This is a genomic window from Fuerstiella sp. (assembly GCA_022447225.1).
Classification (GTDB): domain Bacteria; phylum Planctomycetota; class Planctomycetia; order Planctomycetales; family Planctomycetaceae; genus S139-18.
Genome location: JAKVAZ010000001.1, coordinates 57,672 through 115,342 on the forward strand (window position 1 = coordinate 57,672; position 57,671 = coordinate 115,342).

Genomic DNA, 57,671 nt, shown 5'->3' on the forward strand with positions numbered 1-57,671 from the left:
TCTCATCCGGGTCAAACCCTGGTGACCACCGCCGGAATACACGGCGACGAATATGAAGGCATGGAAGCCATTCATCGAACCTTTGATGCACTCGACCCGTCTTCAGTAAGCGGAACTTTCGTCGCCGTTCCGGCGGTAACGCTTCCCGCCTACTGGATGGCCTGTCGGGTCAATCCTCTGGACGGACGCAACATGGCTCGTGTCTTTCCGGGTACGACGGATGGAAGTGCCAGTCAGCGTCTGGCCGCTCGCCTGCTGGATCGTGTCCTGCGTCACGCCAGCCTGTATATTGATCTACACAGTGCCGGTCGAGGATCACACTGGGTGACTTTATGCGGGTACTCCGACTATGGCAGTCAGGTCAGTACGGCTCGCGCAGCCGCCAGATGTTTTGGGGCACCTTTCATCTGGGAGCATCCCCACGATCCGCAGACCGGCGGTCGTACGCTCTCGGCGACCAACGAGCTGGGGATTCCGTCGCTTTATACCGAAGCCCGCGGCGGGGGTCATGCACGGCCTGAAGATGTCGACTGTTACACTCGGGGCCTCGCCAATCTGTTGCAGTATCTGGACATCGCGGATCTGCCGGTTGCCGGCCGCCCTGAATCGTACAGCCCGACAGAACTGTGCGGATCGGGCAACACCGACACAGCACTTCGTGTTTCCCGGGCCGGGCTGGCCTGGATGCAGGTGCAGCCGGGAGACCGCATCCGCGCCGGTCAGAAGATCGCCTACGTTCGTGACCTGGAAGGCAACATCATTGAGGAAGTCGCCAGTCCGCAGGATGCATTCGTGGTGGGAGTCCGGGCCATGCCGCGTGTTTTTGCCGGCGATAGTCTGGTGATACTGACTTAAAGCCTCAGAAATCAAAATCGTCGATGTTGGCCTGACTGAAGATCAGTGGCGGCCCGAGAATGGCCTGTCCGTCACGGACTTCGATCTCTTTGAGGCGACCGAAGTCATAGGTACCCGGTTCGAGGCCACCATTTGCCATGCGGCGGGCCACGTGGACGGTGAGGTACCCCAGATCGACCGGGCTGAACAGTACAAATTCGTCAATGGTACCGTCCTTAACGTATTCCCGCATGGTGTTCGGCAGACTCAGACCCGTGACGAAAATCTGTTGGGCTTTGCCGGCATCGCGAACCACCTTTGCAACCGCGGGCAGTGACACCGAAGTAATTCCCCAGATGCCTTTGATGTCAGGATTCGCCGCCACAGCTTCTGCTGCCTGTTCCTGTGATTTTTGATGATCTTCTCCCGGATACAGCGGTTCAAGGAGTTTGATTTCGGGATATTTTTCTTCAATACGACGTCGCATGAACTCCATCCACACGTTTTGATTGGCTGCCGTCGCCGTTCCACTGACGATCAGATAATCACCGGCCAGGTCTCCGCCGCGACGTTTGATGCCTTCCGCCATCACGTCCGTCAGCGCGTAACCGATTGATTCGGGGACGCATTGATTGACAAAGATCGGGCGTTTGGATGTTTGCGGATTTGCGTCGGTATCCCAGGTCACCACAGTCACACCGGCTTCCTGTGCATTTTTCAGAGTGCGGGCCACGCCGTCCGGATCGTTGGGAGCGACCGCAATCACGTCGAATCCCTGAGCCACCCAGCCGTCCAACATGCGGATCTGATCTTCAGAACGTGATTCGGTTGGCCCGTCATAAATCAATTCCACACCGAGTTCAGCAGCCGCTTCTTTTGCTCCCCGACCGGTCGCATCAAAAAAACTGATGCCCATCAATTTGGGCATCATCCCGATTCGCAGTGATTCACCGGCAGACGTTGCAGAGGAATCCGAACGGTCACCGGTCAACGGTTCGGAATCGGCGCATCCCAACAGCAGCAGGCATGACACCAGAGAAGTCACCCGAAAAATGGTTCCGGTTTGACGAGCTTGACGAATGAATCCGATCATCTGTTGTTTGCTCCGTGGACTTCAATACGGCAGGTTGTTGGTTCGCACACGCATCAGATCATCCGTTCTGCCCCCGCCCTGATGTCAGCAGCGCAGATCGATCTTTGTCCCGAGTTGCTTTTTCGTTGAGGACGGCGACCACCATCAGCAGGACGCCAATCACAATCAGCCGTGACTCCCCGGTCAGCCAGCTGATCCGGCTGCTCAGAAAATTCAGGCCGACGTCCAGGTTCGACACAACGGCCAGGCCCAGAACGGTTCGCAGGACTCCTCCGCGTCCACCGGTAATCAACGTGCCTCCAATGACGACACAGGCAATTGCACTCAGTTCGACTCCCATCTGCGCATCCGGCAACACGACATCCTGTTTGATTGCGTTGGAAATCGCAACCAACGCGCACATCAGTCCGCTGACCGAATACAACAGCCATTCCACTCGTGCGACGGGAACCGCAGCAAACCGACTGGCAGTCCGGTTGTCGCCAATCGCGAAACACGACCGGCCGAACCGGGAAAAATGAACAACAACAAAGCACGTGATCACAGTCACCAGAAGCAGCCAGAACTGAATCGGGATTCCCTGGATCCTTGTCAGATCAGTAAAGGTTTCCGGAAACCGGTCCACCTGCTGTGCATTGGAAATGGCCATGGCAAGTCCGCGAAAGAAGGCCATCGTGGCCAAAGTCGCCACCAGCGGAGGCATCCCGATCACAACCAGCCAGCCATTCAGTGAACCTGCCAGAGTGCCTGTGAACACGGCTGCGAGGGTGGCCATCCAGATCGGCCATTCCGCATCATGCCACAGGACTCCCAGCACCATTCCCGACAGAGCCACGATCGAACCGACTGACAGATCGATGCCACCGGTGAGGATAATGGGTGTCATCACGACGGCCAGACAGCCAACTTCCGCCCAGGGTGAAAAGACGGTCCACAGATATCGGGGATTTTGGGCATTGGCGGCCACCATCCACACAGCGGCCGTCAACAGCATCCACGGTACCAATCCGGCCGTACGGGCCAGGAGTGTTGGCGCACGAGTTACCATCCTTTTGTTCATGGTGGTGTTCATTGGCGACGACGTCTCCAAACCAGATCCAGCAGAACGGCGGCAAGCAGCAGTGTACCCACCACCAAATCAACTTTTGGTCCCGAAACGCCCCAGCGCACCAGCGCACTGTTGACCAGCCTCAGCAGGATGGCGGCCAGGACCACCCCAGGAACAGAACCACGACCACCGGTGATGGCCACTCCGCCGATGACGGCAATGGCGATGGCCTGCAGTTCCCATCCTGCTCCCAGACGAGCCTGCATCTGTGTATTCAGTGACAATTCCAGTACTCCCGCCAGACCGGCCAGGGCACCACTCACGCCAAACGCGGTCAGCCACACGCGGGTCTGTGAGATACCTGCCAGACGCGAAGCGACGGGTGAAGAACCAAACGCGTACAAATGACGTCCCGACGGGGAGCACTTCAGCCAGACTGCGGTGAGACACACGACAACAGCCGAGATTGCCAGAATGCCGCGAAAGCCGGTGCCAGGATCGACGGCAAGTCGAGTGAAGCTGCCGGGTAGTCCGGTGAGTGCCGTGCCGCCCAAAATCACAATGACAAGGCCTCGGTAAACCGTCATCGTGCCCAGGGTGACCACAATCGGATGCACACGCCCAATCAGCGAAATCGACGCGTTCAGAAGACCTCCGGCCGTACCAACCAGAATCCCGACCCCCACCGCCAGGGGGATTCGCAGGACATCAGAGACATCAAGCTGCAGCACCCGGCCGCAGCACACCGCCGACAGGGCAACCACGGAGCCAATGGAAATGTCGATTCCGCCGGCGATGATCACACATGCGGCGGAAAGTCCCAGAAGTGCCCACAGCGGAGCGTATGTCGCGAGATTCGTGAGCCCTGACATAATGTCTTGCGAACCGGTGCTGCCGGCGGCCAGACAAAGCCACAGACCAAGCGTCACCACCGCCAGTCCGAATTCATTTCCTGAACGCAGCGAGCGGACACGGGACGGGCGGGTCTGAACAGCCGATCGTGTGACAGTTGTACTCACAGGACTGTCAGAATCAGTTCCGGACGACGTCTGCGTTGCCGCCGGAAGTGCTGCACCGGCAACGTCGGACGGCGACGCCTGTCGCGGATCGAATTCGCCGGAGACCGAACCTTCACAAAACACGATAATCCGGTCACTGTTTTGCATGATCTCCGGCAGCTCTGAACTGATTAACAGTACCGCGCAGCCGCCGTGGGCCAGATTGCGGAGTCGCCGGTGGATTTCAACTTTGGCGGCAACATCGACCCCTCGGGTTGGCTCGTCCAGGATCAGCACTCGGGGCTCATTCAGCAGCCAGCGTCCCAGTACGACTTTTTGCTGATTCCCACCCGAAAGGTCGCCAATTGACTGCTCCATCGAATTCAGCCGCACGTCCAGTCGGCGCACAATCTCATTGGTTGCAGCACGTTCGGGGCCGGGGATTGCAAGCAGCCCGGATCCCCGACGCCATAAGCCGGCCAGCACGCAATTTGCCCGAACAGACAGACCTCGACAGATGCCCTGTCTCAGTCGATCTTCCGGCAGGTAGGCAATCCCGGCGTCCAGTGCGTGTCCGGGTGAACGAATGGCCTGACGGCGGCCGTCGACTTCCACCTGACCGGCGGCAATCGGTTTCAGCCCAAACACACAGTGTGCCAGTTCTGTACGCCCGGCCCCCACCAGTCCATACACTCCCAAGACTTCGCCTGCGGCCACGGTAAGACTCACATTACGAACCTGACCGTCTGCATCGCTGAGTCCTTTGATCTGAAGCCGCGCCGGCGGAGGATCTGCGGCAACCGATTTTTGCTTTTGATGCTGTGCGGTATCAACATTCGGGTTTGCTGCAGCTGGCTGGTCTCTGCCAACCATCAATTCCACCAGACGGTTTCTGTTCAGTTCCGATTTGGCTCCGGTCCACACGGCCTGTCCGTCCCGAAGTACGGAAATCCGATCGGCCAGTCGAAAAATCTCGTCCTGCCGATGCGAGATGTAGATGATCCCGGCACCTGCCGTTTTGAGTCGTGTGATCTGCGTGAACAGCCATTCGGATTCTGCCGTGGACAGAGCGCTTGTCGGCTCGTCAAGTATTACAATGCGTGATTCCTGAGTCACAGCCGCGGCCACCTGAATCATGTGGCGGCGGGCGACACTCAGTCGATCAGCCGGCGCGTCGACATCGATCGGTTCGCCGATCCGGTCAACAGCAGCCTGCGACGAGTCCCGCAAGGCTTTCCAGTCGACCAGCCCGAATCGTCCGGTTGGCAGACCCAGCACCAAGCCCCTGTTCTCAGCAATCGACAGCGTGGGAAACAGCTCGGCTTCCTGATGGACTGTCACGATGCCGCGTCTGCGAGCTTCAACAGGATTCGTCAGTCTGACTTCGTGATCATCCAGCAACACCATGCCGGAATCGGGCTGGAGGACTCCGGAAATCAGGTTGATCAGCGTACTTTTTCCAGCACCATTTTCACCCACGATCGCGTGGACTTCGCCACTCCGCAGATCGAACGACACGGAATCGACAGCGACGACACCGGGATATGTCTTCGTGACATCAACAAGTCGCAAAACGGCAGCGGGCGGCTCGGTCACCACTGGACCAATCGTGGATCGATATAAATGAGTTGACAGACTGACTGTGAGACAATGTCACTTCGCATGACTGGCTTCGTTCCACAGTCGCCGCATGATGGTTCATTAACCGGGCACATTCCAGTCCCACACCCGATTGTGCGAGGCAGCTTCCCGAGACGTGAGTGTTTGCGCAACACAACGGGCATCAATCACCGCGCTTCGTTTCGCAGACACCATTCCGTGTGGCCAGACTCCCGGCCTGACGGCAGACCGTAATACCCCCTGCGAAGTCCGCAGGACGAGAAGCAGGATGCTTATATACAAGCCGAAGACCACCCACGAAAGAAAGAGCCAACGTGCTGGCCAGTTAACGATTTTGGGATGGCCTCGTTGAAACACATTACAAAAACGCCCGCCTGCCGTTACAGGCAGACGGGCGTTTTCAGTTTTAAACTCCTGACCCAACTATGCTCCAAGGCACATTGTCAGAAGACCAGAATGGCATCGACACCGAACACCGCATCGTCCCTTCCATCAACATTGGTATCGGGTTGAAACCGAACTTCAGGACGAATCACGATGTTGTCTGTGGGCCTGACATTCACGCCCAGAGTCGTTTGGAACTGACTTGCGCCATCGTCGTCAATCCATTCAAAGCGACCACCCACGGAGAAGGTATCGTTCACGTCGTAGAACAGGTACTGAGTGATTGCCACGTCATTGTCAATGTCACCATCCGATTCTTCCATATCCTGGAAGTCGCTCTGAATCACATAGTTCAGTTTGCATGTTACAGCAATATCCAGCAACAGCATGTGACCGTAGCCTTCTCCCTCACGGCCCATGTCGCCGGCTGTTGTGACGTAGGTGAACGTCGCATTATCCGTTACAGCCGTACTGAAACCACCAAGGAAGTTACTGCCGCCTTCACGCTGATCAAAGCCGGTATCCCAGCCCAGGGTCCACCCGGCATAAACATTGGTGTCACAAGACACGGCATAGGTACCCAGGGCACCCGTATGAGTTCGGGGTTCAATCCAGTCCAGAGACTTGGAACGACTGTAGAAGAAGTTGTCCGGAGAAGTCACCCGTTCATAACCCATGATCGAAAAGAAGTGACCAGCCTTGACGCTTAAGTCGCCACTGGCCATTTCAACGTACAGCTGAGGAAGCGCAAATCCGTACGGGCCGTGGTCGAATCCGTTTCTGTAATCCCAGTTGCCGGGATTGTTACCATCTGAATCCGTGTCGTCTGCATCGATACCGTACATGACGTCGGCGCGGAAACCAAAATCAAGACCATTTCGACCGTCAGCCACTCTTTCGGCGTAGAGCCACCCCTGATGCAGGTTGATGTTGCCTGATTCATCGTTAAACACACCGTCCTCGCCATTGTGATAGCCCACCTGGGTCCAGCCACCGAATGTGATCCCGCCGGCACCGGTCGTGCAGCAACCTTCACCGCATTCGGAAAGAGAGCACGACGATTCGTCACCGCATGCCGATTCACCGCAGCAGCTCAGTTTTGCCAGCTGATCGGTCAGCAGATTACCTGAACCGGAGAAAAGTCCGCCGGCATATGAAGGCGCAGAAAAACAGCACCCTCCAATGATGACAGCACTCGCAAGAACTGTCTTCCATGATTGATTCAACATCGAAACCTCCCTGACGCGTATTGCGTGTACAGCCTTCAAGAGTGCCTGTTTATATTTCATGCTTGTGTTGGGACATTCGCATCGACACGTGATGTGACCGTCAGCGTTGAAATATAAATTCCGGCAACAATTGCCGGAACCAGGCGGGCGCAAACAGTTACCGGTGTTGTGTATCGGTCGTCAAACCTTCCAATACTTTGACCTGTTAACGCGGTGTTGGTGAAGCTCTGTCAGGAATCAACAGGGCTCACTCAGAATTGATGAGATGCGCAAAGTCAGGCTAATTAATGGAAGAAAGACGATCAGTAATATCCGCACAGAATCATGCGCTGGTGCAAAAATCGCTTTCCTTTCATTGCGGAGCTGTTCTAAGGGCGGTCATGTTGATTTTTGACTGAGCAGGAAATTCGTGGAAAGTGTCTGATTGACTTAATGGTTTCATGGGGACTTAGGTGGCAATGACTGGACACGAACCAGACGGCTGCTGGTGTGTTTCAATTTGCCGAACCAGTGAGCCCAAAGCCATCCTGCACTTTCCACACGTTCGTGAATCCTCAAGACGGTTCCCGCAATTGCCGGGTGGCCGTATTGGAAGCAGGATTTGCTGCAACGGTCAGACGATTTACAGAATTGAAGCCTTTTGCATAATGGCGACCATGTTGAAGAACCAGGGGACCGTCTTCCTGGTAAGTCGGCCAGAATACTGAAAGGGACTCAACCGATGAAGCCAATGACACTTTGGATCATTCTGTTGGTAACCGTGAGTTGTCAGATTGTGTCCCCTGTGGCTCAGTCGCTGGAGCCTGGTGCCAAAGTTGTCCGTTACTACGGGTATGACGATTGCATCCTTCTGGAGAATCAGACAACGATGGCGGTGCTTTGTCCGGCCGCTGGTGGACGAGTATTGCAGTATTCAGTCAACGGAAAGGCTGTGCTGTATCTGCCTCCCGGTGACGAGGGCTGGACCCTGAAACCCGGTGGTCAGCAGGGCTCAATGACCGCCGGCCGCTTTGACATCGGCCCTGAGCAGACGATTGCAGCACACCCCCGGCTGTGGGCGGGTCGCTGGTCAGGTAAGGTCACCGGCCACAGGTCGGCGCGTCTGACGAGTGTCAAAGATCAGCCAACCGGTGTACAGCTGATCCGTGATTTTGAACTGGCAGAAGATTCATCGCGACTGACGTGCACACAGACAATCAGGAATGTCTCGAACGAAACAACAGAGTATTGTCACTGGAGCCGAACGTTTGCTCTCGGTGGAGGAATCTGCGTGATCCCGCTCACCCGGCCCAGCCGATTTCCTCATGGATATGTGATGTATGGACCAGGACCGGCGATTAACTTTCGTCCCGAGGATCCTCACATCAACGTACGCGACGGATTCCTGGAGATTACTTCCGCACCACGGTTTCCGAAGCTTGGAATGGACAGCTATGCCGGGTGGTTTGCTTATCTGATGAAAAATGACGTGATGTTCGTCAAGCAGTTTGCCACGTTTCCGGATCGCGTCTACAACGAAGTGGCCGGGCTGACGATTTCCATCTGGTATCCCGATGCAGAAATGTGTGAGCTGGAACCCATCGGTCCGCGTGAAAAACTGGCGCCTGGCGAGTCGGCCTCCTTTACCGAAATCTGGTCGCTTGTGCCGCACAAATATCCTCCCGCCGGGACGCACGCGGATACTCAGAGGATTGCGGCTGAGGTCTCTGCTATTGGCGGTCCCTGAATATTTCAGTCAACCTTCAGAAGTAAACAGCCTGAGATGATGAACACCGATGAAGACGCCCTGCGACTGCTGGGCGAAGCACTGCAGTCTGTTGACGAATACTACGATCAGAGAGGCATCTTTCAGGATCGATTTGAGTTCGGATCAAAGCCGGCAATCGTTGTGGTTGATTTCGCCTATGGCTGGACAGATGACGCGTATGCAGGCGGCAGCGCAAGACTTGACGGACCCGTTGAGCAAACACGGCGGCTGCTTGATGCCGGGCGACGCGAAAAACTGCCCGTCATTTACACCACCTCGCCGTATCGGAACCAGGGCGGTGATCATCCGTTCAAATCGGCGGCAGATGTTTCGCCCGATTTTCGATCATGGGATAAGCGGGCCTGTCAGATCGACGAAAGAGTAATGCCTCAGCCTGAAGACCTCGTCCTTGAAAAAGAAAACGCCAGCGCCTTTTTTGGAACTCACTTGGCAGCGTATTTGATCCAGCATCAGGTTGATACAGTGCTGATTACCGGATGCAGCACCAGTGCCTGCATCCGTGCCACCGCCACGGATGCCAAGAGCTATCGATTTCGTCCGATAATCGTTCGTGAGTGTGTGGGTGATCGCTCAGCCGTCTGTCACGAATTTACTCTGCACGACATCCAGGCCCGATTTGCGGACGTAGTCTCACTGGACGAAACACTCAACTATCTGTCGGAACTCGGTCAACCCGGCGAGTAGGCCTGGTTTGGTCACAGACCTGTTGAATGGGTTGCACTGTGTAGATCAGTGCATGTTGCACTGTGCGTTCAGTGTATTCAGTCGTAACAGCCCGATATTCAGCAGTAGTTGTGCACAGTAACAGTCCATAGTAACAGCAGCGCTTCCGGTGGTTACAGCTCACTCATTGGCCGTCCTGCCGTTCCCCTGCCTGGAACAGAGTCGGTCCACGGCTGCCGCACAGATCAAAGATCATCAAGACGCCGGTCACTATCTCCGAATTCAGGCAGAGTGACCCCCATCCTGTCCAGGAGTGACAGGTACAGGCTACATGCGCGACGTTCGTCTTCGGGCCGGTCAAGCAGGTCCAGTACACGACCGGGGTTCAGCGACCCGCCGCCGCCACCAGCCAGTACCATTGGCATCCGGTCGGCCTGATGTTTGTCACCGTCAAACAGATTCGAACACAACAGCAGTAATGAGCTGTCCAGAAGTGACTGGCCGCCTTCGTCGACCGCCTGAAGACGCTCAAGCAAATACGCGAACTGCCGCACGTGAAACTGATTGGTTTTCAAATACATCGCCTCAAGCTGTGGATCACGGCCGTTGTGTGTCAGATCCAGGTGCAGACTGCCCTGTACCCCATCCAGAAATCCAAAGTTCATCTGCGACAGATCATTATTCAGCATACATGTGGCGATCCGGGTACGATCCATGCGGAACGCCAGCACAATCAGATCCAGCATGAGCTTCATGTGCTCCGGCACGTCCTGGGGGAGTGCGTCTGCCGGACGAGTCATGTCCGGACGGGTGAGCGCCGGATTCCAGCCTTCAAGCCGCCCGTCATCGGCAGCCCGATCGATTCGTTTTTCGATGTCGCGGATTGATTCCAGATACTCATCAAGTTTGACACGGTCCGTCGGTGAAATCCGAGGTTGCAGTGACCGTGCGTCCTCCAGCACCTGATCCAGAATGCTGCGGTCAAGCTGACGATCGCCACCATGACCCACGATCAAATCGAACACCCGGGACGGATAAATCTCTTTGGTAGCCGGCCGGGTTGCAGATCCCCAGGAAATGCAGGAACCGTAAATCATTGACAAACCGTCTTCCAGCCGCAGTTCTGTGGGTTCGATCCCCAACACCAGACCGGGAATGGCCGTTTGATGACCAATCCGCTGCGCCATCAGCTGATCCATGGTTTGCCCCACACGGATGTCACTCTGATCAAGACTCACCCAGGCACCAGACAACAGATTGGGCATCCGCCCCAGATGGACGCTGGAGTTCCTGACCGACTGGGCATTGAACAACCCGTCAATCACGGTGATGTTTTCGCGGTGCGGCATGAGCGGTTGCAGACCCGGTCCCAGTTTCATCTCCTGACCGTGTCCTGTTGCCCACCAGTGAATCGGTTCGACACCGTTGGAAAAATAGATGCAGGCAAAACGTCGCGGAGGCCCCGACGAATCACGGCTCGCCTGCTTGCCGGATTCCGCACGAAGAGTCAGCGAAGGCAGCCACGGCAAACCAAGACTCAACCCGGCGCTGCGGAGAAACGGACGTCGAGACAGGCCCGATGACCAGTGAGTGGATTCAGTCGCCGACATGTGGTTTGTCATTCTGATGAGCGTTCCACGGAAGCAGAACCAACCCGTCCATGATACCGAAACTGGCGGCTGAGAACGATCCTTTTTACTAGCCCCGTGATTCCGCCGTCCTGACTCAGATGCTCTGTCATTTCGTCCAGCAACGGTAAATCTCCAATTGCTTCCTGTCGGCCGAGCGCATAGCTGAGCAGTTTGGTGCTGAGTGTCTGATGGAATGACGGTCGTTGCTGTTTCAGATAATCGTGAAGTTCCTGATCACCGGCAATGCGGGTCCCGTCACGCAGCTCACCGGACGTATCGATCGGAGTCCCGTCACGATACGTTTCCCGCCACCTGCCAAGCGGGTCATACTTTTCCAGAGCAAATCCCAGGGCATCGATGCGAGAATGACAGTTGGCACACGAAGTGTCAGAACGATGTGCCTCCAGACGCTGTCGCACCGACAGACCGTCGGCCAGAACATCGTCGGCAGGAATCGACCCGGCATCGGCAGGAGGCGGAGGAACGGGCGTTCCCAGTGTACGACGCAGGATCCAGTCTCCACGTTTCACAGGACTTGTTCGCATGGGCGCGGAAGTGGCCGTCAGCACGGCTCCCAGTCGCAGCAGGCCGCCTCGATGATGCTCTGTCAATCCCACCACTTTCTGAAAGTCGTCCTCCTGTTCAACCGGACCGGCCGGAACTGCCTGTAACCCGGCATTCGAGGCCTTCGGCTTTGGCTCGGAAGTGTTCACAGGGCCAGCCTGTGAAAATGCCTTTTGACTGCCGCCGCATGCCGATTGCCATTCTGCTTCCAGTCCGTAATGAGCCGCAAGTTCTGCGTTCAGAAACGAGTAATCAGCGAACAGGATTTCGTTCAGTGGAAGGTCATTGCGAATGATATGGTCAAAGAAAGCAATCGCTTCGCCATACATTGAGGACTTCAGACGCTGCGAAAACTCAGGGAACCGATCGGGGTCAATCCCGCGATACCCGTCAAAACGATAAAAGCCAAACCACTGTCCGAAGAATTCAGCTGCAAATCTCTTTGCCCTCGGGTCCCTGAGCATCCGCCGCGACTGCTGCACAAGATACTGCGGGTGCCTGAGTTCCCCGGCATCAGCCGCCCGCCGTAATTCGGTATCCGGCAGAGACGACCACAGGAAATAACTCAGTCGACCGGCGATTTCATGATCCGTCAGTGGCAGCGGTTGACTGGCTGCATCGGACGGATTCTGTTCGCTCACACGTTCGGCTCGATACAGAAAGTCAGGAGAAACCAGGATGCGTGAGATAAGAGCGCGAACGGCAGACCGATGGTCGAGTGAATCGGCTCGCAGTGACACATAAAAATCGCTCAGTCGATTTTTTTCTGCGTCTGACAGCGGACGGCGCCAGGCCCGACTCGCAAATTCAGCAACGTCGTGTCTGTGCTGATCCTGAGCCAGATGGAATGCCTGCTGAATCGAATCCTGACTGTGTCGCAGCTGCCGCACAAACGGCTGCACGTCCGGCGGGAATTTGGAAATTCCGGCGTTGTCCAGATCTGCTGTCAGACGTCTGTCCAGGTCCACCTGAAACTTGTCGGCGAGGAACAGTAACCACGCATCATGAAACTCAAATGACCCCAATAAATCTGTCCAGGCCTCGTCCAGGCGGATACGCGTGGCGTCGTCCAACATTTTTTCCACCAGAAACCGGTCGTCGCGATGGTACTTGATTCGAGTGTGGTAGTGGTTCCGTTCGGGATTGTTGTACGACGATTCAACAGGCGCAGGAATCGGATCACGATCGGAAGGAGCCGGCTCATACTGGGACACCTGAGGCAACTGTCGGGCGAAATCAAGCACACCGGACTTCCAGTCCGCAAAGGAGGACTGCTCCGGATTTGCCAACATCCCGGATACCGACATTCCCTGATCCGTTTTTTCCAGCTGAGCCAGCGTACAGCGAACGATACAGTCCTCCCCGTGATCCACATCCAGTTCAGCTGTCACCTCCAGGATGGCAAGTCCGGCACCGGCGGGAATCTGCATCTCGAATCGCAGCGGACTGGTACCGACGGTGACGAAGTCCTCCGGACCAGCATTTCCTCCGCCGGGATGGGTGCCGAAATTGAGGCGGGTTGCCGAGTCGGCAGTGACCAGTCCGTGCAAAGGCTGCGGATCCTTCAGCGGTCTGTCGTCAAAATAGAACAGCACCTCCGGCTTTCTCCAGATAATCACGGCGTCCGGATTTCTGTCAGGAACGGCCGAATCAACGGACAGAACAAGCTGAGCGGTATGCGTTTTTTGAGACCAGTTCACATTCATCGTGAACGCCAGCGTCCGCTGCACATCGAACTGATCCGCCCGCAGCACGGGAGCTTCTTCCTTGGCATCCGGATTTGCACCGAAACGGTTCTGCCAGTCATGCATAACGGCTGCAATCTGATCACACTGTTTGCGAACAGACTTCATCTGCTGTTGGCTGCGACCGTTCGGAATCGGCAGCTGAGACCAGGACCGAACGATTTCCGATGTTGGAAATGTGGGTGTCTGCTGCGTCATGACCTCATAGATGTGCTCAACAAACCGCCGTTCGATACCGACGTCCGCTGCAATCGAATCCGGCGTCAGAGGGCTGTTACCAAACTGCCCGCGATGCTGCATCATCCACGCGGCGTAAAACGCCCGGGGATACTTATCCAGGCCAAACGGCTCTCCACCCTCACCGGCAGCCGACCGAAAACCACAAGACCGATAAATGTCCTGAATTCGGGTGATGGCAGACAATTCAAAACCCGTCTGTCCCGGATCCTGATGAAACGTGAGCGGGCCGGCTCCGATGACCAGATGCAGAGCAACCTGATTGGCGGCTTCCAGGTAACGTTCCAGTGTTGAGTCCTGAATGAACTGGGCGATGCCCGTATTGGTGAAACCCGCGCCACCCACCGCATCGCTGACAAAATCACGCTGGATGTCCAGGTCCAGTCCGGTCAGATCGCGAATCGTATAACCGTATTCGGCACTCGTCAGACGACGGATGACGACTTTGCCAGGATCTCCTTTGTGTTTCTGAATTGCCTCCCGCAACCTGCTGCGAATCCCATTCAGCAGCCGCAGTCGGACTGCGGGATCCGGTTGTTCTGCATCCCTGGGCGGCATGGATCCCGCCTGCAGCTGATCCGCCACTTTCTGCCATTCCTGAAAGTCGCCGGCATACGACACACGGGATGTCATCTGCTGCAGGTTGATGCCCGCGGCAGCTTCTTCATTTCCGTGACAGTCCAGGCAATACAGCCGCAGGATCTGCGGAGGAGGATCAGGATCATCGGCAGACAGCTGTGACATCGGCCACACGGCACCACAGCAAATCAGGCACACCGTCAGCAGAAACACACTCCGGGTCCGACGGTCTTGATGTGCGTGAGAAAGTTGCATTGTTCAGGCAGGCATCAAAGAGTGTTGTCGAACGGGTCACAGATTTCACAGCCGTGCGGGACCGAAGTGTTCAGGAAAATCATGTTCATAACGGCGAAGCAGTTGCGGAATCTTATCCGTGGTCACATAGATCGCGCCGCGGATTTTTTTTGTTTCACCAGGCTGAAGGCCGTTGATTCGGAAATCCGAATGCAGACAGGCGATGATGCCCTGAAACAGATTCTGCCATGGCTGCCAGGCTGTTGCCAGAATCAGATTTTCGTCCTTTGAAAAACATCCGATCAGTCCGTTGCTGACAACCAGTTCGCTCAGGGGGTGAGGCTCAACATCACGACGATCAACATGAGCAGGACACCAGACCTGGCCGGGCGTCTCAACAGCCTCCGTCGCCCACGGTTCAACGGGCAGCCGCGCCAATTCGTTATCCAGGAAAACAAAACACTGCGGCAGATAGGAAAATTTGTCGCTGCCCGTGAATTCATCAACAATGATACATGGTGCCCCCCACGCCACGTCTGAAGGATTCGACGTACGATTCGAGGCAGTGACATCAAATCGGACCACGTCACCGTCGACCGTAATTTTGTGTTCGACGACAACTCCGTCGTCCAGGTCACAGCGCAGTTTCAGCCACTGGTTTTGAGCATCCGCCTGAACAGGCCTGGTTGTGTGCCGAATGACGCCATCCGGATAACTCGCATGGGACCCCGGACGCATATACAGCTCGATGTACCACACCTTGATTCTGCCAGGTAAGTGGTCTCCGTCGATAACGACGTATCCGTTGTTATTTTTTTGCTCCCATGACAGCCGAAGGCCTGTTTCAGCGGGTGCCGCGACTGCGAGTGCCGGCAGCTGACTGCTGCATCCCCAGACGGAAAGGATTCCCATGATCAACATTCGTGGCAACGGTTTGCCGCGTGAGTTGGCGGTGAGTCCAAAGCGATAATTCAATTGCCGTGGTCCTCAATTCTTTTTTTCAGAATGCGAATCCCGTCTCGGTACACCTGCATCACCTGATCCGTTTCCGAATCGTTGGCAAACACCGCCTGGACACGAATCTGCTGAAGACTCTCTTCCATTTCCTGCAGCAGGCCCAGGGCGACTTCCGGCAGAAACGGTCGTTGACCGTCAACATCCAGATACACCGGGCTGGTGTGAGCATAGATCGGTCTGCCGAATTCGTTTTCCGGTCCGGGCACGGGAGTGCGGACAGCCAGCCAGCCGGGTTGATCAATCAGAATCCGGCTGTTCAGCCTGGCTTCAAAATGGCCATCGACCTGCGTTGTGGCTGAACTGTCAATGACCTCACCGTTGCGGACGATTTCCAGACGGCCAAAATCAAGACGGCCGACGATGCGGGCCGTCACATCCACTTCCCGGGGCTCCGACAGGTTAATGATGTCACCGATCGCATGTCCGTCGACGGTGAACTCCAGCAACGGACCGTTGGTGATAAACGACCGGCCGGCCTCAAGCTGCCTGAGCCAGGCCTGGCTGGTGAGCTTCCCGCTGAGCGGGACATAGACCCGGGAGAAATCATCAATGAACCAGTCCGTCCCGGTTGAGAACGGAATTCTCATCCCCAGATTCAGGTAACGGTAAAAAGACGCATCATAGCTGCTGCGAATGCCACCATCGAAAATGTTCTGAGCATCCAGGCGGCCGCCGAGCCAGCTGGGAACATCTTCGAAACCAAATTCGTTGTGGCACCAGATGATCGTGGCTCCGTCCCGGCGAGCTTCCTGAATTCCAGGCTTTAAGGGAATTCCGTCTGTCCCGCTGCGCATGATCCCGGGACCAATACTCACCGGACGAATCAGTTTCACAATATCCAGCAGCATCACGTGTCCAAAGCCCTCACCACCCACGCCAAAGTTGTGCCGATGTTCTTCTCCCGGTCGAAGGATCACATCTTTGTGTGACAGCTGATCAAGGACTTTGTCCGACAGATGCTGTTCAACAATTTCGTTGGAAATGTAAGTGGCTTCATCCGGAATACGACGCAGATGCGACAAATACACCAGTTCCAGTGCGTCTGCTTCCGGAACTTCCCGCAGGTATCGTTCCGCGGCAACCCGAGTGCGGTCCATCAGGTGCAGATGGGTATTTCCGTTTCGCCAGCCCTGCTGCCTGGCGTTGTAGAACCGACGCAGTTTCAGAGTGACTTTGTGTGGCCGATTTTCTGTGGTTTCCACCTCGGCAACACTGAGTTCTGTCTCAATCCCCCGCAGCGCTTCGATTCGCAGTTTTGCCGCAGGGACGGTCACTTCCGTTCCCGCCTGTATTGTCTGCCATCCAATCTTCCGTGGAATCAGTTCCGACGGCTCCACCGGCTGGCCGGTATCCTGACGAGTGATACGTACAATCCCGGAAAGCGGTGAACCTGTGCGGGCATCCGTGAGCTGTATGGTGAGCTGTCGTTCCGCATTCCCAGGATCAACCGGTGATTCCTGGGCAGAAACCGGAACGTGGGATAAAAGACAGACCAAAAACAGCAGACGATAAACAGCCGGCGGTTGTTTTAATGGTTTCATGTTTGGTTACCGAACAGGTGTCGACACGATCCGTCTTAGTATGGCCACTTTGTGCCCATTTCAAAACCAGGCTGCGGGCACATGAATGGCTTGCCTCAGAACCACAGATTAAAGACGGACAAACAGCAATGCCAGGCACCGTCGTTTGTATGGGTTCATCTCCGATTTGTACGGACGGATGTCGGCAACAGGTTTCCTGTCGTTCATTCTGTCAATCAGGAACGGTAATCGGAATCCTCAACAGCTGAATCCATCGCCGGAAGTGAACCGAATCAGGGTCGTTTGCACAGACAGTAAATTTGTGTTCCGGCCCACCGGGTACGAATGATGCCGTGGATCGCTGGTCATTTGCAGCCGGCGCGCCAAGAATTGCCACGGCTCAACCAACTTTCATCGGAACATTATGATGACGAATCGATTCAGGCGTTCATTCGTTCGTTCTGTGGTCACGGCGCTGCTGATCGTCTTAACGTGGATCTTCGGCACCACTCATGTGTACGCTCAAAGCGGTGAAGATCTGGCCAAAGGACTGTTGCGGGCGCTGATCGAATCGACACTGGAGAAAGACCAGCGAAGACGCAGCGGACGTGATCCGTTCCGTCCTGCCGAGCTGCAGCCCGGACAGCGCCAGAAGCTTCAGCAGCTCAGAACAATCACAGCCACCTGTGCACAGGAAGCCAGCGCGTTATCTGCTGTACTGAATACGGATGCCGGACGAGACTATCACGTTCGTCATCATCTGCCGGCAGCGATTCAGTTCGAAGCAACGGCGGCGGCCGTTCGCCGGGAGACTGCTGCGGCCACAGACCCTGCCGAGCTGATTGATCCCTGTCGACAGATGAATTCACAATGGCTGACACTGTCATATCAACTGCGCAATCAGCGTGGTGTGAGTCCACAGACACAGGCGGTGCTCGATCGCCTGGAACAACTCGATTCACAGTACTGTGCATTACTTGAAATCCAGCAGCAGTTTGACAATCGTCAGCTCGTTCGGACATCCGACTTACTGTCAGCAGAACTGCGTCATCTGCGCGAAGAACTACATTATACGGTTCCTGTCTCGGCCACTCGCACGCGTTTGATGCGACAGTTACAGGGACTGCGGCTTCAGGCCGATCATTTTGCGAATCTGGTGACTGACAGCCGGCGTCCGGACTTCGTGGTTCAGGAGTACCGACGACTGCATCACGACTGGGTTGTTGTGGAATCAGATCTTGATCGATACCGCCATCGTGCGATCACTCGCATCGTGCAGCGCGTGGACGCAGCCCATCAAACAATTCATGGTTTACTGCGTCTGGAATATGGATTCGACAGACGACTGGTACGACATCTTGCTGCTGATCTTGAATCCACGGTGTCGGAATTATTCCAACAGATCACTCTGGCCGATCTGATGAGCCTGCCGGACAGTGACAAAATCCTCGACGCAACAGACACGGCTTACGGCGCATTGCAGCGTCTGACCGAGGTGGTGAAATACAGTGAGACGCGTGAAGAGATTGGCGAAGTGTGGGTGTTCATGGATGAAGCTTGGAACCTGTTGGCTTATTATCTGGATTCTATGCGAAACCCTCAGGTTCAACTTCACCTTGAAGAAATCCGCGGACAACTCACGGCACTGCAGCAGACAGTCGGAGTGACTGTGGCCTGGGATCATGCCCGGATGCTGCAGCGGGCTTCCGCTCTGGAAACAATCGCCGACGGCATGCGTCAGGCCGTTCAACGATGGCACAGAACGGCCGGAGTCAGCGACAATCAACGAATCCGCGAAACCCGCGAGCTGGTTGTGCACTGTCACGAACTGGAACAACGGATTGCCCGGCGACGCGACCGGACTCAGATTCACGAAGAGTGCGACCATATCACCGCAGCATGGCAGCATCTGCGACCTTATCTGCAGGAATGCCGGACCTCCGACCGTGAAACCCTGGAACGACTGGCAGCCGCTTTTACTCCGGAACTGGTCCACATTCGTACAGCGCTGCCGGAGTAATCAACGTGATTCGGCTCTTCACATTCGACCGCTTATCACTGTTGCGTGAAGACCACGCCTCGACTGCTCTGATGCGATCCGCGGTGGATTCTTTGTCGACAGTGACCACCACGTTCGACTGTCACCTCCTGCAGCGCACATCAGTCGATCGTCCGCTGGATGTGCTGGGAACAGCAACCCAGCAGACAAACCTGCAGGCCGCGGCGGCTGATCGCGGAATCCAGGTCATCGTGGCGGCACCCGCTGAATCTGCTGCTTTGGATTTTCCTGACTGGATGAATCTGACGGTGAGGACTGATGTGGATTGCCCTCAGGTCTCCTCGTTGATGTCACCATTCCGTGTTGACGCACAACAGCCGGCGGTGGAGTGGATTCATCTGGTGGTTTCAACCCGGGAAAACGAACAGGAATGGATTGCCGCCTGTCTTGATGCGGCCAGGACGGCGGTCTCCACCTGTCCTGGAGACACACTGATGGTCACTGCCGTTGGCGGCGAAACGGCTGACTGCGGTCGGTTTGAGTCATTGCTGTGGGAAGGTGACATCCGGGTGCCGTTATGGATCCGTGATGGACAGGACACCTGTCGGCGGGTGTGTGATCCGACCGGCAGTTTTGACGTTTTGCAGACGATGTTGTCGAATCTGCAGGCATCGGCGGACGAACCGTCAGCCGTGCCGTGGTTTGACCTGAATTCGGAAGGCTGCGATTCGGGTGAACTGCCCCCGCGTGAGATCCATCTGGTCATCGGTGACAGCAGTGCCCTGCGAACGGAAGACTTTTTGTTTGTCCGCCGGCAGTCTGCAGAATCGGGCGAGAAAACGGCCTTATACGGCAAACCATACGATGTCTGGAACGTGCACGATCTGAGTCATGAATATCCGGACGTGGCCGATGAATTACTGGCGCGGCTGCCGAACGGCTTTGATTGAACATTTTTTCACAACCTGCCTTTCCCAACTCTGTTTGTTATGATCCGCTCAACTGACTGTTTCCACACCCGGTTCCACACCCGAACATTTTTTCCGGTCGGTGCATGAGTACCGCAGAACCCGTCTCTACGTCGGAATGCCCGTATGCCTGAAGCTAACACTGAGATTTCGACACAGTCCATTGATCTGCTTCACCGCGCGTACACGGACCTCAAAGAACAAATCCGTCGCGTGATTGTGGGACAGGATGACGTGATCGATCAGCTGCTGATCGCGCTGTTCAGCCGGGGTCATTGTCTGCTGGAGGGAGCTCCCGGACTGGCCAAGACTCTGATGATCAGCACATTGTCACGTTGTCTTTCGATGTCCTTTTCACGAGTGCAGTTTACACCCGACCTGATGCCGGCGGACATCACCGGCACGGATGTGCTGCAGGAGAATCGGGAAACCGGAGCTCGTGAATTTCGATTCATCCAGGGCCCGCTGTTTCACAACGTGGTACTGGCGGACGAAATCAACCGTACGCCTCCCAAAACTCAGGCGGCTCTGCTGGAAGCCATGCAGGAACGCCAGGTCACTGTCGGTCAGACAATTCATCGGCTGAGTAATCCGTTCTTCGTGCTGGCGACTCAGAATCCCATCGAACAGGAAGGCACTTATTCTTTGCCGGAAGCTCAGCAGGACCGCTTCATGTTCAAGGTTTACGTGAAGTATCCGTCCTTCGAAGAGGAACGTCAGATTGCCCGACAAACGACTTCGGATCACTCCGCAGAAATCGATCCGGTGTTGAGCACCGAACAGGTGCTGCACATCCAGGAGGTGGTCCGACAGGTCCCGATTTCGGATCATGTGATCAACTACGCCCTGGCCATTGTGAGACAAACCCGGGTGACAGAAGACGGAGCACCGACCTGGGTGGAGGAATGGCTCAGCTGGGGCGCGGGACCTCGGGCCGTGCAAAATCTGCTGCTGGGTGCCAAATCCCGTGCGCTGCTGCAGGGACGTTCTCACGTATCGACCGAAGACATCGACGCCCTGGCCGCACCCGTGATGCGGCACCGGATCACACCCAACTTCACAGCAGAAAGTGAAGGCGTCACCTCAGATCGCGTTATCGAACGATTGATTCAGGAAACTCCGTCAAAGGAAAGCGAACTTACGAGTGACCCACGACTTGGAAAGATATTTGCGGCCTGAGGAGATCGCGAAAATATCGCGTCTCGAATTGCGGGCCCGCCATGTGGTGGAAGGGTTCGTTGCCGGACTGCATCGCAGTCCCTATTTCGGTCAGTCGACGGAATTCGTACAGCATCGCGAATACGTTGCCGGTGATGATGCGCGACGTATTGACTGGAAAGTCTGGTCCCGATCCGATCGCTACTACATCAAACAGTACGAAGAAGACACCAATGTTCGCGTGGTCCTGCTGGTTGACGGTTCCGAGTCGATGGATTTTGGAGCAGGACCACTGACCAAATTTGACTACGGCCGCACGGTGGCCGCTGCTCTGGCCCTGTTGGTTTTGAGGCAAAATGATTCTGTGGGCGCCGGACTGTTTGATACAGAAATCCGCTCCGTAATTCCTGCCAGCAGTCGTCACAACCACCTGCAGACCGTACTGACCGGTCTGTCTGCTGAACGAGCCACAGGTGCCACGGACATCACACGCGTACTTCGCGCCGCAGCAGAATCGATGAAGCACCGCAGTATTGTGGTGTTGATCTCAGATCTGTTGTGCGATCGCGATGCCCTGTTTCGAGGCCTGCAGCTGTTGCGACAACGGAAACACGAAGTTCTGATCCTGCATGTGATGGACGATCAGGAACTCGATTTTGACTATTCGGGGACACTTCGGTTTGAAGGACTGGAAGCGGGCGGCCGGCTGACATGTGACCCGGCCGCGCTGCGCAACGGATATCTGAAGGCGATGGAACAGTTTCTGGAATCTGTTCGCCGCCGCTGTGCGTCGAGTGTGATTGATTACAAACTGGTCCGCACCAGCGAACACCTCGACGCCGCATTATCACGGTTTCTGAATTTTCGAATCGGGATGAAGGTGAAATGACGACCATCGGTCCGGTTTTCGTAACCGAAGACCACAGGCTCCTGCAGCTGAACACTCCAAACTGAACACCGAAAACCAATCTGATGTCGTGGCTGGCGCAATATTTTTTGAACCCTGCCCTGGTACTGCCGGGGGCTGCGCTGCTGGCGGGACCGATCATCATTCATCTGCTCAGTCGCCTGCGGTATCGCCGGATACGCTTTGCCGCAATGGAATTCCTGCTGCAAAGCGATGAGAAAAACCGGCGGCGGCTGATCATCGAACAACTGCTGCTGTTGTTGCTGAGAGTACTGGCAGTGGCTCTGATTGTGTTACTGCTGGCCCGGTTGATACTCGATCCGTCCGCGATGCTGCTGATGCGCGGTGTAACGGCTCATCATGTCCTCATTCTGGACGACACGCTGTCGATGCGGGATCACGACGGGCAGGACGCCGTTTATACGGGTGCTGTGACAGTCCTGGAGCGTATGTTGTCGGCCGGCAGCTACCGGCCGCAAGCAATTCGAATCACCGTGCTGACACTGACAGCACCCGATCGTCCTCTGGTCACAGCACGAACGCTGGATGCGGCCCTGCTGCAGGAACTGATGCCCAGGATCCGCAGTGCCACCTGTTCCTGGAAGGCCGCATCACCCGTGGCCGGCCTGCAGGCCGCGGCCGATCATCTGTCCGCCGACGGCGGAGTCGCTCCTGTGGTTCACGTTGTGACCGATTTTCGCCGCAGCGACTGGAATGATCGTCCGGAAGTCGTCGCAGCCCTGAACGCACTGGGAGTGATTGACGCGGCCGTGAATATTGTTCGGGTCACAGACCAGGTAAGAAGCAATCTAACGGTTGTGCGGTTAACCGGCAGCAGTGAAGCAACGGCCGTGGGAATCCCCTGGCGAATGGCGGCGACCATTCGGAACTATCATCAGCAACGAGCCAGCGGACTGCGGGCAACCGTCCTGGTGGACGGTCGTGAATTGCCGGGTCGCGTGCAGATCCCCGACATCGAACCCGAATCGGAACAGGTGGTCTCTCACGATCTGTCATTTGATACACCAGGCCGGCATCATGTGGAATTCCGGCTGGAAGACGACACACTGAACGAAGACAACCGCCGCCACACGGCCGTTCATGTGGCACCGGAACGCCGCGTGCTGCTGGTGGATGATCAGGGGCGGCAGGAAGACGCCGGATTTGTGTCTGCGGCGCTCAGCCCGGATCCGCAGTTGACCGGGATTGTGGCGGAAAGAACCACGTCGGAGGTTTTGACGTCCGTTCCGCTGCGGTCCTATGACTGCGTGTATCTGATGAATATTCGCGAGTTGCCGGCTGACGCTGTGCAGCGGCTGACAGAATATGTCACCAGCGGCGGAGGTCTGGTGTGGTTTCCGGACGATCAGGCAAACACAGACTGGTACAACACATCATTGCAGCACAAAGAACGGGAACTGTTTCCGGTGACTCTGGGTGTCATCCAGGAGATCGATCTGTCAGACGACCTGGCCGCCGAACCGGCGTTTGAAACGCCCGTTTTTGAAGAGCACCCCATTTTTGAAGTGTTCAATACGGCCGACAGTCCGTTCCCGGCACTCACCCTGTTTCGCAAATGGTTTCGGGTGGCGGCTGACTGGGAACCTCGACCCGGAGTAACGATTCTGGCTCGACTGACGTCCGGCGATCCGATCATTTTTGCTCACCGTCTTGGTGAGGGAAACATTCTCACCTTTTTGACAACGGCAGGACGCCGCTGGAGTAACTGGCCCGTGCCGCCTGCGTCTCCGGGTTATGTGGTGATGCATTTGCAAATGCATCAGTATCTGCAGCGCCCGGACCTGACCGTGCTGGACCGGGAAATCGGCTCGCCGTTGCAGTTCGAATGGCCCGTTCGTCAGTTCACGGAAACCGTGGAATTATTCGTTCCTGAACCGGACGACCTCGATGAACCGTCCGAACGCACACAAGACGACGGCTTTGTACGACTGCAGGCCGATCCTCTGCCGCAGAATCCTGAATCCGGCGAACACACAGAAGACGTTCTGGCACTGACAATTCAGTCGGCCGATCGTCCGGGACTGTACCGGCTCCGGCGGTTCACTCAGGACGGTGATCCTGCTGAAACGTGGGTTGCTCAAAATGTCCCCACAACAGAGAGTCGGCTGAATCCGGCAGACGCCGGGCAGCTGGAACAGCATCCGGAACTGGAACACGTTCAGGTCCTGGACGGTGACACGGCCGGAGCACTCAGCACGGCCGATACCGGGCGTGAACTGCGGTGGCTTCTGCTTGGCCTGCTGTGTGTGGTGCTGACTTCTGAACAGCTGCTGGCCCTGCGACTGAGTTTTCACCCGGAGGTGAAAACATGACAGGGCGGCTGCCGGTGATCACTGTTGCTCAGACCGCAACAGAGTCCTTTCAGACAATCGAATTCAGTCTGCCTCAGTCGGCTGCCGGAATGCTGGGGTTGATTGCCGGTTTGATTGTTCTGTCCGGTCTGACCGTACGGACATCACTGAAGGATTCCCGGTTTCTCAGACGCGGCTGGCGGATTGCACTGCTGATTCCACGACTCGTCGTTCTGGCTCTGCTGGTCGTGATTCTGGTCAATCCCAGTCGCCGTACTCAAACGTCGCGCACCGAACAGTCCCGTGTGGGGGTGCTGGTCGATACGTCTCTGTCCATGGACTATCCGTCTTCGGTTTCGGCCGCGCAGACAGCAGAACAACGTCTGGCGGAAGCTGATCCTGACGATAACCACAGTCGTTTGGCGGCCGTGCAGCAGACTCTGGTGGACTCGGACATGCTGCAGCAGCTCAGTGACACGCATGCCGTATCTGTTTATACGTTCGATTCAGAACTAACAGGTCCGCAGGTCGGTCTTGTTAACGGCGAAGTCCGATTCGCTGATCATTTGCCGGACCGCAAAGCAGAGATCACCGACGACTTAAGCGACCCTCCGTCGTGGAACCGGATCCTGACGGCTCAGGGGTCGGAAACACGGCTGGGCGAAGCCCTGCACGAAATGATCGGCCGGATGGCCGGACGCACTCTGTCGGGAATCATCGTGGTGTCGGACGGACAGTCCAATGTCGGTCTGGATCCCGCACTGGCCCGGCAGCGTGCGGAGCGCAGCGACACCCGCATCATCAGCGTCGGCGTGGGCAGTCCGAAACCTCAGACAAACATCTGGGTGGCCGGAGTGCAGGCGCCTGCCGACGTGCATCGCGGCGATCCGTTTGATCTGACCGTGATTGTTCAGGGTAACCGGGCGCAACCGGCATCGGGAACCGTTGAACTGTATGAACAGTCAGCAGACGGCGACGGCAGCGACCGTCGCCATGTGGAAGACCGGCCGTTCGCACTGAATGCCGACGGTCTTCCGGTCCCCGTGCGGTTCTCCCGCCAGATCAGCGTCCCGGGACACTACGAATTTGTGGCAAAAGTCGTATTGAATGACACATCGGTACGTGAGCTGACGGTTGAAGACAATCAGCGACACTGTCGTGTGGAAGTCACCGATCGCCGGATGAATGTTCTGGTGATTTCCAGCGGACCGATGCGAGAGTACCGGTTTGTCAGAAATACCTTGTACCGGCATACAGGCATAGATTCGGACGTCTGGCTGCAAACGGTAACCGATGACAACGTGGGCATGGTGTCTCAGGAATCCAGAAAGCTGCTGACCGGGTTTCCGGTCAGCGCGGCTGATCTGGCCAAATACAACGTCATCGTGGCATTCGATGCCGACTGGAATCGGTTGTCTGCAGAACAAAGACAGTTTTTGAACCGCTGGGTCCATCGTGATGCCGGAGGCTTAATCGCGGTTGCCGGAGAACTGCATACGCCTCAACTGGCTCTGGAAGCCGACAAACTGCGGGATGTGAGTGTGCTTTATCCGGTGGTGCTGAACCGTTTGCTGGCGGATCTGCGGATCAGTCAGCGTGCCGATACCGCATCACCGGTGGTACTCACACCGGAAGGACGGGCCAGTGAGTTTTTGAAAATTTCAGATGCCGCCGGTCAGACGTCGACGGATTTGTGGGAAACCTTTTCCGGCATTTATCGGTCCTACCCTGTCCGCAGTGTGCGCGACGGAGCCGTCGTGCTGGCACGTTACGCCAATCCGCGGGCAAGAACTCAGGACGGAGATCCGCCCTTTCTGGCGACTCAGTTCTACGGAGCCGGCCGAACCTTTTTTGTGGGCTCAGCAGAAACGTGGCGTCTGCGATCGATCTCACCGGAAGGACACCAGCGGTTCTGGACAAGTTTGATTCGTGAGGCCGGACAGGGAAGTCGGCAGCGGGGAAACCCGCGGGGCCTGTTACTGGTGGACCGCACAGCCTCCAGTCCAGGTCAGCCGATCACAATTCAGGCTCGACTGTATGACCCGCGAATGGAACCTCTGCAGACCGAAACCGTGCCGGTGAGCATCATTGATGCGGATGGTCGTCCGGCTTCGGTTCCTGACCGGTTACGAAGTCATGTTCAGGGGACAGGACAGTTTTCGGCCGTTTTCCGGCCACTGCGTCCAGGCAGCTATCGTGTCACCGTGCCGGTCCCCGACTCGGCTGATGTGCTGCAGACCAACCTTGAAGTCACCCTGTCCAATCTGGAAAGTGAACGTTCCGAGCAGAATGTCGATTTACTGAAAAACCTAGTCCGGGAGACCGGTGGTCGTTATCTGACACTGGAAGAATGCGGTGAACAACTGGCCGATCTGTTACCCGATCGAAGTGAACGAGCGGTGATCGACGAACAGCTGACAACATTGTGGGACCGTTCATGGCTGATGTATACCATGATTGCCCTGTTAACATTTGAGTGGCTGCTGAGGCGCATTGTCCGGCTGTCGTGACCCGGAAATCCGTCTGCTTTCGGGAATTCCATGACCCGCACATTAATTCTTATTCCCACACAAACCGAACGTGATGTTCTGCAGCCGCTTTTGAAAACCGCGGCAGACACCGGCGACCGGGTGGAACTGTGTGGTTTTGGTCTGGTGGCTGCGGCCGCTCGAACCATGCAGCTGATCGGCGACGTGCATCCGGAGCGAGTGATTCTGGTGGGGCTGGCGGGAACGTTTTCGGACCGGCTGCCTGTGGGAAGTGCGACAACGTTCGCTGAAGTGGCGTGCTTTGGAATCGGAGCCGGCAGCGGTGACCGGCATCAGACGGCCGGTAACATGGGATGGAATCATCTGGATCTTCCTGCGACGCAGGATCGGCCCGAAGCCGTCACCGTAGCGGATACGATTGCCATCGCAGGATCAGTAGTATCGGACGAGACCGTTCCGCCGCCGCAGCTGCTGTCTGTAGCCGCCGCATCAGCCAACCGAAAGGATGCGGCCATTCGAAGTCGGCGATTTCCGCAGGCAGTAGCCGAAGACATGGAAGGATTTGGTGTCGCTCTGGCATGCCGGTTGACGCAGGCACCACTGGACATCGTGCGGGGGATTTCGAATCAGGCGGGAGACCGGGATCTGTCGAACTGGCAGATCGAAAGCGCCCTGCAGGCAGCCGCACAAATCGTGCTGCAGTTGAAATCGACCTGGTAAGCCGAAACCAAATTTTTGTTTCCCGTGAACAAACACGTGAATCTCCTGTTCTCAGTCGTGTGTCCGGTTGTTTATGCCACTCCGGTGCATCAGCTGAGACCACAACCCGGCCCTGCACCGGCGGAACCATTCAATGGTTTGAAAGCGGAATAAATCAGCGGGCAGGAACTGCATGGAGCTGACAGTCGCTTACAACCGTGAGTCTTTTTCATTTTTGCGCGGGGAAAAATGTGCTTCCAGTTCAGTGACTATGGAACCCGCGTCTGAATTGATTCCAGTGCACCATCGCGATTGACAATGATATTGATTCGCAGCCCGCTGCGGATTTTGGCCAGACAGGTTTTCAACTGGCTGCTCGTCTGAATCACTTCGTCATCGACCAGCACCACCAGGTCACCTCGACGAAATCCGGCTTTGGCCGACACCGATTCGGAGATAACTCGATCGATGTACGCCGGTGTTTCTTCCAGAACATCGGGCAGCAGCGTCAGACCCCAATTCGAAGTGAGCTGTCGATCTGACAGCGGTGCAATCACCCGTTCTTCGGTTTCCTGTTGCAGTGATCCTCCCGACAGGATCGTATCGATGACCGGGTTAAGCAATGCAAAGGGGACAGCATAATTGACCCAAGTCCCTGAATCGTCGTGTCGAAGTTCCCGTCCGAGCATGCCAATGGCCGTTCCGCGGATGTCGGTCAGCAGGCCTCCCGCGGCCCCGGAATTGTTGGTGATAGCATCCAGAATCAGAACCCTTGAACGAATTGGCAGCTTCCAGCGACCAAACCCAGCGGTCAGTACTGCGTCAGCGGCAATAATCCCGTGCACCACAGACACACGTTCATTTCCGGCAGCAACATGGAACATGTTGCTGAATGCCCGCACTTCACTGCCGACCTCCGGTCTCACTTCAGCCGCCCGATCAACAAATTGAAATCTTTGGTCTCCGTGAGTAACCAGCTTGAGAACAGCCAGGTCGTGAGCCGCGCTGGTGCCCACCACATCCAGCTGATATCGACGGCCATCCGACGTAACGGCCGTCAGGTATCCGGTATTCACCAGGTGATTCCAGACGGTCACCACATGACCACTGTCTGATATCAATATTCCGGATCCATATGAATCCAGATTCCCGGCTCCGGCACCAAACAGTTTCACCACCACACTGCATGATTCAACAATGGCATGCGGGGGAATTGCTTTGACGTCTGCTGCAGGCAGCGTGAACAACGTTAAAAGTAACATCAGGCACTGCCGGCTCAACCATTGTGCGCGGCCGGAGTCTGGCCGAGAGATCGTGCACAATTCGGACAGTTCGGACAGTTCGGCCGGACCCGACTTCTGTGCGTTTGGCCACAGCGGCTCAGCCGAAACAGATTTCGCGGACACTTCTTTTGTGCTCAACCGCCGACAAATGCTCATTTGCGAATTTCCGCCGAATGGACATGGAGCCAGGCAATCTCACCGGTCTGGCACACGATCACGCCAATGCGAGTGGGAGCGGGGATCTCACCGTGCATGTTCCATCCCTCAAACAGCACTCGGGACTCATCCTGTCCGGCGCCTGAATTGACATCAACCCCGTACGGCAATGGGCTGCCCTGAGCAAATAGCCAGCGGCAGCTGACGGTGCCTTCCATGGTTTGCAATACGTCCACATGCTGCCCTGTTTCGTAATGCTGTTCGGCTCCGGCATAGAAAATTTCTGACCACGAACCCACAGGATCGCGAAATAGCCGGTGCCACTGCACGGCAACCGTCAGCAGTCCCGGAAAATCATGGGGTTCTGCGTCGGGGGTCAGGTTGTCTGCATCCTGATGCCACGGCAGCTTGTCCTGGGTGAGACCCGCACCCTGTTCAGCGACCACCAGCGGCATCAATTCATTCGAACCATCTGCAGAAATTGAAAGCTGCCAGGTCCTGGACAGATGTGGGCAGGATTCCAGTTCCTGCTGAATCGGTGCCAGCAGCCGTGTCTGGTGCTGTCGATTGAACGCATAGTTGGCAAACCCGTCACGAGCTTCGAACAGATGGGCAAATTCGGCGGGGGGCTGCATGGGTTCTGTTTTGCGGGCCGCATCGGGTTCGTCGGGCGCCTTGGGTCTTTGTGGATTTGGCTTTGCGTTTTTCTGCGGAAGCGGGGGCGCCTGCTGAAATTCGTGCAGCGGTCGCAGACGCAGGGAGGTCTTCTGCAGACCATCGCGATTGCGGAACGTCAGCGGCACTCGATTTTCAGCCGGGAAGATGCCCAAAATATTTTTGAAATCATTGGCGCTGGTCAGTGCCCGGCCGGCAAAGGAAACCAGTTCGTCGCCGGGTCGCAAACCTCGCCGCCAGGCTTCTGAAATTTCAATGACGTCGGAGACCAAAACGCGTCCGCTGATGTCGGTTTCGACTGCAAATTCGGAAGTACCGTGATCCACAATCCGCCCGGACTTCAGATGATCAATGAACAACTGTACCTGACGCACCGAAATGGCGTAGGCGGCACCCACGTTGACCCGACCTCGCTGCTCAAAAGATGCCCGGCCGTTGATTCCGATCCAGCGTCCCTGAATGTCGAACAAAGGGCCACCGGAATTCCCCGGATTGATGGACGCATCAATCTGAATGCAGTCGGTGTATTCCAGATAGGTATTAGCCGGATACTGATAGCGATGAATTCCGCTGGCGATACCAAAAGTGACTGTGGGGGAAAAATCATCGGCAAGCAAAAACGGGTTGCCAAGCGCCATGACTTCGTCGCCCACCTGGACTTCATCACTGTTTCCGGCGGTGGCGAACGGAAAATCTGATCGGCCCAGCAGCCGGATCATTGCGACGTCACCGGTCGGATCGATTCCCACAATCACAGCGTCGTAGACCTGGCCGTCGTTGAGTCCGCATTTGAAGAAACTGCCACCGTCGGCAATCACGTGATAATTGGTGACCGCGTATCCGTCGGCGGAAATCAGCACTCCCGATCCACCACCCTGTGCGTCAGGAGGCATCACACACACAACACCGGGAGAAATGCGGGTCAGGACTTCAATGCGGTGCTGTTCGCGCTGCTGCCAGCCAGGCAGAACATCGGAGGCACCCACTGCCGCACTGCCGGCCAGCGGCACCGACAAGGCACCAATGAGCACAGCCAAACAAATTTGCCGATCAGTCTGGTGCATTCCGGTGTTCATCAGGGAATTCATGATGGCTATGGAACGATAAGCAGTCGGGCGTTGGCAAGATCAAGGAAATCGCAGGCACTGTCGTCATCACCGAAATCCACCAGAATCGACAATGTACGAACTCCGCGAACGTCGAGATCGATCGTCAGGGGATCGGCCGGTGCATCGAGCACCTGATTCCATGCTTCGTCGCCGTCTGTCAGGATTGAAAGCTGCACTTTGCTGGGATTGTCGGATTGGGAGCAGTTAAACGCAACTTCGTCATCCACACCGGCAATCGTCTGGAAGGCGGTGTACCGGCTATCGAGTGCATAGTCGATGCGACAGCGCGGAAACAACCAGATTCCCTTCCTGTAGACTTTGCCACGCAGAGTCAGCGGCAGTGGCCCGAACGGCCCCATCGGGATTTTGTCGCGGTGAAGCTTCCACAGATTCAGCGCGTCTTCACTCAGCACCTCACCGGACTTCAAAAGTTCGGCCAGCAGCGATCCGTCCGGATGAATTCCGAAATAGGTTTCTTTGACCGGGTCCAGGTCTGACAGATAGTGAAATCGTCCACCACTGAAATCGATACGATGCAGCGTTTCCAGGGAGATCTTCAGCGTCTGGTCCCATGAGGACAAAACAGTGAGGCCATCGCCGTCGGTGATCAGACTTTGCGCAATAAAAGCGGACCCGTCGGCAAACTGAATGGTGGTGGTGCCTGTTGATGCTGTGGTGTTCGCTGCAAAGATGAGTCCGTAGATTCGCGAACGCGGCACGGGCACCGTATCGCCGTCCAGCACAAAATCCACGTTGTCCCCGCTCACCGCACTCACAATGCCGCCGTAAAAATCGAGACCCGTACCGTCACGTTTTTTAAGGATCAGTAAATCGTTTTCATTCGTACGCTTCAGAAACATATTCCACTGTTCGTCCCAGTCAGGATTTGCAGAAGACAGCCGCACTGCCCGCAGGGCTGCGCGGGGAATCACAAGTGGTCCGACGGCAGACGTCTCTGAACGGGCCTGCTGTGCGGTCAGACTTTCCAGACCACACTCAATCTGTGAGCCGTCAGCCAGCAGAATGCGTCCCTGATCGGACGGTTCTGATATCTGAACATCTGTGGTGACGGACACGATGTCCTCCAGGGCGATCGTGTTCGATTTTCCGTCTTTTTCCAGGGTGAGTTCCTGGGGACTGATTGATGTCAGCGAACCGGTGAACGCATCTCCGTTCAGCAGGTCCAGCCGCACGTCGATCGCCACCAGCAGCACAGTGATCAGTTGCAGAATAAGCATGGAAGTCCGGCCGATTGCGGGATAACGATGACTGGTCAGCCTATCACAACCGGCAGGTTCCGACCACGAGGAATTGTCCGTGGTCACGGAACAGATGAATTGCCGCAACGGGTATGGGGGCAGGCAGCCCGTGCCGGTGAAGCTGCCAGGCAGCAACTGACCTGCGGGATGTCGGGTCACAGGTCATTCAATTCACTGCGGGAAATCCGATCTCGGTCCGGAATTAACCGCAGACCTGCCCCGTTCCCGGAGCGTCGAACGCGTTTTTGAAATGTTCAATTTGTGGATGCGCCGTGTTTGACTCCCACACAATCGAGACCACGTCAAACCGACAGGACTGGTTCAAACGCCGCTGAGCTCTGAGCCACGCCAGGGCGGTACGTGCAATCTTTTTTTGCTTTGCCAGGTCCACCGCTTCGAACGGCTGTCCGGCGTCCGTGGTGCGGCGGGTTTTGACTTCCACAAAAACAATCTGGTTGCTGTCCATCGCAATAATGTCGACTTCGCCAAAACGATTTCTGTGTTGACGCTCCAGAATTCGATATCCTAACTGCTTCAGGAATCGGACCGCCTGACGTTCTCCCCGGTCACCCAGAAGCTTGTGAAGGAAACGTTTCATGGGATGCCGCTTGTGCAGGCAGTTGGAAGTCGATGCGGATTATCGGTCCAGTCGCTCAGCCAGTTCTTTGGCGGACCGCACGAGTCGCTGCTGACGGGCGGTGAGTTCTTCAAGCTGTTCAATAAGATCGGCCTGATCATCGTCAGATTGTTCTGTGATCAGCTGATCCGTGCGGCGGGTGCGGCGATTGATTCTGAGTTGCAGAGACCTCAGGATTTTAATTTCTGCGATCAGCTGAACCAACGGTGGTTTCTGTTGTTGTGCGGACTGTGACTGCTGTGGCGGATTTTCCTGGCCACGCATTTCCTGCATTTCCCGCTGCGTGGCTTCTATCAGTTCTTTCAGTGCTTCGATGTTGTCAGATTCCAGCGTCTGCGTCAGTGTGCCGACTTTCGACTGCCGCAGGCGAACAGCAATGGTCTGCATGTCGATGGATATGTCTTCCACAGCCAGCACGATGGACACCGATGTTCCGTCCTCCTTCAGCAACCCCAGAGTCCGTTCGCACTCAACCTGCAATTCCGCCTGTTGCTGTGCGACTTCGCGACTGCGAGCGAACATGGTGTCCAGCCAGTCGTCGACCGGGGTGCTGCTGAGATCCACGGTTTCGTCATAGATTTGAGTCTGCATACTGAGCATTCGCTGGAAGCGGGCTTCCAGTGAGGCCAGGATCATTTCCTTTTCTTCTTCGCGCAGCTGCAGCAGTTTTTTACGGAGTTCTTCGATCGCCTTTTGCAGCTCTTCGATCGCTCCATCCTGCTTTTCAAGAGCCTCGTCCCGCAGCTGTTTTTGTAATTGTTCGAGTGCTTCGCGCATCAACTGGCGAGCGTTGGAAACTTCTTCTTTTCCGGGCGTTTTTTGAGCCTGCGACTGCTGATTCGACTCGGAAGAGTTTGAGTTTTGTGATTGTGGCTGATTGCTGCCGGACTGATCCTGTGATTCCTGCGACCCGGATGTGTCGCTGTTGGAATCTTCTGACTGAGCGTCGGCATCCGGAGGTGTCTGTCCGGAATCTGACTCGGATGATTCCCCCAAATCTTCAGACGGCGGGCTGGGCTGCCCGTCGTTTTCACTGCCCTGTTTGGAATCGTCATCTGTCTGATCGGGTTTTCCTTTTTCGGAGTCCGGTGTGTTTTGATCAGCATCAGATGGCGAGGACTCCTCAGAATTCTCAGACTCAGTCGCTGACTGGCTGTCAGTCGGCGAGTTAGCACCCGGCTGAGTGCTGTCGGTTGACTGGCCTTCGTGAGCATCGATTTCGTCGAGGATGTTGTTGGTACGGTCGATTATTTCCTGTTGTTTTCCGGCAGACGAGGAGGGGGCGGTAGAGTTTTGTGTACTGGCACGAGCTGACTTCTGCCGGTTCAGCGTATTGCTGACGTCTTTCAGCAGGCCGTTGAGTCGTTCGCGCTCTTTTTCCAGTTCACTGCGCCGATCTTCGCTTTGAAGCAACTGCAGAAGCGTCGCAAGAGACTTCAGAACATCGTCCTGTTCTTCCAGAGCTCTGCCAAGGTTGTTCTGAATCAGATCTTCAGCAATTTGACCCAGCTGGCTGCTGATCGCCTGTTCCCGTCCTTTGCTGAGTGCTCGCCGCAGCAGTTCAGCTCGCTCAGGATCTTCGTGTCCCAAAATATCGGCCATTTGGGACAACAGTCGTTCGAAGCGGTCATATCGACCACTCACCGCCAGCTGGTCGTCGCGAAGTGTGTCTGCGGAAATCTGCTGAGATTCGTCTGCGGCGGTTGCCGGTAATACAGCAGGAATCAGTACCAGGCAGACGAGTGTCCGAAGAAAACAGCACACAGACGAGTCTCCGGAAAAACAGAACCAATACGATCGCGGCCACTGGTTATTGTCGCCTGTGGCCGGTGAGTGTGTCCAGCTCATTACGCCAGCAGGTCGTTGATGACATTTCCATGAACATCGGTCAGTCGAAAACGACGACCCTGATAGCGGAACGTCAGGCGTTCGTGGTCGATGCCCATCAGATGCAGAATCGTGGCATGCAGGTCATGAATGTGGACTCCCTGTTCTGCGACGTTGTAACCCCACGGGTCGGTGACACCATACGTTGTGCCGGGACGAACACCGCCGCCGGCCATCCAGATAGAATAACTGCGGGGATGATGGTCGCGTCCAAAGCTGGTTGCCGTCAGTTTTCCCTGACAGTAGTTGGTGCGTCCGAATTCACCGCCCCAGACAACGAGCGTATCGTCAAGCAGTCCGCGCTGTTTGAGATCTGCGACCAAAGCTGCGGAAGCCTGATCGGTTTCTGTGCACTGTCTGGTCACACCTTTTCTGAGTCTGCTGTGCTGATCCCATCCTGGGTGATACAGCTGGATGAACCGAACACCGCGTTCAGCCAGTCGTCTCGCCAGCAGGCAGTTGGCCGCATACGAACCAGGATTGCGGGCCTGTTCACCATACAGTTCAAAGATGTGATCGGGTTCCGACGAAACATCGGTTGCCTCCGGAATGGACTGCTGCATGCGAAACGCCAGTTCGTGTTGAGCGATTCGAGTTTCGATAAGTGGGTCTGCGGCCGTCTGCAGTTTAATTTGATGCAGTTGCTGAAGAGCATTCAGCATCGAACGTTTACTGCCGGCATTGATTCCGACTGGATTTCCCAGATACAGCACCGGATCTCCGCCGGACCGAAAACGCACGCCCTGATGCCGTGACGGCAGGAAACCACTACCCCACAGCCGCGAGAGCAACGGCTGGCCCCCCTTACCTTTGGTGACCATCACCACGAAGGATGGAAGTTCCTCATTTTCGCTGCCCAGCCCGTAGTCCAGCCATGCCCCCATGCTGGGCCGGCCAGGAAACTGAGATCCGGTCTGCATGAATGTCACCCCAGGTCCGTGATTGATTGCTTCGGTCTGCATGGAGCGCACGATGCACAGTTCGTCAGCAATTTGGGCGGTGCGGGGCAGCAGTTCGCTCATCACATTGCCACTGTCTCCGTGAGGTTCAAAGCGGAACGGCGATCCGGCCAGAGGCAGACTGGACTGGTTTCCCGACATGGCCGTCAGTCGTTGTCCTTGGCGGACTTCCGCGGGCAACTGTGTACCGTGTCGCTGTTTCAGCAGCGGCTTGTGGTCGAAAAGGTCCAGCTGAGACGGACCACCCGACTGGAACAGCCAAATGATGCGTCGGGCACGCGGAGTGTGGCGGACGGCACCTGAAGGCAGGGAAGAAGTCGCAGCGGCCCCGGCTGCCGGACGATTGATCAGATCGGCAAGAGCAAATGAACCCAGTCCCGCACCAAAAGTCTGTAACCAGCGTCGTCGGTTAGGATAGTCGGGGAAGTTGGAGTTATTCATTGGTGTCTCCGGCGGACTGACCACTGTTTCTGCAGTGACAGGATCCAGGCCGACTTCATAGTTTTGAACTGACGTGATACGGTTTTTCATCGTTTAATCAGGCATTCGTCGTAACTCAACAGTGCGTTAGCGACAGCACTTAAAGCAGCAAGGGAGGCGGGATCCGGTTCTGCGTCTGCGATGTGGTCGCCAACGGACAGATATTTCTTTGTCCGTTCTGCGTCCTGGCCAAAGTAGTCCATCTGCTCTGCCAGCAGCCCTGTGAGCACGCTGTGTTCGCGGTCGGTTGCCGGTCGGCTGGTGAGCAGGCGAAACAAATCCGACAGTGCCTGCTGCGGGGTGTGGTGTTCAGCCAGCAGTTGTTCGGCCAGAACTCGTGAAGCTTCAACAAACTGCGGGCCGTTCATGAGCACGAATGCTTCAAGAGGCGATGCCGTGCGTTCCCGGTTGACTCGGCACACATCGCGTTTCACGGCATCCAGCACCATCATCACAGGAGCGGGGCCCGTTCGTTTCCAGTACGTGTACACACTGCGGCGGTAGAGTCCCGGTCCACTGTCGCGGTCGGCAGGTTTAAAGGAAACTTCCACTTCGTAGGGCTTCGCGGGAGGGCCTCCCATACGATCCACCAGCAGGCCGCTGACCGCCAGTGCATTGTCTCTCAGCATTTCTGCCGGCAGTCGATAAGACGGAAAACGACCCAGCCAGTCATTGTTCGGATCGCGCTTGGCGTGATCTTCAGACGTTGCGCTTGTTTGTCGGTAAGTTGCCGACATGGCGATCTGTTTCAGAAGGCGTTTAACGTCCCAACCGTGCTGAATGAAATCGAGTGCCAGCCAGTCCAGCAGTTGCGGATGAGTGGGGGGCCGACCCTGACTTCCGAAATCTTCCGGTGTCCGAACGAGCCCCTGGCCAAACATGACCTGCCAGTAATGGTTGACGGCCACCCGTGCCGTTAGCGGATGCTTCGGGGAGGTGAGCCAGTCGGCAAGCCCCAGTCGGTTTGCCGGCGCCTCAGCGGACCGCTTCGGCAGAATGGCGGGGGTGTCGGCGGTGACAACATCACCCCGAGCGTCGTAAGCTCCACGACGCAGAAGATGCGTGGTGACCGGTCGTTCGGCTTCTTTCATGACCATGATTTCCTGAACACCATCGATGGCAGCACTGAGTTCATCACGTGCCCCGGTGAGCGCAGCCAGTTGCTGCCGGCTGCCGTTATGAGTGGTGGAGAGGAAATATTCGAACAGCCGTTCTGTCTGTCGGCCCGACAGTTGATCGTGAGGTGTTGTGAGAGCCGTCACCAGGCTGTGGCCATCGGTCAGCTGAGCCACTTCGATTGGAGTCAGCTGTCGCTCAAAGACCATCAACTCATCGGCCAGGCCATTGGTGAAACCGCGATCGCGGCTGCGTTCTCCCATCACCAGATGTTTTTTGTCGGCGGTGATTTCTTTGTACAGGTTATCCCGGATGATCTCCGTCGAGACAGGCTGGGCGTCGATCAGAATAGAAATTCCGGCCGCTCGACTGGACCCGTCATACCGTACGGTGACGTGATGCCATTCCTCAACGGGTAATGGGTCTGCAGTGGCAATGCTGATGGCATTTCCTGGCCAGAAATGAATCAGTGAAGCATGCAGACGCCCGTCTTTGATCAGCAGCTGGTAGCCTCGACTGCCGCCATCCGTCCAGCCCAGCGAATGGTGCCACACGACTGCTCGTTCTTTGTGATCGGGTGTGTTGAGCCACAGAGCGATACTGAATGGCTGATTACGACTGAACTGACCGACCTGGGTATCGACGGCGTCATCGCCGCTGAAACGAATACCCTTGCCGACTTTACCGTCGGTGTGCCGGTTACCGCCGCCCGGTACTGCCTCAAAATCCATGTGCAGAATACGATTCGGCAGCATTGTCGAATCTTCAACAGAGCGATCCACCGCCAGCCATTGGGTGAATTCGGCATCGGCCGCAGCAGCAGTATCAGCAAGTTTTTTTTCGGCAGCTTCGACGTTGTCCCGGAGTCGGCGAATGCGACGTTTGTCGGCTTCGTCCAGCATTAGCAGCGTGGGCGTGGGAGTTGACTGTGTCCGGTAGGAGTACAGACCAGCTTCGTCGATTTTGTCGAAAAAGGCCGTTAGCTGATAGTAGTCTTTCTGGGAGAAGGGGTCGTATTTGTGATCGTGACAACGGCAGCATTCCAGAGTGAGTCCCAGAAACGCGGTTGCGAATGTTTGGGTTCGATCCGACACATATTCAATGCGGAATTCTTCCGGTGTGCTGCCACCTTCGACCTTTTGCGGATGCAGGCGGTTGAATGTCGTGGCCAGAATATCGTCGTCGGTGGCATCGGGCAGGAGGTCTCCCGCGATTTGTTTCCGGAGAAATTCGTGGTGAGGCATATTGCTGTTGAACGCCCGAATCACCCAGTCCCGCCACGGCCACACATGCCGATCCCGATCCACCTGATAACCGAAGGTGTCACTGTAACGTGCCATGTCCAGCCACACGGACGCCATTCGCTCACCGAAGTGACCTGATGCCAGCAGACGGTCAATCAGTTCCGACCAGGCTTCAGGTGAATCATTGGTGACGAAATCGTCGATCTGCGGGAGTGACGGCGGTAGTCCGGTGAGATCGAAGGAAATGCGGCGGATCAGGGTTTCCCTGGAAGCTTCAGGCGACGGAACGGATAACCGTTGTTCCAGATTTCCAAGCACGAAATGATCAATCGGATTACCGGGCCACTGCGTTTCCTGAACGTTCGGCAGCTGCGGCTGCTGTGGTGCAGCAAAAGCCCAGTGCCGGTCCCATGACGCACCCTGTTCGATCCATGTTGTGAGTATTTTTCGTTCTTCCGGGGACAGTTCCAGCTTCGAATCCGGCGGTGGCATGTGGACATTAGGATCGTTTGACAGAATTCGCCGGACCAGTTCGCTTTCGTGAGGCTGACCGGCCACGATAACAGATCGTTTCGCGTCCTGTTCCAGGTCCAGACGCAGGTCTGCCTGACGGTTTTCAGCATCCGGACCGTGACACACGTAGCATCTGTCAGAGAGAATCGGCCGGACGTCCCGATTGAATCGAATGTGCTGGGCGGGGTCTGCTGCCGACACCTGTGATGCAGCCAGTGTCAGAATCACGATCGGAAAGACAGCAATTTTCACGGGATTCCCTCGACCAGACCATCTGTGTTTGCTGGCACCTGCCATCATGTGAATGTTTTCCCAGGACGAAGAAACCGGATCCATCGCACCTGAATTCTAACGCGAGTTGAACCGAGTCAACAGCCGTCCGTGCCGCGGCACAGATCGTTGTCCGAATTTGCGTGCGTTTTGGCGTCAGGTCCGTGGTCCGGCAGAATCTGCCGGTTGCAGGGCAGTTATGGAACCCGGAAAAACAGCGAATGCGGCGGGCAATCGGACAATTTCGGCAGGAATCGCCGAACGGTGGCTGCGGGAAATGTCATCACCTGTGACCAAACGGCAATCCCCGCATTGAGCCGGATTGTTGGTGTTGACCATATTGGATGAATTTCCAGAATCCGCTCAAGTCATGATGTGCGTCGTCATTCTCTTAATGACCGACGTTTGCATCACCGGAGACGTGTTCTCCTGTCATTTCTCAGCTTCAGACAGGTGTTCCTGTGAAATCAATTCGCCTGTGGCTGTTCACAGCCTTAGTTATCACCGGCCTGTTCTCAGTCGTACAGGCCGACGAATCCAATCGCATTGCAGCCCCGTTAGCCAGCCAGAACGCATTCCGGCTAGGGAAGGCCGTGCATAACCCAACGGTTCGGGAAAGATGGTTTCGGTCAATCGTAAACGCAGAGACCGTCTTTCGTGCGCAGTCAGCCGAAGAAGCGATCCCTGTTCCACCAGGCGCTATCGAAGTTCCTGTAACAACTGATCCCTCAACATCCACCGGTCCTGCTGAAATCACCAGCACCCCAGGGCAGCCGTTTCCGGCACCCACAACCTGGAACGCGTTTTCACCACCGATGATGTCGGATCCATTTCTGAATGGCGGTGTTGTGCAACCGTATGCACCGGGTCCAGGATACGGAGGACTGCCACCCGGATCGGCCGGCGGCCAGGGCTTTAGTATGCCTGGAGCTAATGGTGGCCGGCCTTACAACTGCGGCTGGGAGCAGAAACTGGATACATATCTGATTCCGGCAGCCGACGTTTCAGGCGGCGGGGCCGCCGGGAGTGTCGATGAACTGGGAGTCGACTACAACTTGGGTAATACCCGTCCATTCAGCCCTGGCTGGCTTCTGAAAAAGACCTTCCTGTTTCGATCACGCAGCTGGGACGGGCCCGCGGCTGCGGGAGCACCGGCCGGACCACCCGCCGGAATACCAGGCAGTGCTTTTCGCCTGGGAGGTGACTTTGAAATTGCGGCTCCGCAGGCCGGTCCGGCCAGCATCAGTCTGGGCATCACACCTTCCATCAACACCGATTTTAACGGCTCCATGTCCTCCAACGCTTTCCAGCTGGATGGTCGGGGAATCATCTGGTGGCAACTGGATTGTCACTGGATGTTCGGGATGGGTGCCATGTTCTGGGACCGGGTTGACGATCGAGTCCTGCCCTATGCCGGCTGGGTCTATCGTGATGATTACTGGGAAATGCGACTAATGTTTCCCGAAGCAGAAATCCGGTTATTCCTGGGCAACGAGCCCTGGTGGTCGAAGTGGCTCTATATCCGTTCGAAATACAATATCGAGGCCTATGAAGGCGTCGTTACTGCCGGCGGTGCCCGCGGGGAATTTGAAATCGAAGACTGGCAGTTGACAATGGGCTTCCAGATGGACGCGGGAACTTATCGCTGGTTCCTGGAAGGTGGCTTGGTTCTGGATCGTGAGTTCGAATACGACATCGCTCCCGATGTGACCGTTGATACGGCTTATATTACTCGTATTGGCTTCCGCTACTAAGACGCTGCATCGCGATCATTCGTTTTTTCATCCGGCACCCCGACTGCTCCCGGCAGTCGGGGTGTTGTTTCAGAATCAACGCGGATTGTCCTGGTCCGGGTGTCTATCATGCTCTTGGCTGAAAGTATCAACTTCGTTTTGCTGAAAGACCATCGATGACCGCTCCCATCGCCGTCGTTCTGGCGGCAGGCAAGAGTACACGGATGAAGTCTGCGACACCCAAAGTTCTGCATCCCGTCTGCGGTCAGTTAATGATCGATTACGTGCTGAATGCCGTGCGGGCAGCCGGTGTTGAGAAAATCATTGTGGTTGTCGGACACAAAGCGGCTGAGGTTCGTAGTGCCATGTCCGTTCATGACGACGTCGTTTTCGCTGAACAGACAGAACAGCATGGCACCGGGCACGCGGTTATGATGTGCGAATCAGAGCTGACCGGGCACGATGGATCGGTCATCGTTCTGGCTGGTGATACTCCACTGCTGCAAAGTCGTTCACTGATCGCACTGCTGAACCATCAACAGACGCATTCTGCTGCCTGCGTGATCGGCACCGCTGACACCACCGTCAATGATGGTCTGGGCCGTGTTGTGCGGGACGCCGACGGCACCTTCGTCTGCATCCGGGAGCAAAAGGATGCGTCTGATGAAGAGCGGAACATCACCGAGGTCAATACAGGCTGTTATGCGTTCAGTACTCCGCGACTGCTCGAATCACTCGAACGACTGAAGCCGAATAATGTGCAGGCAGAATACTATCTGACGGATTGTCCGCGAATTCTGATGGACGATGGTCATCATGTGGCTGCTTGCTGCAGTCTGACTATCGAAGAGGCCATCGGTGTCAACAATCGGATTCAGCTGGCGGAAGTTCGAAACCACATCCAGCGAGGAATTCTGCAGGAGCTCATGCTCAGCGGCGTGACAATCGAAGATCCGAATCAGACGTCGATTGACTGCGAAGTTGAAATCGGTTCAGACTCTCTGATCCGTCCGGGCACTGTCATTGACCGCGGAGCCCGTATTGGTGCCAAATGTCGAATCGGTCCGAATGTCCACATCACACAGTCACAGACTGTCGCAGACGGAGCAGTACTTGGTCCCCGGTAACAGCCGGTCTTCCCCGCGGTGTCCGGTTTTGTGCTGTTCAGATTTTGAGCGGCCGAAGCTGAATCAAGGGCCTCGTTCCGAAAATGCTATTCCGGCTGCTTCGGGACGTGCAGCAGGTGAGTAGCACGGAATCGACGATCATCACCAACATTCAGAATGGCAGAAGCAACAATTTGACTGCCTGGTTTCAGCGAAGCCGCCGGAACGTTTTCCAGAGGTATCTCGACTCGGAAACCACGGACCAAAAGTCCGGTGTGCCAGGCACTTCGACTTTCCAGTGATGTCAGCTGAGCTTCCGCAAGTATTGATGTTTCTCCCGGTAGCTGCAGTCGGACAGAAAGTTCACCGGCAATTTTGACGACGTCACCGTCACCATCCAGTGGCTGCAGAATAATGCTGACGCTGAGTTCGTCGTCAACCCCCACTACACCGGATGTCAAAGCATGAATGCGTAACTCCTTGATGGAGCCCCACGCCACTGCCGTTTCCAGCGTGCTTGACGACGAGGCCATTTGGAACTCAGAGTCACCCTTGATTTGACGAAGTGCCAGCAGTTCCTGTTCCTGATTCTGTAGTGTTTTTTTGGCAGCTTCTAATTCCTGTGCGAGGTCTCGCAGGCTGACTTCCCGCTCGCGCAGAGTCGATTCCAGCCGCTGCTGACCTGAGAGGCTGCAACCGACAATCAGTAACAGCCCGCCGCTCATGCACAACGGAAGGACTCGCACTTTGAATCGAGGATTTTGCACTAAGCCGGTCCCAACCACTTGCCGGAGACACGTGAGATTGTAGAACCTTAGTTCGCGGTAACGACTTGCGCGAACATCAGTTTCACCGGGAGCGTTCTTGCGAAATCAGCATCGGCAGAACCTGCCGATGTCGGACAGACCTGACGGTGTTCTGCCGAACAAAAATCCGTTTCCTGACGTCACTGGTACCGATGCCGTCTGACAGCAAACCGACGAAACCGACTTCACGAAAGATCGTGTCCTTTGGTCGGAAAACACCTTCAGTGGATTAGGCTTCACAAGTGTGTCACGGCTTTCGGAAATATCAGGAACGGCTCGGGCCCGACAGATTCAAGTGACCAACCGAAACAATGACGGTTCACAAACTGGTCGTTTCAATCCGCAGCATTCAGTACTGTGTCCAGGTGAGACTTTATTGCGGCGGCCCAGCGCACATAACCTTTCCGGTTCAGGTGAAGCGCATCGTCGACAAACAGCTCGGAGCGCGGCTTACCGGCTGAATTCAGAAAAATACTCTCCGTGCCAATAAAATACGTTTTGTCCGTTCGCTCACAAACACTGCGCACGGCCGTGTTTGCAGCTCTGATTTTTGGCCAGGACCTGAAACGGGACGGAGTCGGCGTGACGGCAACAAAGAATACGGCCGCCTGTCTGTTGTGCTCGCGCACTTTCCTCAAAACATAAGTGAACAAGTCTGCGACTGCTTGGGGTGACTTATCCGTATCACGTCCTGAAATGTCGTTGCCAACAAAAAAGACGACAGCACGAAACGTATGTGCTGAAATAAGACGGTTTGCGAAAACCGCGACATCACACCATTTTGCTCCTCCGTATCCTCGCTGGATCGGATGATAAGGTGCCAAATCAGCTGCTATGTGTTCCCATCGGCGAATACTGGAACTCCCCACAAAAAGTATGCTGTTATCGGGATGTGTTTCGATCCTGTCCCTGGCTTCAAGTCCGGTGATCGCGTTTTCCCAGCGCTCGACAGCCGACACTCGGTACTGCTCGATATCGGTGGTCTCAGTCGGAATGCCTCGCTTCAGGTCGAATTCCTGCCCGACGACGGAAGTTCCGGCCAGGAAATAGCTGAGGGCAAAGACGAACAACCCCGAACGCACCGGACGATTTCCCATATTATTACTCTCTTCTGACACTCTGCACCGGTCGCATGAACACATAACCGTGAAGCTCCGGCGACCGCTTCGGCTGCTGTCATCGTCATCCTGATGTACTGTGAACAGAAAGCTACATCGGGTTAGTCCCTGCGACTGCAACAAATCGGCAACCCGTGCGCAGGACCGGAAACTGTCAAAATATGTGTCGACGAAACGACTGACACCGGAATCTCTGCGGTATGACGCAGACAGCAATAAATCTTGTTTTTCGAATTCTGTGACGGGACCGAATATGCGGGACATGTTCAATTCGGGCCACGGGTCACTGTGCGAACAATTCGCCTGTCTCAGCCAACATGCTTCAGAAAACTCACCCGGCCGACTGCCACCCATTCGGCCACATAAATATTTCCGTCGTGGTCAAAGCACGCATCGTGAGGATGAATGAACCGGCCCGGCTTCCAGCGGTCGGGATGCCGTCGCATGGCAAACCTGTCAGCCAGTACCTGCCGGAGCCATGCCGGATCGTGCCCCAGGTGAGCGATCACCCGGTTGTTGACGTCAAGTAAAGTGATGCGGGCATGCAGATCGGACACCAGCATCACGTCCCCGCGGATATCAATGTCGGCCGGAAAGAGCATGTCATCAAAGAAGCTCAGATGCCGGCCCTGAGCTGAAAAATACTGCAGTCGTGCATTGGCCCGGTCAGCAACCACCAGCGCCGGCTCGCGTCCCGGCCGATCGTCCCACCACAACCCATGCGGAGTGCGCAGCTGGCCGGGGCCGTCACCGGCTCCTCCAAAATGACCGACCGCTTTCGCGTCTTTGTCGTACTTAATGACGTAATGTGAACCATATCCGTCACCAACCCAAAATCCGCCGTCAGGGGCGAACGCAATGTTGGTTGGGCTAAACAAGTGTCCCTTACCGTATTTGCCAGGCGTTTTGACCTGAAATGGTCTGGCATTTTCGTAGGGCGGGATTTCGGGTGCACCCTGCTTCCAGACAATCTCACCCTTCAGTGTCATCCTGGCGATATGACCTTTGTTGTCGCACAGGTAGAGAAACTCCTCACCGCCGTCACGTCGAATATCGATCCCGTGTCCGCCGCCGTGAAATTCTCTGCCAAACGATCGTACGAACCTGCCCTGTCGGTCGAACACGATGATGGCGTCCTGCGGTTCGGCTGTCTTCGTACGGTGTTTGACATAGATCAGTCCTGCCGCATCGATGGCAACTCCATGCGTATCCTGCCAGCGGATATGGTCCGGGATCTGCATGCAGTCGTGATGCACCTCGTACCGATGGCCTTCCGGACCAATCACCGGGGGCTTCGATCCGCTCTTGTCATCTGCTCCTATAATTGCGGGAGCGGAAACGGTCAGAGCGATCCCGCCGGTCGCCTCCAGGAATCGGCGGCGTGATGCGTGCGACTGAGTCATAAGAGCGGAGTCCTGTCTGCTGTGATCGGACTGGTAAAGAAACGTGTGCCGGCCATTGTATGCAAAGCATGACCGCGAAACATCACACCAGTCACCGGAAGGTCAGGGAACAACTTGGGATACTGACGGCGTATCCTGCCGGCAGCGGCTCACGTTCACACCGGACCAATGACACAAACGATTCACAAAGTCAGCGGTGAGAGGCCGGCCGAATTCCGCCTCCACAATTGTTTTCTGACGTCTGCACAAAACCTGGACGAACGAACCTGTTGATGGAACACAATGCACCGCGTGAATGCCACGGCGGACTCCTCTGACTGCTGTCCCCCGTGAACGCGACACACGACAACTTTCAGGCGGACAGTCACCGCACAGACTCAAGGGCTGCACGGCCGATTGTCGAGACACGATTCGACCCCACTGAGACGACTGCAACGCAAACGGCTGTAGTCATCGGCGAGCTGATGAGTTCACAGGCAGCGTGGCTGTTTAGTCACCGGCAGCACCAAACCAAGCCAGCAGGTCGGCGGCTTCCTGAGCCGTCTGGTCGCTCAAAATTCCTTGCGGCATCAGCGACTGGGGACTCTGACTCATGTCCTCAACATCAGCACGATTGATCCGAATTGTACGGCCGGCCGCTGTTTTCAGAACCACAACCTCGTCATTCCGGGTCACCAGCAACCCGCTGTGAACTATGCCGGAACCGGTGACAACAACCCACATCGCAAATTTTTCATCGACTTTCAGTGACGGCTTCAGTATGTGAGACAGCATCTCTTCCGGTTTGCTGTACTTCCTGCGGATTTCGCTGAGTGTCGGTCCGGTCGACTTCCGGGCATCATTCAGATCGTGGCAATTTCGACACCGGGCTCCGTCACTGTAAAAAATGAGTCGGCCGCGTGCGACATTCCCGTTCAGTGACAGAATTATCTGCGGATCTACGTTGCGACCCAGCGTTTTGCGCCGCACCTTTTCGGGGATAAAAGTTTCGAACAGTCCGCGAATATCACTGTTACCCGCACGATAAGCTTCAGAACGCTCAACCGCTGCGGCTTCACCGCGATGCATTGCGACGGAAAGTGCCAGCGCTCCTTCCGTGGAATTCAGCAGTTGCGCGGCAGCACGTTTTTGATTCTGCGGGTTCCGGTTGGTGGCGCTGACGATCGCCAGATTACGGTGCTCCGCGGATCCGGTCTGAACGGGCAGCGAATCCTGAAGACTGCCCGTGTGAGGCATTGAGCGGATCCACTGTTCGATCAAATCAACTGCCTGGCTGTCAACGACGCGGGACCCGATGTACGGCATGCGGGCGTAGCCCAGCTTCGACATCCGGTATAACAGAACCGAGCGATACGGGTCGCCTGGCACAATCAATTTTGCGTTTCGGATCCCGAATGTTCCGATTCCTGTGCCCTTATTGGTTCGGAGTTCTTCGAACGGTAATTCACGCCGCAGATAGAACGAAACAATCGCATTGCCTCGCGGATGGTGACAGGAAGCACAATTCCCGTGCAGGTACGATCGAGCCCGATCATCCAGACTATGCGCCTCATCATAAGGATCAACAAGTCGTCCAGGATCATCGTCGGGGAACGATGGAATCCGGTCGATCACTCGGCGGTCCGTCAGGTGTGTGAGTTGTGTTGCCGTACGATCACCTGAAACCGGCTGGTCGATATTGAGCTGGCCGGGAACAAATCCAAGAACAAATCCGGATCCCGCGTTGTGGCACATGCGACATTCATTCTCAGCCGACACATGCCAGGTTCGTTCAGCGATTTCTGTTCCGCTGCCGCTGACGGCATTGACGTAGTGGTTCAGGTGACGATCGCCGCCCGCGGCATCCACAAGTACGGCATCTGTCTGATCGTCATCCCATACATAACTGTACGGATGCCAGCTCTCGTTTTCGTAGTGCAGAACCTGCGTCTCCAGCGGAAACGGTGGCATGGACACATCCGCCTGCGGAAGCGTCAGGTGCTTGATAAAAACCGTGCCGTCCGGATACACGGGTGACCGTCCGTCGCTCGCAAGTGTGATCGAATCCGAACCAGGAATGGCAATCCATCGCTCACCGGCAGCACCATCCATCCAGCGTTTGACGACAATATCATAAGGCTCAACACCGGCGGCAGGGATCATCGGATTCAGTGAAGCGAACAGGCCGGTTTGGCTTAGTTGTCTAGGGAAGGCGGCCGACTTGTCTATCAGTCCCGCAGGCAGCACCTCGTAAATCTGCCCCGTGTAGTCGTAATCAAGAACAAACAGTTCTCCGGCAGAACCCTCAGCAAACGCAGTGATCCGCTGGTGTGTGTCCACCAGTGTGCTGTGTGTGTACGAACCGTGACCGTCTGCCTGCAGACCCCAGATCGTACCGGTGATGTAGTCACCGTAAATGAACGTGCCATTCAGTTCCGGCAGTTTGCTGCCTCGATAAACCGGACCGCCAATGACCGAATTTGCTTCGGTGTGCGAGTGATCCTTGAGCGGCGGGCGAATCGGTGTTGGTCCCTGCTTCACTTCACTTCGCAGCACGGCCCGTCCTTCCATGATTGGCCAGCCGCAGTTGCCCCCACGAACGATTTGGTGAACCGTTTCCCAGGATTCCCAGCCGTTGTCGGCAGCAAAAATGTTTCCTGTGGTTCTGTCGATACCAAACTTCCAGGGATTTCGCAGTCCGTAAGCCCAGATTTCCGGTCGAGCACCTTCAAGATCCACGAACGGATTGTCGGGGGGAATCGCATAGTTCCTGCCGGCGTCCTTTTTCTGAACATCGATCCTCAACACACATCCAAAAAGGTTTGAAACGTCCTGAGCCGCCGTTCGGCCGTCCGGAGGGTTTGGACCTGATCCGTCACCGCTCGAGATGTAAAGCATTCCATCGGTCCCAAAATGCAGACAACCACCGTTATGTCCGCCGGCCGGCCAGGTGAGAATGATTTCTTCACTTTGCAGATCAGCAGTGGTGTCTGCGACATCAAACCGGGAAACAAACGTTACGTCGTTTTTTGAGTAACACGTATACAACTGCCAGTGAGAGTCGTTCCGGTAAGACGCTGTGGCATGCCAGATTCGTGCACCGTCAATTTTCAGCAGCAATTGTTTTTGCTGAACGGCCGAGTCCTTCACAAACGTGTAGATGTTTCCGGCATCTTCACTGACCAGCATCCGCCCGCAGCGGAGTTCTTCAAGACTGGTTGGATTACTGAAGGAAAGACGTGGAAAGGCCGGACGAACCGTATACGGATCCGGAGGATCCGGAGTACCACTGAGCCGTGAGGTTGTCCACGCGGGACGCGGGTCATCGGCTGCGGTCACCCTGTGCGTGTGCTCAACGGTTACATGAAACACAGTGAAGATGAGAACCAATCCGCCGAGACTCGGTCGGTACATTGCAGCAATAACCATGCAACATTCCCCTGGATTCAGCTTGTGAGGTCTGCGAAAAGTGTTGTCCTGCGGTCCGATACGAAATCCACATCATAACGCGGGAACACCGAGTCGCTATCCAATATCGGGACAGCGATACGCCCGATGATTACCTCCGCTTCTACAAGCAGGTCGTCCCGGACTTGTAGAACTGCCGCGGCGGGGTGACGTGCTTCTTCCAGCCGATGGCTGGTCGCCTGTTGAGCTGTGTGTTGCTGAACGTCCTGCGCCCCGGGTGGCAGCCGATGTTTGCCGGCGAAGTCTTCATAATAAAAAAAGCTGTCGAGTTGCCGGGTTTGATATCCGCCGCCTGCAGTTTCTGACAGAATTTACTCCCCACAAGTCCTGCGGATTCCATTACGCTAACATAGAGTAAACGGAAGACTACGGTGAATTTCCCAAGGAACCTTTGTGCAACGGGTGATCGATAATGGAAAGACGACATTTTGTCCAAACCGCTGTCGCCACAGGACTGGGAACTGGTGCAGCAGTCGTTACTTCGAACGATACAGTGGCTTCTCCGCAGGTCCGCAGCAGGCCGAAGTATCGTGCCGGAATCATAGGACTGGGGTGGATGGGACTGCTTTATGATCTGGCAGAGCGTATCCCGGACCGTTTTGACATCGACGATGTCAACCGCCCGACCCCCAAACTAAATGTCCACCGCCAGTTCCATTACCACACACATCCCGGAAATGAGGGACTTCCCACTTCCTATGCTGAAGCGCTGTGGGACAGGCCCGAAGTCGAGCTGGTCGCCGGCGGCGAACGGGACAAACAACGACTCAAAGTATTCGGTGATCGTTACGGCATCAAGGCTCTGTACACCGACGGCGTCGAAATGATGCGCAAAGAAAAACTCGACATTGTGGCCATCTGTACAAACACAAGAGGTCGCGCTTTTCTCACCGTTAAAGCGGCCGAACTTGGTGTCAAAGCCATTCTCACTGAAAAGCCGATGGCCAATACCCTCGACGAGGCGGATGCGATGGCCAGAAGCTGCGCCGATCGTGGGATTCCGCTGTGCTGTGGTTCTATTACGACGACACACCCGTCGTTTGCCAATGCGAAAGAACTGGTCCAGGGCGGTGTCATCGGGGACGTCCTGTCAATTGAAGCGTCGGGGCCCTCTGCACAGCACCAGAACTGGTCTTACTTCCTCGACAGTGCACCGGCATGGGTCGTTGGCATCGGCGATTTACCTCGGCGCAAGTCCGGCAGCGATGAATTTACCGGACAGGGAGTGATGTCCACAGAGGACGGCCAAATGGTACATTTCCTGAAGGGGGCACCTGGCATACGGCTGAGTGGCAGCCAGGGAGAAATGACGTTCGACTATAATAACGCATGGCAATTGTGGCAGGATGTGGAAACACAGGGCGGCAAACGCCGAGTACAGGTTTCCTGGCCGGAGCCACAGTTCGTGCCGCCATATGGGGCCGTGTATTGCCTGGCCGATATCCTTGACTGTCTCGAAAACAAGCTGGATGAGCCCAAGAACTCAGGCAGGCGGGTCGCCGTCGCTCTCGAAGTCGAAATTGCGATGAAACAATCCGCAAAGCAAGGGGGCAAACGCATCGAGCTGCCACTAACGGATCGATCGCTGGGACTGAATTACGACTGGTTCCGGTAACCCTGCTGCGAATGTGTTCGTGATTTGATGTCAGGCAAACTGATCTCAAACGGACTCGTTCTTTGACCCCATACATGATTGAGTTTGGCAGTTGTCTTTCTCAGCAGAAGATAATCTCAAACACGATAGGGGACATGACAATCCCCGGGGAAACCTCCTTCAGGCCCTTGCCATCAAAGACAATCCTGTGGAGAAGCCTGGGTCGGAATCTGCACCACATCAATCGTAAATGGTGACATTCATCTTACGGTTTTGAACACTGTCGTTGCTTCAGGGTTCCCTTTGGATTTAGCCTTTTGTCCGTTTCCGACGTGGTTTCAAAACAGCCGGCTGCAACCGCTTGCCGGGATCCGAGCCTGACGGACGTGCTAACTGTCCAATTGGGCGGACTGTTGTGACAGATGATTTCCGGTCGTCGGACTGGATTTCCGGTGTTGCTGTCCCTGGAACGTCAGATTTCCCAGCCCCGGCGGTACTCGGTCTTCAGCATTCCGTTTGCCTGCTGGTTGGACCCGGCCGACATGGAGTCACCGTCCCAGTCGAATCCTCCGGCACGGTACGCGACATTGCCCAGAAGAGCGGTTTCAGTCAACGGACCGGCATAGGAAAAGTCCAGAGTCGCCGGCCCCTGCCCTTTGCAGGCATTCACCCATTCCTGATAGAAGCCCGGGGAATCCGGAATCGTCCGTGGCGGAGCCTTAACATCAGCAAACCGGTCTTCCGGCAGCAGAGTGCGGTCATGAAAACCACACAACAACATCCCGTCGCTGCCAATGAACAGAGTGTTGTTTTCTTTGGCCGGCAGACCCAGCTGTTGAAGAATCTTTGGAATACCGTGGTGCCAGTGCAGAGTCACACACGGTTTGTTGCCTCTGGCCGGAAACTGAAACGTCTGCTGCATTGATGTTGGCGTGCGTTCAGGATCAACAGGCGGTCCGTTGGCGTCAACGCGGACCGGATATTTTAGATCCAGTGCCCAGAATGGAATATCCAGAGTGTGACAGCCCCAGTTTCCCGTTTCACCGGATCCGTAGTGCCACCAGAACCGCCAGCCGTACGGACAGACAGACGGATGATACGGACGATGTTTTACAGCTCCGGTCCATAGGTCATAGTCCAGGTGAGCCGGTACCGATGGTCGGCCGGCCGGAATCTTTGGCATGCCGCGACTTCCTGTGACCCACGACCAGACCTCGGTCACATCACCGATCGTACCTGTCTGAATCAGTTCCACAACGCGACGCATATTGTCATAGGCATGTCGCTGAGCTCCCAGCTGCGTTGCCAGACGAGCGGTCCGGGCGTAATTCGTGAGTATCCGTGTTTCGTGTAGATCGTGAGCCAGCGGCTTTTCAACATACACGTGAAGCCCCAGTTGCATGGCAGCCAACGTCGGATGGAAATGCATGTGGTCCGGTGTACTGATCACAACTCCGTCCAGCCTGTTACCAAGATCATCCAGCATGATTCTGTAGTCACGATACCGCCGAACCGAAGGGTATTTTTCAAAAACTTCACCAGCTCGATGGTCATCCACGTCTGCAAATGCCACGAAGTTCTGTCCGGCCAGCGCACCCACATTGGCTCTGCCGCGCCCACCGACTCCCACAAAGGCGAGGTTGAGTTTTTCTGATGGTGACTGAGACGCCGACTGCAGGCGAGCGGGTGCCGTGGCGACACCGGCCGCCGCCACAGCAGCGGCCCTGAAAACAGAGCGTCGTCGGATCAACCGGCTTTGCGGAACCGGATTACCAGGGTCCGTCGTGTTCATGGATCGTATCTCTCTGTCCAATCCGGGCCTAAAACAGTCACTGTGGTTCTGGTGGACTGCTTTGTTGGACCCGCACAACAGTTAATTCACCTGCATTGACTAAGACATCCTTCCTGAAACATCCTTCGACTTTAACAGCGTTGCCGCAATGTCGCTCAGATTCGGAAAGGATGTGCTTGAATTAGAGCCATTCCGAGTTGTCACACAAACATTGCCCACGCCTTCCACCTGATTTCCGGGAGATGACAGCATCTGCGACCAGTTCCCCGTTACTTTGTAACAACATCCATAACGTGAGTTTTCCAGTCCGTTAAAGGGGTTCATCTGCCCTTTTGGCAATTGTTTTTCTGTGTGCTGTCCGGAATAACCTCATAAATCAGATTGCCGGTTTTTGAGCTGTCCGTGGACGAAGGAATGATGATCCACGTCTTTAGCCGGATCTGAGTCTTCGAGCGTAATCATAGCTGCTGTCATAATTCCAGTAACAAAAATCCTGCACCTGAATAATGACGTCAGGAACTGCCTCACAATTGCATTCAAAATGCTGCCTGTGCAGAGTTCCGGATTCCTGAATCTTTCAGGGACATTCACTGAACGTCGGCTGTACGGTGACAGGGCAACCGTGTTCCGAATGGATTTGCCCGGGGGCGGCGGACAAAAACCGGAACACATCACCGGAAATCACCCCGAGAATTCAGGAAAAACAGCGTGTTTGTGCGCTGTCGAACCGGTCTGGCAGCGATTTTGGGTAGTCGATATAAGTGGCTGCTGGATCCAGGTTGTATCAAAGGGTTCGACCCGGATTCGCTGACAGATCCCTCGTGAGGACGGTCATTGAGTGTTCGGAAGGAATCCGATGCGTCGGTTGCTTGTAGTTGCAGTATTGTTCGCCGGGTTGTCTGCAGCTGTTGCCAGGCCACAATCTCCTGCGCGTCAGTTTGATTCCGGACCTGCCAATGCTCAGCCGGCGCAGGAAGACTCTGCGCTGTGGCGTGTGCTTGAAGAATGGTCGACGAAAAGCGCCAAAATCAAGCGACTTGAAGGCGATGTGATGCGTCGCTCGTACGATCTGGCATTCAGTACTGAAAAACTGGGCGTCGGTAAATTCCTGTTCGAGTCACCGGACAAAGGGTTCCTCAAGATCGAACCCATGAAAATCACTCCCAGGTTGCTGGCAGAACGCAAAGCCAGGGGGGCACCACGCAATAAGACGACCGGCGGATTGTTTGAACTTTTGCCGGATGCTTCAGAAGAATGGACGTGTGACGGACTGCGCGTTATCAGTAAAGAACACGATGCAAAACTGGCCACAGTATTGAATCTGCGCCCGGAAGAACGCGGACGAAACATTATGAACGGGCCGCTTCCATTCCTGTTTGGACTTCCTCCCGCTGATGCTCTGGCACGATTTCGCCTGAAGCTGGTCAGGCAGCAGGGCCGGTACACGTTTCTGATGGCGGAACCCAAAGGCACCGATGACTCACGGAACTGGAGCAAAGCAGACATCAAAATCGATATGCAAACCGGACTTCCCACGCATGTTCGACTGACAAATCCTGCCGGAACCTCACAGGTAACTTATGCCTTCAGCAACATGGTGGCGAACTCCCGGCTGAGCAAATTCTGGGAGAAACTGGGCAACAGCAAATTCAACGCCCGAATCCCCAGTGGGTGGACCGTTAAGGTTGTTAACCGTGACAGCAATGCCGAAGAAAATGGCACAGCGACCAGTGCCGAACATCGCAGAGGCATGCCCAATCTGGTGGGAATGTCAGACAGACAGGCCAGTGCTGCATTGAAGCGTATCGGGATTGCGAAAGTACGAATTCGCAAACTGAAGGGGCCTGTCGCTGAAAAAAAAGCCGATCAGCATCGGGTTCGGCGACAAGTGCCCAGACCTGGTTCGTCGTATGATGAAACGACTCAGGTTGCATTGGAGTATTGGACCGTACAGTAGACACAGCAGCCGTCCTCCGCGGGAGGTCATCATCGTCTACGGATAAGCCTGAATACACCGGTCCGATTTCAGTGAGGGTTGAATTGTCGCGGAACAGAACTCATCTGTTCAATTCGGATTCGTGTTGATTTTACCACGATTCTGAATCGTCAACCCTTCTCGGAACATTGCCCAGCTCTCCCATTTTTCGGGACCCGCATCACATCTGTCGGACTGTTTCGGCTGTTCCGATTATGTCGATCTCATATATGGATCGACTGTCCTATGGAAGGGCTCAGGTCACAAACAAGGGGCATGGCAGGGATGCAAACGGTGGAACAGCACTCGTCTGAAAAACCAAAACTCAAACGTCGGCTCGGACGCGGACTCAATGCACTTTTGGGTACACAGGACGGTGAATCGGAAGCTCCTGTGCAGCTGACATCACCCGCTGCAGACGAAATCAGCGTCGAACTCATTCAGCGCAATCCGTTTCAGCCTCGACGCGAATTTGATCCGACCGCGATCAATGAACTGGCAAACAGCATTCGGAAGCACGGGGTATTGCAGCCATTGCTGGTTCGTGCCATTGAAAGCGGTTATGAGCTGGTGGCCGGAGAACGCCGCTGGCGAGCGGCTCAGCAGGTAGGCCTGGACAACATCCCCTGTCGGGTCGTGGAGCTCGAAGATCACCAGGTATGTGAAGCCGCGATCGAAGAAAACCTCAAGCGCCAGGATCTGAACGTTCTTGAGAAGGCTGAAGCCTTCCGTGATTATCTGGAACGTTTCGGCGGAACAGTTGAAGAGTTGTCGAAGCGGCTGAGTATGAATCGTTCGACGGTCAGCAACATGATGCGCCTGTTGGAGCTTCCCGATCATGTGCAGGACGCCGTGCGACACGATCGTATCAGTGGGGGACACGCACGCGCTTTGTTACCGCTGCGGGCAGAAGCTCAAATGGAATTGACTCGCCAAATCGAAGAACAGTGTCTTTCCGTGCGTAAGACGGAGGAAGCGGTGCGCCGAATTCTCAAATCCGGTCCGGTACCGGCAGGTTCTGCGACAGCAGCACCACCGACCACAACTCAACTGTCGTCACACGTGATTTCTTTGCAGGACCAGTTGAGAGAAGCCCTGGCTGCACGGATCGACATCCGCCTGAAGAAGAAGGAATCGGGTCAGATCGTAATTCACTTCGGTTCAAACGACGATTTCGAACGAATTATGGGTCAGCTTCGTAACGCAGCCTGACCTGCCGGTTTCTGGTCGGTTTGGTCACAGCTGATCACAGGGCGGAGGGAGTTGCAACTCGTCAGCAGAGAATTCGTTATGCGATTCGGTTCAGTGGACCCTCTGCCTGGCGATCCCGCCACAGGTTCGATGTTAAGTACAATTAACACAATCTTTAACATCGTTAATATCAATCTGAACACTTCCAAATGCGTTGTGGCGCGCCGGCTGGTCATGCGGTCTTCCGTAAATCATTGAACCAAAAACAGTTACGTTGCGGTTACATCGGCAACGATTGAAGGAGATTTTCCGGTTGGCTTAGAAAATGCCGGTACGTTCACCTGTTGTGACAAAAGCGATTCTATGGATTTGATCGATTGTTATGTCTGTCGCTGAACTGTTGAAAGCCTGTTCGGCGACAGGACATGAGAGAGACGCAATTGTACTGGTCCGGAGAATTCGGTCACAGTGAGGGAAATCTGCGGTTCACAGACCGCAACGGGCTGCATAGCAGTGGTCCGCATTCGTCCGACAGGGAAGGGTTCCCTTGCCCTTCCCTGTTTCGGATGGAATCGCTTCTGAGGTTATTCCTGCGGAAGGACTCCGAACAGTTTGGTTCACAGACCTTTAGCTGTTCCATCCACCGGCATTTGCCGGCTGCTGTGTTATGGTGCGGCGGCGGTGTTATGCCCACGGGCTGACTGTGCAAACGCCACCTTCGAACAGCTGGGATGACTGTGTACAAACACCGCAGATGAATGATGCGTGAACGAATGTGTCACATGTGCTTGCAGCGACATTGTATGTCATTCACAGTGTCGATACGCGTATTGCGCGGATGAAGGCAACTGACGGGCCAGGCATTTCTGCCAGGGTTCCCGGATACAATGAAGCGGGTGAACCCCAGGAAATTATTCTTCAACATTCCTGATTCTGTGTGGTAGCACCGGTTCTCATCCAGCGAACCTTTGAGATCCGGACTGTCCGCTGAACATCCTGAATAACAACGAAAGAGGGCGAACCAGTCGGTTCGCCCTCTTTCGTTTCGTGCCAAGTCGTATTGCTTTATGCAGTCAGCTGATTACGGTCTAGCGTGTGACGGATGCCGGGGCACCGGATCCGGCCCCGACGGAAACCCCGGAGGAAGCTGCTGCCCCGCCAAGTCGCGGCGCAGGAATGCTGTTGTTGTACAGTTCATTAATGATTTGAACTTCGGATGCAGGTCGACTGTATTCGCGTCCGGAGCGCACAGAAACAGTAATTTTTTCCGATCCGTTTGTTAGTTCCGCTAGTGCACTTTCGACATTAATCAGTCTTTCGCTGTCGATGCCAGGATCCCGGGCAGACTGGACATAAACAACACGCCGCTGCAGCGGTGTGACTTCCAGAATCTTTAGTAGATACAGTCGACCAGGTCGTGTGAGTGTCTGGTCAGCGCTGTCAAAGTGCCGATTGTACAGCGTGTTTTCTTCAATCCATCCGTTGATTTTCTGGACTTCCATAATGTTTTCGACGTACTGTCGGTCTGCACACACGTAAGGAAGCGGCCAGTAATGTGCTGCGTGGAATGTATGAGAAAACTGCTGGCCTTCTCCGGATGGTCGTGGACGAACCGGCCAGATCTTACCTTTGCTGCACTTTTGGCGAACACCAGGCGTGATTTGGGCTTTCTCAGACCACCATCGATCAGACCCTGGTTTCGCACTGGAATAAGGATCCGTTTGTTCGATCAGACTCGGCCCGGTCATACAGCCGGAGAGCAACGTCATCATTACAAACGCAAGACTCCGGGGACTATCAATGGTCCTCATGGCCTCACCATTCCGTCAGCAGTCTTATAAAGTAAAGGGGTGTTGTCATCACCCGGGAGCCACCGCTGGCGGCGCCAGCGCAACAGGCTCTTTGTCAGGTCTTCGTCAATTGAGGTGCCCGGTCGATGCCGTCAACCTTCGGCAATCGGTGTGTTGTTGACATCCCGCAAGACCGGCAACACACAACCTGGGCATTTTGCCTTTTCTGCCATCTCAGCCATTCCTGACATCCATGGATTCGCTGGATGTAATGGCAGAAACTGCCGGTTGGCAGATAAGGTTACTGAGGTTGTTAAGTTCTCAACTTAGAGACGTTCCGCTATGGTCTGTCCTGACGACGCACTCTCACCGGACTTGCTGATTCGCTCATGATTTTTTTGCTCGATAATTATGATTCGTTCACTTACAACC

Annotated in this window: 37 protein-coding genes (2 of these 37 cut by a window edge); 16 read left to right on the forward strand and 21 right to left on the reverse strand. The window is 55.6% G+C overall.

Annotated features, from left to right (window positions below; genetic code table 11):
* Positions 1 to 855, forward strand: partial view of a succinylglutamate desuccinylase/aspartoacylase family protein gene (locus MK110_00225; protein MCH2209697.1) — the 3' portion only. The gene continues 213 nt to the left of window position 1, outside the view; 855 of the gene's 1,068 nt are visible here — the last part of the coding sequence; its start codon lies off the left edge, out of view; the stop codon is at positions 853 to 855.
* A gap of 4 nt (positions 856 to 859) precedes the next feature.
* On the opposite strand, the gene MK110_00230 is transcribed toward MK110_00225, so the two are convergent.
* The 4 genes from MK110_00230 to MK110_00245 all read right to left on the reverse strand — a co-directional run bounded on the left by MK110_00230 (position 860) and on the right by MK110_00245 (position 7,206).
* Positions 860 to 1,927, reverse strand: a complete 1,068-nt coding sequence (locus MK110_00230; protein MCH2209698.1) for a substrate-binding domain-containing protein — start codon at positions 1,925 to 1,927, stop codon at positions 860 to 862.
* 58 nt (positions 1,928 to 1,985) lie between these two features.
* A complete protein-coding gene (locus tag MK110_00235; GenBank protein ID MCH2209699.1) occupies positions 1,986 to 2,975 on the reverse strand; it encodes an ABC transporter permease in 990 nt (329 codons plus the stop codon).
* Between the two features lie 20 nt (positions 2,976 to 2,995).
* Positions 2,996 to 5,569 (reverse strand): ATP-binding cassette domain-containing protein, encoded by a 2,574-nt coding sequence (locus tag MK110_00240; GenBank protein MCH2209700.1) that lies wholly within the window; start codon positions 5,567 to 5,569, stop codon positions 2,996 to 2,998.
* A 467-nt stretch (positions 5,570 to 6,036) separates the two neighbouring features.
* The gene (locus tag MK110_00245; GenBank protein MCH2209701.1) at positions 6,037 to 7,206 is read right to left on the reverse strand and encodes a porin; all 1,170 of its coding nucleotides are present in this window, start codon (positions 7,204 to 7,206) and stop codon (positions 6,037 to 6,039) included.
* 721 nt (positions 7,207 to 7,927) lie between these two features.
* On the opposite strand from MK110_00245, the gene MK110_00250 reads away from it, so the two are divergent.
* Positions 7,928 to 8,932: a DUF4380 domain-containing protein gene (locus tag MK110_00250; GenBank protein MCH2209702.1), complete on the forward strand. Its 1,005-nt coding sequence runs from the start codon at positions 7,928 to 7,930 to the stop codon at positions 8,930 to 8,932.
* 39 nt (positions 8,933 to 8,971) lie between these two features.
* Positions 8,972 to 9,658, forward strand: coding sequence for an isochorismatase family protein (locus MK110_00255; GenBank protein ID MCH2209703.1), 687 nt, complete (start codon positions 8,972 to 8,974; stop codon positions 9,656 to 9,658).
* A 224-nt stretch (positions 9,659 to 9,882) separates the two neighbouring features.
* Here the strand turns inward: MK110_00255 and MK110_00260 are convergent, their stop codons facing one another.
* The 4 genes from MK110_00260 to MK110_00275 all read right to left on the reverse strand — a co-directional run bounded on the left by MK110_00260 (position 9,883) and on the right by MK110_00275 (position 17,185).
* Positions 9,883 to 11,259 (reverse strand): DUF1552 domain-containing protein, encoded by a 1,377-nt coding sequence (locus MK110_00260; protein ID MCH2209704.1) that lies wholly within the window; start codon positions 11,257 to 11,259, stop codon positions 9,883 to 9,885.
* Complete coding sequence (locus MK110_00265; protein ID MCH2209705.1) at positions 11,256 to 14,558, reverse strand: DUF1592 domain-containing protein; 3,303 nt, start codon at positions 14,556 to 14,558, stop codon at positions 11,256 to 11,258. The genes MK110_00260 and MK110_00265 overlap by 4 nt, the downstream gene beginning before the upstream one ends.
* Before the next feature lie 135 nt (positions 14,559 to 14,693).
* Positions 14,694 to 15,602 (reverse strand): hypothetical protein, encoded by a 909-nt coding sequence (locus MK110_00270; protein MCH2209706.1) that lies wholly within the window; start codon positions 15,600 to 15,602, stop codon positions 14,694 to 14,696.
* Positions 15,599 to 17,185, reverse strand: coding sequence for a CehA/McbA family metallohydrolase (locus MK110_00275; GenBank protein MCH2209707.1), 1,587 nt, complete (start codon positions 17,183 to 17,185; stop codon positions 15,599 to 15,601). Before MK110_00275 ends, MK110_00270 begins: the two co-directional genes overlap by 4 nt.
* Positions 17,186 to 17,591: 406 nt before the next feature.
* Here MK110_00275 and MK110_00280 point away from each other — a divergent pair, with 406 nt between their 5' ends.
* The 7 genes from MK110_00280 (at position 17,592) to mqnB (ending at position 27,717) form a co-directional block, all read left to right on the forward strand.
* Positions 17,592 to 19,184: a hypothetical protein gene (locus MK110_00280; GenBank protein ID MCH2209708.1), complete on the forward strand. Its 1,593-nt coding sequence runs from the start codon at positions 17,592 to 17,594 to the stop codon at positions 19,182 to 19,184.
* A 5-nt stretch (positions 19,185 to 19,189) separates the two neighbouring features.
* A complete protein-coding gene (locus MK110_00285) occupies positions 19,190 to 20,113 on the forward strand; it encodes a hypothetical protein (protein ID MCH2209709.1) in 924 nt (307 codons plus the stop codon).
* 144 nt (positions 20,114 to 20,257) lie between these two features.
* Positions 20,258 to 21,310 (forward strand): MoxR family ATPase, encoded by a 1,053-nt coding sequence (locus MK110_00290; protein MCH2209710.1) that lies wholly within the window; start codon positions 20,258 to 20,260, stop codon positions 21,308 to 21,310.
* A complete protein-coding gene (locus MK110_00295; protein MCH2209711.1) occupies positions 21,276 to 22,178 on the forward strand; it encodes a DUF58 domain-containing protein in 903 nt (300 codons plus the stop codon). Before MK110_00290 ends, MK110_00295 begins: the two co-directional genes overlap by 35 nt.
* Before the next feature lie 83 nt (positions 22,179 to 22,261).
* Positions 22,262 to 24,529, forward strand: coding sequence for a BatA domain-containing protein (locus MK110_00300; protein MCH2209712.1), 2,268 nt, complete (start codon positions 22,262 to 22,264; stop codon positions 24,527 to 24,529).
* Positions 24,526 to 27,018: a VWA domain-containing protein gene (locus tag MK110_00305; protein MCH2209713.1), complete on the forward strand. Its 2,493-nt coding sequence runs from the start codon at positions 24,526 to 24,528 to the stop codon at positions 27,016 to 27,018. Before MK110_00300 ends, MK110_00305 begins: the two co-directional genes overlap by 4 nt.
* A 30-nt stretch (positions 27,019 to 27,048) precedes the next feature.
* Complete coding sequence (gene mqnB / locus MK110_00310) at positions 27,049 to 27,717, forward strand: futalosine hydrolase (protein MCH2209714.1); 669 nt, start codon at positions 27,049 to 27,051, stop codon at positions 27,715 to 27,717.
* Between the two features lie 248 nt (positions 27,718 to 27,965).
* Here mqnB and MK110_00315 read toward each other — a convergent pair whose 3' ends face one another.
* The 7 genes from MK110_00315 to MK110_00345 all read right to left on the reverse strand — a co-directional run bounded on the left by MK110_00315 (position 27,966) and on the right by MK110_00345 (position 39,266).
* The gene (locus MK110_00315) at positions 27,966 to 28,958 is read right to left on the reverse strand and encodes a S1C family serine protease (GenBank protein ID MCH2209715.1); all 993 of its coding nucleotides are present in this window, start codon (positions 28,956 to 28,958) and stop codon (positions 27,966 to 27,968) included.
* 173 nt (positions 28,959 to 29,131) lie between these two features.
* Positions 29,132 to 30,898 carry a trypsin-like peptidase domain-containing protein gene (locus tag MK110_00320; GenBank protein MCH2209716.1) on the reverse strand — a complete coding sequence of 589 codons (1,767 nt, stop codon included), beginning with the start codon at positions 30,896 to 30,898 and terminating at the stop codon, positions 29,132 to 29,134.
* A 5-nt stretch (positions 30,899 to 30,903) separates the two neighbouring features.
* The gene (locus MK110_00325) at positions 30,904 to 32,157 is read right to left on the reverse strand and encodes an NPCBM/NEW2 domain-containing protein (GenBank protein ID MCH2209717.1); all 1,254 of its coding nucleotides are present in this window, start codon (positions 32,155 to 32,157) and stop codon (positions 30,904 to 30,906) included.
* A 223-nt stretch (positions 32,158 to 32,380) separates the two neighbouring features.
* Positions 32,381 to 32,776, reverse strand: coding sequence for a YraN family protein (locus MK110_00330; protein MCH2209718.1), 396 nt, complete (start codon positions 32,774 to 32,776; stop codon positions 32,381 to 32,383).
* A gap of 39 nt (positions 32,777 to 32,815) precedes the next feature.
* The gene (locus MK110_00335; GenBank protein ID MCH2209719.1) at positions 32,816 to 34,579 is read right to left on the reverse strand and encodes a hypothetical protein; all 1,764 of its coding nucleotides are present in this window, start codon (positions 34,577 to 34,579) and stop codon (positions 32,816 to 32,818) included.
* A gap of 83 nt (positions 34,580 to 34,662) precedes the next feature.
* Complete coding sequence (locus MK110_00340; protein MCH2209720.1) at positions 34,663 to 36,102, reverse strand: DUF1501 domain-containing protein; 1,440 nt, start codon at positions 36,100 to 36,102, stop codon at positions 34,663 to 34,665.
* A gap of 86 nt (positions 36,103 to 36,188) precedes the next feature.
* The gene (locus tag MK110_00345) at positions 36,189 to 39,266 is read right to left on the reverse strand and encodes a DUF1553 domain-containing protein (protein MCH2209721.1); all 3,078 of its coding nucleotides are present in this window, start codon (positions 39,264 to 39,266) and stop codon (positions 36,189 to 36,191) included.
* Positions 39,267 to 39,745: 479 nt separating this feature from the next.
* Here MK110_00345 and MK110_00350 point away from each other — a divergent pair, with 479 nt between their 5' ends.
* Together MK110_00350 and MK110_00355 are read left to right on the forward strand one after the other, a co-directional pair.
* Entirely contained in the window at positions 39,746 to 41,038 is a 1,293-nt protein-coding gene (locus MK110_00350) for a hypothetical protein (GenBank protein ID MCH2209722.1), read from the forward strand.
* Positions 41,039 to 41,193: 155 nt separating this feature from the next.
* On the forward strand, positions 41,194 to 42,144 hold the full coding sequence (locus tag MK110_00355) for an NTP transferase domain-containing protein (protein MCH2209723.1): 951 nt from the start codon (positions 41,194 to 41,196) through the stop codon (positions 42,142 to 42,144).
* An 86-nt stretch (positions 42,145 to 42,230) separates the two neighbouring features.
* Here MK110_00355 and MK110_00360 read toward each other — a convergent pair whose 3' ends face one another.
* The 4 genes from MK110_00360 to MK110_00375 form a co-directional block, all read right to left on the reverse strand.
* Positions 42,231 to 42,890, reverse strand: coding sequence for a hypothetical protein (locus tag MK110_00360; GenBank protein MCH2209724.1), 660 nt, complete (start codon positions 42,888 to 42,890; stop codon positions 42,231 to 42,233).
* 374 nt (positions 42,891 to 43,264) lie between these two features.
* The gene (locus MK110_00365; protein ID MCH2209725.1) at positions 43,265 to 44,026 is read right to left on the reverse strand and encodes a GDSL-type esterase/lipase family protein; all 762 of its coding nucleotides are present in this window, start codon (positions 44,024 to 44,026) and stop codon (positions 43,265 to 43,267) included.
* Between the two features lie 329 nt (positions 44,027 to 44,355).
* Positions 44,356 to 45,450: a peptidase gene (locus MK110_00370; protein MCH2209726.1), complete on the reverse strand. Its 1,095-nt coding sequence runs from the start codon at positions 45,448 to 45,450 to the stop codon at positions 44,356 to 44,358.
* Positions 45,451 to 45,939: 489 nt separating this feature from the next.
* Complete coding sequence (locus MK110_00375; protein ID MCH2209727.1) at positions 45,940 to 48,858, reverse strand: PQQ-dependent sugar dehydrogenase; 2,919 nt, start codon at positions 48,856 to 48,858, stop codon at positions 45,940 to 45,942.
* Positions 48,859 to 49,309: 451 nt separating this feature from the next.
* On the opposite strand from MK110_00375, the gene MK110_00380 reads away from it, so the two are divergent.
* Positions 49,310 to 50,512: a Gfo/Idh/MocA family oxidoreductase gene (locus tag MK110_00380; protein ID MCH2209728.1), complete on the forward strand. Its 1,203-nt coding sequence runs from the start codon at positions 49,310 to 49,312 to the stop codon at positions 50,510 to 50,512.
* 451 nt (positions 50,513 to 50,963) lie between these two features.
* Here MK110_00380 and MK110_00385 read toward each other — a convergent pair whose 3' ends face one another.
* Entirely contained in the window at positions 50,964 to 52,283 is a 1,320-nt protein-coding gene (locus tag MK110_00385; protein ID MCH2209729.1) for a Gfo/Idh/MocA family oxidoreductase, read from the reverse strand.
* Positions 52,284 to 53,139: 856 nt separating this feature from the next.
* Between MK110_00385 and MK110_00390 the strand changes: the two genes are divergently transcribed.
* Positions 53,140 to 54,240 carry a PASTA domain-containing protein gene (locus MK110_00390; GenBank protein MCH2209730.1) on the forward strand — a complete coding sequence of 367 codons (1,101 nt, stop codon included), beginning with the start codon at positions 53,140 to 53,142 and terminating at the stop codon, positions 54,238 to 54,240.
* Between the two features lie 312 nt (positions 54,241 to 54,552).
* The gene (locus MK110_00395; GenBank protein MCH2209731.1) at positions 54,553 to 55,470 is read left to right on the forward strand and encodes a ParB/RepB/Spo0J family partition protein; all 918 of its coding nucleotides are present in this window, start codon (positions 54,553 to 54,555) and stop codon (positions 55,468 to 55,470) included.
* A 1,067-nt stretch (positions 55,471 to 56,537) separates the two neighbouring features.
* Here the strand turns inward: MK110_00395 and MK110_00400 are convergent.
* On the reverse strand, positions 56,538 to 57,260 hold the full coding sequence (locus MK110_00400; protein ID MCH2209732.1) for a hypothetical protein: 723 nt from the start codon (positions 57,258 to 57,260) through the stop codon (positions 56,538 to 56,540).
* Between the two features lie 368 nt (positions 57,261 to 57,628).
* Between MK110_00400 and MK110_00405 the strand changes: the two genes are divergently transcribed.
* Positions 57,629 to 57,671, forward strand: the 5' end (the start) of a protein-coding gene (locus tag MK110_00405; protein MCH2209733.1) for an aminodeoxychorismate/anthranilate synthase component II. It continues 539 nt past the right edge of the window; the window shows 43 of its 582 coding nt (coding positions 1–43); it begins with the start codon at positions 57,629 to 57,631; its stop codon lies off the right edge, out of view.

Excerpts from the sequence above, each read along its gene's own strand:
- MK110_00230 (MCH2209698.1), bottom strand. The coding sequence starts at position 1,927 with ATGATCGGATTCATTCGTCAAGCTCGTCAAACCGGAACCATTTTTCGG.
- MK110_00235 (MCH2209699.1), bottom strand. The coding sequence starts at position 2,975 with ATGGTAACTCGTGCGCCAACACTCCTGGCCCGTACGGCCGGATTGGTA.
- MK110_00245 (MCH2209701.1), bottom strand. The coding sequence starts at position 7,206 with ATGTTGAATCAATCATGGAAGACAGTTCTTGCGAGTGCTGTCATCATT.
- MK110_00250 (MCH2209702.1), top strand. The coding sequence starts at position 7,928 with ATGAAGCCAATGACACTTTGGATCATTCTGTTGGTAACCGTGAGTTGT.
- MK110_00255 (MCH2209703.1), top strand. The coding sequence starts at position 8,972 with ATGAACACCGATGAAGACGCCCTGCGACTGCTGGGCGAAGCACTGCAG.
- MK110_00260 (MCH2209704.1), bottom strand. The coding sequence starts at position 11,259 with ATGACAAACCACATGTCGGCGACTGAATCCACTCACTGGTCATCGGGC.
- MK110_00265 (MCH2209705.1), bottom strand. The coding sequence starts at position 14,558 with ATGTCACAGCTGTCTGCCGATGATCCTGATCCTCCTCCGCAGATCCTG.
- MK110_00275 (MCH2209707.1), bottom strand. The coding sequence starts at position 17,185 with ATGAAACCATTAAAACAACCGCCGGCTGTTTATCGTCTGCTGTTTTTG.
- MK110_00280 (MCH2209708.1), top strand. The coding sequence starts at position 17,592 with ATGACGAATCGATTCAGGCGTTCATTCGTTCGTTCTGTGGTCACGGCG.
- MK110_00290 (MCH2209710.1), top strand. The coding sequence starts at position 20,258 with ATGCCTGAAGCTAACACTGAGATTTCGACACAGTCCATTGATCTGCTT.
- MK110_00300 (MCH2209712.1), top strand. The coding sequence starts at position 22,262 with ATGTCGTGGCTGGCGCAATATTTTTTGAACCCTGCCCTGGTACTGCCG.
- MK110_00305 (MCH2209713.1), top strand. The coding sequence starts at position 24,526 with ATGACAGGGCGGCTGCCGGTGATCACTGTTGCTCAGACCGCAACAGAG.
- mqnB (MCH2209714.1), top strand. The coding sequence starts at position 27,049 with ATGACCCGCACATTAATTCTTATTCCCACACAAACCGAACGTGATGTT.
- MK110_00315 (MCH2209715.1), bottom strand. The coding sequence starts at position 28,958 with ATGTTACTTTTAACGTTGTTCACGCTGCCTGCAGCAGACGTCAAAGCA.
- MK110_00320 (MCH2209716.1), bottom strand. The coding sequence starts at position 30,898 with ATGAATTCCCTGATGAACACCGGAATGCACCAGACTGATCGGCAAATT.
- MK110_00325 (MCH2209717.1), bottom strand. The coding sequence starts at position 32,157 with ATGCTTATTCTGCAACTGATCACTGTGCTGCTGGTGGCGATCGACGTG.
- MK110_00330 (MCH2209718.1), bottom strand. The coding sequence starts at position 32,776 with ATGAAACGTTTCCTTCACAAGCTTCTGGGTGACCGGGGAGAACGTCAG.
- MK110_00340 (MCH2209720.1), bottom strand. The coding sequence starts at position 36,102 with ATGAATAACTCCAACTTCCCCGACTATCCTAACCGACGACGCTGGTTA.
- MK110_00355 (MCH2209723.1), top strand. The coding sequence starts at position 41,194 with ATGACCGCTCCCATCGCCGTCGTTCTGGCGGCAGGCAAGAGTACACGG.
- MK110_00365 (MCH2209725.1), bottom strand. The coding sequence starts at position 44,026 with ATGGGAAATCGTCCGGTGCGTTCGGGGTTGTTCGTCTTTGCCCTCAGC.
- MK110_00370 (MCH2209726.1), bottom strand. The coding sequence starts at position 45,450 with ATGACTCAGTCGCACGCATCACGCCGCCGATTCCTGGAGGCGACCGGC.
- MK110_00375 (MCH2209727.1), bottom strand. The coding sequence starts at position 48,858 with ATGGTTATTGCTGCAATGTACCGACCGAGTCTCGGCGGATTGGTTCTC.
- MK110_00380 (MCH2209728.1), top strand. The coding sequence starts at position 49,310 with ATGGAAAGACGACATTTTGTCCAAACCGCTGTCGCCACAGGACTGGGA.
- MK110_00385 (MCH2209729.1), bottom strand. The coding sequence starts at position 52,283 with ATGAACACGACGGACCCTGGTAATCCGGTTCCGCAAAGCCGGTTGATC.
- MK110_00390 (MCH2209730.1), top strand. The coding sequence starts at position 53,140 with ATGCGTCGGTTGCTTGTAGTTGCAGTATTGTTCGCCGGGTTGTCTGCA.
- MK110_00400 (MCH2209732.1), bottom strand. The coding sequence starts at position 57,260 with ATGAGGACCATTGATAGTCCCCGGAGTCTTGCGTTTGTAATGATGACG.